Source organism: Thioclava indica, assembly GCF_000714545.1.
GTDB classification, from domain to species: domain Bacteria; phylum Pseudomonadota; class Alphaproteobacteria; order Rhodobacterales; family Rhodobacteraceae; genus Thioclava; species Thioclava indica.
In genome coordinates, this window is sequence record NZ_AUNB01000015.1 from 1 (window position 1) to 57,671 (window position 57,671).

The following is a 57,671-nucleotide window of genomic DNA, read 5'->3' on the forward strand; positions in this document are numbered from 1 at the left end:
TCCCGAACGGATTCTTTGATACTTACAGCTAAATGGAGCCGGATAGACAAAGCCGGGCGATCAGGGTGTGTTCCGCCTTACGGGCGCGGCGGGCGGGTCATTTGTCTTGCGCATCAGGGCTTCGAGATTTGCGCCGCCGCCTTGCGCAGAAGATCTACGACGCCGGCAACATCAATCGTTTCATCAGGGTCGCCGGGCGGGGCGATATGGGGCAGGAAGGGGCATGTCAGAACCGCCACGACCTCGTCATTGGAAGAATGGATCGGAACAGAAATATCGGTCACGCCCACAAGCTGTTTGCTGGCGCGGGCATGATAGCCCTTCTCGCGGATTTCTGCGAAATCGCGGGTGATGTCGGGGGGGATGTTTTTCAGCCCGTAGGGCGGTGCGGCCAGCAGCTGCGCGGCGCACTCGCCCTGCATGAACGCCAGCAAAGTCAGCCCCGAGCCTGTATGCAGCAAATCGAGAACCGCCCCAACGCGCAGGCGGAATTCCCAGACGGCGGGGCTGGAGGCATGTGCCACGACATGCGCCTGCGCCATATCCTCAATGACAAGATGCACCGATTGCCTGGAGGTCTTTGCGAACTCGTCCATCAGGGGCTGCGCATTCATCACCAGACGGTGCAGCGGCGGGTAAGACGCCGCGAGGTGAAACAGCTTCATCGTCAGCGCGTAGCGATCCCCCTCAAACGACCGGCTGACATAATTGCGCGCTACCAGCCGCTCGAGCATCCGGTAGATCTCGCTGGGGCTTTTGCCCAATTCCTTCACGATTTCGGATCGGGTCAAACCTCGGGGGCAGACGGCGAGAAGTTCAAGAATATCAAGCCCTTTGTCGAGCGCGGGGGCCCGATAGCGTTGCTCCGTCATAGTCGTTTTCCCAAGCCCCTTGCGCTGATCGCATCTTGATGAAGTGCCGCAAGCCCGCGTGGAAATCAAGGGGCGAGAGAAAGAGATTGACCAAATAAGAACAATCTATTTATATATGAACACCGCTACAGGGAGGACTATGCCGTGAAGGACAAAACAATACTGATCACCGCCGCGGGCCAGGGAATGGGGCGCGCAAGCGCTATCGCCTGCGCCAATCTTGGTGCAAAGGTCATCGCCACGGACATCAACACCGATGCCCTCGCAACGCTCTCGGCGCAGCATCCCGCCATCACGACAGACTATCTTGATGTGCGTGACGGGCAGGCGATTATCGACATCGCGGCGCGCGTGGGGCCGCTGGACGGGCTGTTCAACTGCGCCGGCATGGTGCACAACGGCACGATCCTTGAGGTCTCCGATGAAGACTGGGCGCTGAGTATCGACGTCAATATCACCTCGATGATGCGGATGTGTCGCGCCTTTCTGCCCGGCATGATCGAGCGCGCCAAGACCACCGGATCGGTGCCGATCCTGAACATGGCGTCTATGGCGTCTTCGATTAAGGGCTTTCCGTCGCGCGCTGTTTACGGCACCACGAAAGCCGCTGTCATCGGATTGACGAAATCGATTGCTGCGGATTTCGTCGCGCAGGGCATCCGGTGCAACGCGCTGTGCCCGGGAACGGTCGACACACCCTCGTTGCGCGGCCGCATCAACAGCGCCCCCGACCCGGTACAAGCCGAAAAGAACTTCATCGCGCGCCAGCCGATGGGACGTCTGGCCACGGTCGACGATCTGACGCCGATGATCACCTACCTGCTATCGGACGCAAGCAGCTATGTGACCGGGCAGGCCTTTCTCGTCGATGGCGGGGTCACCATCTGACACCGCTTGAACGCGGCGTTGGGGCTGGCCGGATCGCCGCCGCAGCGCAGCTTTGTTCCACATAACAACACCACGGGGCCGGTCACCGCAGACCGCGTCCCATATCAGGAGACCGCCTCTCATGAAATTCTTGCGTTATGGCCCGGCAGGGCAGGAAAAACCCGGATTGCTGGATCAGGACGGCAATGTGCGCGATCTCAGCGCCCATATCCCCGATCTGGCGGGCTCTGCACTGGCCCCCGAAACCCTTGCAAAACTCGCCGCACTTGATGTCACGACCCTGCCAAAGGTCGATGGCGTGGCGCAGAAAGACCTGCGCCTTGGTCCCTGCGTGGGCGCGACCGGCAAATTCATCTGCATCGGCCTGAACTATGCCGACCACGCCGCTGAAACGGGCGCGGCGATCCCGTCAGAACCGGTGATCTTTAACAAATGGACTTCGGCCATTGTCGGACCCGATGACGATGTGCAAATCCCGCGCGACTCGGTGAAAACCGATTGGGAGGTCGAGCTGGGTGTCGTGATCGGCAAAGGCGGCTCTTACATCGACGAGGCAGACGCGCTGTCCCATGTCGCCGGCTTTTGCGTCATCAACGATGTGTCGGAGCGCGAGTTCCAGATCGAGCGCGAAGGCACCTGGGACAAGGGCAAGGGCTGTGACACCTTCGGCCCGACCGGCCCGTGGCTGGTAACCCCCGATGAGGTCGGCGATTTCGACAATCTTGCGATGTGGCTGGAGGTCGATGGCAAGCGCTATCAGAACGGCTCGACCGCCACGATGGTTTACAAGGTGCCCTTCCTGATCGCCTATTGCTCGCGTTTCATGTCATTGCAACCCGGTGACATCATCTCGACGGGTACGCCTCCGGGCGTTGGCATGGGCCAGACCCCGCAGGTCTATCTGAAGGGCGGCGAGGTGATGCGCCTTGGAATTGAGGGCCTGGGCGAGCAGACCCAGCGCGTCCTTGAGGCTGTGAAATGAGCAAGATCACCGGCCTTCGCACCCTCGATATCCGCTTTCCGACATCGGCCTCGCTGGACGGGTCAGACGCGATGAACCCCGATCCGGACTATTCGGCGGCCTATGTAATTCTGGAGACCGACGGAGCGCATGAAGGCCATGGTCTGACATTTACGATTGGCCGGGGGAACGAGATTTGCACCGCAGCGATTGCTGCGCTGCGCCCCCTGCTGGTCGGTCTGGATACCGAATGGATCGCCGCGGATATGGGCCGCTTCTGGCGCCATGTCACCTCGGACAGCCAGTTACGCTGGATCGGGCCGGATAAGGGCGCGATCCATCTGGCCACAGGCGCAGTGGTGAATGCCGCTTGGGACCTGTGGGCGAAAGAGGCCGGAAAACCCGTCTGGCAACTGGTGGCCGATATGACGCCCGAAGAATTGGTACGTTGCATCGATTTCCGCTATCTCACCGATTGCATCACGCCCGAATGGGCGCTGGATTTCCTGACCAAGGCCGCTGCGGGCAAAGCCGGACGGATCGAAACCCTCAAGGCCGAGGGCTATCCCTGCTACACCACCTCGGCGGGCTGGCTTGGCTATGACGACGCCAAACTGCGCCGCCTGTGTCGTGAAGCGCTCGCCGCGGGCTTCCAACATATCAAGATGAAAGTCGGTCGCGATCTTCAAGATGACATCCGCCGCTTGAGCATCGTGCGCGATGAATGTGGACCGGATGTGACGCTGATGATCGACGCCAATCAGGTCTGGGAGGTGGATCAGGCGATTGACTGGGTGAACCAGCTTGCGTTTGCCAACCCGTGGTTCATCGAGGAACCCACAAGCCCCGACGATATCGAAGGCCATCGCAAGATCCGCGAGGCTGTCGCCACCGTGCAGGTCGCGACGGGCGAGATGTGCCAGAACCGCATCATCTTCAAGCAGTTGATCATGCGCGGCGCGATTGACGTGGTGCAGATCGACAGTTGCCGGATGGGCGGCTTGAACGAGGTTCTGGCGGTCATGCTGATGGCGGCGAAATACGATCTCAAGGTCTGCCCCCATGCGGGCGGCGTGGGTCTGTGCGAATATGTGCAGCACATGTCGATGATTGATTACCTGTGCATCGCAGGTACCCGCGAAGGCCGGGTGATCGAGTTTGTCGACCACCTGCACGAGCATTTCCTCGACCCCTGCACCATCCGCAATGCCGCCTATATGCCCCCCTCGCTGCCGGGGTTTTCCATCGAGATGAAACCGGCATCTTTGCGCGATTATGAATTCAAGGAGCACGGTTGAATGGATCTGGGATTACAGGACAAGGTTATCTTTGTGACGGGCGGCGCGTCGGGAATTGGCGCGGCGATTTCGCTCTCGCTTGCCGCTGAGGGGGCGATCCCCGTCATTCTGGCGCGCAGCGCAGCCGAGCCGGAGTTTCTGTCGCAGCTTCGCGCACAAAGCCCGCGGGCAATGGTAATTTTGACAGAGCTGACAGATGAAGCCCAATGTCGCACTGCCGTCGATCAGGTGGTCGAGACATTTGGCCGGATCAACGGGTTGGTCAATAATGCCGGGGCCAATGACTCTGTGGGTCTTGAGGCCGGGCCCGACGCCTTTCGCGCCTCGATCGAGCGCAATCTGACCCACTATTACACGATGGCACATCTCTGCGCCCCCCATCTGCGCGCAAGCAAAGGCGCGATTGTGAATATCTCGTCAAAAACGGCCGTGACGGGACAAGGCAACACCTCGGCCTATGCAGCCGCCAAGGGCGCGCAGCTGGCACTGACGCGGGAATGGGCGGCGGCGTTGGCCAAAGACGGGGTGCGCGTGAATGCGGTGATCCCGGCGGAAAGCATGACGCCGCTTTATGCGCGCTGGATGGAGACGTTTGACGACCCCAAAGCGCAGCTATCCGAGATCACCCGCCGCATTCCGCTGGGCCAACGGATGACCGAGCCGCGCGAGCTTGCCGACCAGACCGTGTTTCTGCTGTCGGACCGCGCCGGCCATACGACCGGACAATGGGTCTTTGTAGATGGCGGCTACACCCATCTGGATCGCGCCCTGGACTGAACCGCCCCAAGGCTTCGCCCCGAAAACAGCTCCGCCCTGAACGAGCCTTTCTCCCCAAAGCGTGTTCGCAATGCCCTGCAAAACTCACGGAATGTCAATTCCTGCGCGCATCAGCTGGCTGCGCCGCCGCGTGTTTGCGCGGGGCGGCGAGATCGGTTTTCTACTGCTGGCGATTCTGGTCGGCGCACTTGCAGGTGTCGTGGTCAGCGTCATCAGCTTTCTGTCCCATCTACTGCACAGCCAGTTCTATGGAGTCGATCTCAAAGCCGGGCTGAGCGGGTCCGATCTGCAAGCGCATTGGAAGATGATTGCCGTTCCGGTGGCGGGCGGGTTGTTGACCAGCCTGATCCTGCACCTGCGCCGCAGACGCGGCAGCATCGTCGATCCGGTCGAAGCGAATGCGCTATATGGCGGACGGATGTCGATGACGGATAGTATCGGGGTAACATTGCAGAACCTTGCGTCGAACGGCTTTGGTCTCTCGGCGGGGCTGGAGGCGGCGTATACACAGGTCGCTTCGGGCCTCGCCTCCAAGCTGGCGCTGAAACTGAAGCTGCGGCGCGAAGATGTGCGGGTTCTGGTGGGCTGCGGGTCGGCGGGGGCGATCGGTGCGGCCATCACCGGCACGCTGATTTCACAGGCGCTTTCGGGGCATGCCTTTGCCATCGAGATCGACGCGGTCGGGGCGATTTCCGCCTTTGATTTCCTGCCCGCGCTCGGCTTGGGCGTCACCTGCGCCGCGCTAGGCATTCTGGTAATGATGACCGTGGTCTGGACCGAGCGCCTGGCCTCAAAAAGCCGCATCCCGATATGGCTGCGCCCTGCGACGGGTGGCATTCTGGTCGGTGGGCTGGCGATCATAACCCCCGAGATCCTGTCCTCCGGACACGGCGCGATGCACCTCAATCTGGAAAACGCCGCCCCCTGGTCTGCGCTGTTGATGCTGTTTGTTCTCAAGGCGCTTGGCTCGGCGATCACCATTGGCTCGGGCTTTCGCGGCGGGCTGTTTTTTGCCTCGCTTTTGCTGGGGGCGCTGGTGGGAAAGATCGCCGCCGTACCGCTGGAATGGCTGATGCCGGGCATGTTGTCGCCCACCGCGATGGCCGTCATCGGGATGAGTGCCTTTGGCACCGCCGTCGTCGGCGGGCCTTTGTCGATGACGTTTCTGGCGCTGGAGCTGACGGGAGAATTTCCGATCACCGCGCTGACGCTGGCGGCGACGATCACGTCCTCGATGGTAGTGCGCCAGACATTTGGATATTCCTTTTCGACATGGCGGTTCCATCTGCGCGGCAAGTCGATCCGCAGCGCCCATGATATCGGCTGGATCCGCAATTTGACGGTGGGGCGGCTGATGCGTGCCGATGTGCGCGCCGCGCCGGACCCCAGCGACGCGCTGTCCGATTTCTTTCTGCATCAAGGCAACGTATTGTTGCCCGAGATGAATGCCAGACAAGCGGCGCGGTTGTTCGAAACAAACCACGCGGATGTGGCCGCCCCGCCCGCAGCGGGCGAACAGGCGTATATGGCCCGTGTTATGGCCGTAACCCCCGCCTCCCCTGATGTGACCGCCGAGTTGCGCGATCGGTTGAAACCGGTCCCCGGCGGCATCTTTGAAATGGGTGCGCGCAAGTCGACCTTTGTATCCGATTTCGACAGCCCCCGTCGCAAAGTCAAACTGCGTCCCTTCCTGATGTCACCCGTTAGCGTGACCAATGCCGATTACGCCCGTTTTGTTGCCGCCACAGGCTATCAAACCGTGGCCGAGCAAGAAGGCTGGAGCTTTGTCTTTCACCTGATGCTCGACACGCCCGAGGCGTGGCCGGTGACGCCGCCGGGGCTGCCATGGTGGCGCAAGGTGGATGGGGCCTGTTGGTCGGCGCCCGAGGGCATTGGCACGGATACCGCCGGCAGAGAAGACCACCCCGTCACGCATATCGCGTGGTATGACGCCCTGGCTTATTGCCGCTGGTCGGGGCTGCGCCTGCCCACCGAAGCCGAATGGGAACGCGCCGCGCGCGGTGGTTTGGCCAAGCAGAAGTTTCCCTGGGGCAACGAGATGATGCCGGGCGGGGCCTATGCCATGAACACGTTTCAAGGTGATTTCCCGACCCGCAACAGCGCCGAAGACGGCCGGGCCGGAACCGCTCCGGTAAACGCGTTTCGCCCGAACGGCTATGGCATGTTCAACATGACGGGCAATGTGTGGGAATGGGTTGGCGATCGCTTTGGCCCCCGCCCCCCGACCGGCCGCTTGCCCGAGTTTGACCCGCGCGGCCCTGACACAGGAACCGCCCGCGTTCAGCGTGGCGGATCTTTTCTGTGCCATGTCAGCTATTGCGACCGCTACCATGTGCATTCCCGAACGCGCAATGACCCCGACAGCTCCACCGCCAATTGCGGGTTTCGCGTCGCCTGCGACAGCGCCGGGGGGGGGGCGTGTAGCCCCGGCGGTATCATCAAGTTGTTGTCTTATGCTGAGAAATTGGCGATTTGCGTCAGCTCACGGGGCGAGTTCACCCGCGTATTTGTCCCCCTGACGACATGCATCCGCTCGGTTCTGGCGGAAGGGTGTTGCGTTCATCTTATGGCGGCGGGGGCGGGACAGGTTCGCGGTTTCCTCATGGATAGCCAGGAACCTCTGAGCTTGGCGCGAGAATTTGAACCGGCCCTGTATCTTCTCCCGTTTTCGCGTCGGCCTGTGTGAGGTTCTGCCGCAATCACGCGCTCGAGCGGGGACAACACAACACGCAGCGTGCCCACCACCGCAATCGCGATGGCCGTTCCGCCAAGCCTGCCAGGAATACCGTTTACGCCTGATTTTATGCGCCATGCTACAACATCCTGAAAAGTCCAGACCGCATCAATGTCAGCGGTGGCACGATCGCTGCAACAATGTCCTGCTTTGCCTGACGCAGCTAAGTCTGTGACTAAGCAACGCTAAGTCAGGGTACACTTTCTTTTGCGCGAGATCGGTCGCACACTCTTTAAAATGACCAGTGCCGACTCGCCCAAGGAGAAACCCCCATGCCCAAGAACCATGTAGACCCGATTGCCGCCCTGCGGGACAGCACCACGGTCCCGTTTGAACGCGCGCGGGCTATGCCGACCGAGGTTTATACATCTCCAGCTTTCGTAGAAGCCGAGCTGGAGCAGATCTTTAGCAAAGACTGGTACTGCGTGGGGCGCGCGGATTCACTGGCGAATCCCGGTGATTATGTGTCTGCTGAACTGGCCGGTCAGCCGATTGTTGTGTTGCGCGATCGCGAGGGCACCTTGCGCGCGATGAGCAACGTCTGCCTGCACCGCATGTCGACCCTGCTGCACGGGCGTGGCAACGCCAAAACCATCGTGTGTCCCTATCACGCATGGACGTATAATCTGGATGGTAAGCTGCGCGGTGCCCCTGCGATGACGAAGAACGAAGGGTTTTGCAAAGACCAGTACCGGTTGCCACAGGTGCGGTGCGAGGAATGGCTCGGCTGGGTCTTTGTCTGTCTCGACCCAGACGCGGCACCGGTCGCCGATCAACTGTCGGAAGTGGCGCAGATGATCTCGGGGTATGACATGGCGAACTACTCAGAGTCGTTCTACGAAGAGCACGTCTGGGACACCAACTGGAAGGTGCTGGCCGAGAATTTCATGGAAAGCTATCACCTGCCCGTCTGCCATGCAGGTACGATTGGCGGGCTGTCCAAGCTCGAGGACATGATCTGCCCGCCGGGCCGCCCGGCCTTTAATTTCCACACCATTCTGAAAGAGGAATCGCTTCGTATCGCGATGGCGCATCCTGAAAAGAATGACCGTTTGAAGGGCGACGAGCGGCGCACAACCTATCTCCTGGCCCTTTATCCAAGCCTGATGATCACGCTCACACCGGGCTACTTCTGGTACATATCACTGCACCCTAAGGGACCCGGGCAGGTTCACATCCGATTTGGTGGCGGCATGTCCAATGATTTCGCCGACGACCCGGACACGGACGAGGTTTTTGCCCAACTCAAAACCCTGCTTGATGACGTGAATGTCGAGGATCGCGGCTGCACGGAAAAAGTATATCGTGGCCTGTGTTCAGACGCAGCGATCCCTGGCCATCTCAGCCATCTGGAACGGCCAAACTATGATTTCGCGCAATACCTGATGGCAAGAATTGACGCAGGACAGGCACAGCAAAACGGCCCATCCACGCATTAGCCCCTTTAGCCCCCGCGAGGGGAGTGCCGCGTTGTTCCGTGCCATTTGTGACGCTCATTTTGGTGGGAGGTCCGGCGGCCATTTCAGCGCTGCAATCGTTCCAAAGGTTGAAAGCACCGGTGCGGGCATCGCGGTGTGAGGTTGCGCAGAGATTTCTGTCTTTGCGTGACCAGATCAACCTGATTTCCCACCTTCGCCGACATCACGCTGCGCGCCCATGAAGGAAAGACGCCTTACGTCGTGCTTAGGGAAAAGCTATAATGCGTAAACAGGATGTCTCACGGGTCACCGCACCTTACATTGGCACAGGGAAACAGCATGAAAAACAGCACAATCCTGATCGCGATTGGCAAAGACGCAGCCATGGACGAATTGGCAAAAAGCTTTGAGGCCCTTCGCGCCCTGTCGGCCCATGCGTTCGTCCTCGTCGTCGACGACATACCGAACTATCCCTATTATACTATTGGTGCCCCGTCCGGCGAGACGGCAGATATTTCGACAGGGTGGTTAGAGGAACGCGTCGCTCTCACAGCCGCGTTGGAGGCCAAAGCCACGGAAATCCGCGACTTGCTTCAGCAGCACGGCGTGTCCGGTGAGGTCTCTACCGTCTTTTGCGAGCCATCCATGACAGCAGACGCCACCGCGCGACGGGCCATGCTGTGCGACATGGCGTTGATTGGCAGCAATTTGCGCGAGTCCCCTGAGGTGTTGCGAAAGGTGTTGTACGGAATCCTGTTCCGCTCTCCGGTCGGCGTTCTGCTAAATGATGATGCAATGACGACGTTGAGCGGCCCAAAGCGGGTCTTTGTCGCCTGGAAGGCGCATTTGCACTCTGCGAGGGCGGTGCACCAAGCCCTTCCGCTGTTGCGTCAGGCAGACGAGGTCGTTGTCGGAACGATTGATCCCGTCAAGATAGAGTCTTCTGATGGCGAAGATCCGGGCGTTGATGTCGCCAAATGGCTGACGCATCATGGCTGCAACGTGACTGTGCAGCAATATCCCAGCGGTGGTCAGGATATCGGGGACTGCATTCTTGATCGCTCCAAAGAGATCGGCGCGGACTTGATCGTGATGGGCTCGTATGGGCACTCCAGATTGCGCGAGATCATCATGGGTGGCACCACACAGACGTTGATCGAACAAACGGATCAGGCCGTCTTTCTTGGGCATTAGTCTGTCTCTGCGCGGCGTGTCGCGCCCCTGAACGCAACGGCTATCGCGCCGGTTTCATGTTGCAAAAGACGTTTCAAACACCCGACCAACGGCTTGGGCCGAAACGAAGAATGGCCTGCCCGATGACCAAGGGACCAAGACTGCCGCCCAATGCGAGCAGCAAACCCGCGCGACCGGGATCGGGCAACTTCAATAGCTCGGACAGCCCCGGCACCCAGAACACTGCCGCAATCAACCCGGCGCAAAGAACGAGGGCGCCCCAGACCCAAAGATTGCGCGTCACCTCGTTGACGATAAGCCCGCTGCCGGGCATTCGCACATTGAAGACGTTCCACAATTGCGCCAGCGCCAGGGTCAGAAACGCCACGGTGACCGCTGCTTCGGTCGGGAGCACCAGCCAATGTAACGCCAACGAGAACGCAGCAAGCGTGCTCGCCGTAATCGCGCCACCAAGAATGCCGATCAGGATCCACCGGCTGCGGTCGATGATCTGTTCGGTTGGATCGCGCGGGGGCTGACGCATGACACGTTCGTCACCCGCGCCAAAGCCCAATGCAAAGGCCGGAAACACATCTGTAACAAGGTTCAGAAACAGGATCTGCAACGGCAATAACGGCATCGGCAAGCCTGCTCCGACGGCAAGTCCGACGATCAGGACTTCGCTGACATTGCACGACATCAGATACACGACGAATTTGCGAATGTTGTCGAAGATGACGCGCCCCTGCCGCATGGCCGCTATGATCGTGCCGACGGAATCGTCCTTCAGCACCATATCTGCCGCCTCGCGTGCAACTTCGGTGCCGCGCTGCCCCATGGCAATGCCGATATCGGCCTGTTTCAAGGCTGGCGCATCGTTCACGCCATCGCCGGTCATCGCGACGATATGGCCGTTTTGTTGATAGAGCGCTGCCAGCTTCAGCTTGGTTGCCGGGGCGACACGGGCAAAGACATCGGCGGACAGAATCCGGTCCTGCAAAGAGCGGTCCGACCCTTCGCACGCCAGCGCATCCAGATCCCCGCCCTCCATGACCGTCAGCTGCCCCCCTTGCCCCAGACCCGCCCCGCGCGCAATGGCGGCGGCAGTATCGGCATGATCGCCCGTCAGCATCACGACACGCACGCCCGCCGCCTGCGCGGCAGCGATTGCCGCACCAACATCCGCGCGTAACGGATCGCGCAGGCAGACCATCCCGGCAAGCGTAAGACCCTCATACGGGGGGATGTCCTCGCGCTCGGTCTGCTTTTGCGCCAAAGCCAATAGACGCAACCCGTCACTGGCTGCACCACGGCTGCGCTCTTGCCATTGCGCACGGGTTGCAGCGTCCAGATCACGCGCTCCGTCCGGTTCCAGAACACGGGTGCATACCTTTAAAACCGCTTCGGGCGCACCTTTGACGGCATAGAAGACGCCATCTTTGTCGCGGTGGACGGTGGCCATCATCTTGGTGTCCTGATCAAAGGCGTGCTCGCGCACCTCTTCATAGGTCTGTTGCAGGGCATCACGGCCCTGACCCGCATCCCGGGCGACCTGCAGCAATGCCACTTCCATCGGATCGCCCAACGGGCCTTGGTTTCCTTGCTCAAGCGCAGCGTTGTTGCACAGCGCACCGATCCGTAAAACCGCGCCCAATTGCGGATCGGCTTGCGGATCAGTCTCGCCCGCGCCGGTTTCAAACTGTAATGACTTGCCAGTCCGGTTGATGACTATATCCGCGCCTGATGTGAGGTAGCGCACCACCGACATGCGGTTTTCCGTCATGGTGCCTGTCTTGTCTGTCAGGATCACCGTCGTTGCGCCCAGAGTTTCCACCGAGGCCAAGTTTGAAATAATCGCATTTCGCGCCGCCATGCGCCACATGCCCCTGGCCAGGCACAATGTGGCGACCACAGGCAAGCCCTCGGGCACGGCGGCAACGGCCAGCGCCACGCCGGTCTCTATCATCGCCGCGACCTCATGACCGCGAAAGATCCCCGCACCGATGACCAGCACAGCCAAGGCCAAAGTCAACCAGACCAACCGGTGCCCCAACCGGTCCAGACGCAGTTCAAGCGGCGATGCCACCGACTCCGCAGTCTGCACAAGGTGGTTGATCCGGCCCAGTTCGGTGGCCATGCCGGTGGACGTCACGATGCCTTCACCCGCGCCCTGTGTAATCGCCGTTCCCTTGAACGCCATGCTTTTACGATCGCCGATGGCAGAATTGGGTGCGACGGGGTCTACCTGCTTGGCGACGGGCACGGATTCACCGGTCAACACGGATTCATCGCATTGCAGGTTCGACGCCTGAGCAAGGCGCAGATCGGCGGTGACCACGTCGCCCGCCTCCAGCAGGACGATGTCGCCCGGCACCAGTTCATGCGCGTCAACGCTAAGCACCGTTCCGCCGCGCCGCACCCGAGTGGTAAACTCGGACATGCGCGCCAGCGCCTCCATGGAGCGGGCGGCACGCAGTTCGGTGAAAAAGCCGATTGCGGCGTTGATGGCCAGCACCACGACAATCGCTATGCCTTCGGCGATATCGCGATAATAAAACGACAGCCCGGCAGCAAAGGCCAAAAGCCAGACGATCATGCCTTTGAATTGATTTGCAAAGATGACCAGCGCGCTTTGCTTTTCGGTGGCGTGCAATTGGTTCGGGCCATACCGGTCCCGGCGCTTCAAGACATCATGCTGATCCAATCCGCTGACCGGATCCACATTTTGGGTCTTTGCAACCATATCGACCGGCGTTGCAAAAGCGTCATTCTGGCCAATATCACTCATTCTCGTTTCCCACCTACACCGTAAGAGCCCCGAAAAAACGCCGGCGCGATATTCGCGCTCATACATAGCATCTGTCGCTCAGATGCCTGATCCAGCCCTGCCTATGTGGCACTGCACAACATCGCAATAGTGTTCCCGCATGAGCCGGATCTGGCATCGGAAATCGCTTGCGTCCGGACGTCTCGCCCTGCGCCAAAGACCCGTATCACTTCTGAAAAACATAGGTGCCGGGAGCTTCAATTTCGGTTCCGGCGGGTGTTTTAAGGCCGCGCGCTATGGGCGGTTTCGCAGCGCTGCCGGAATGATCGTGCAGCCATTGCGCAAATTCGGGCCACCATGAGCCGTCTTGCGATGGCGTGCTGTGACGCCAGTTCTCAGGGGCGATGTCGGGGGTTCTGTCGCGGGCAATATCGGGGGCGGTTCGGGGCATCCGGGCAACTTGATAGCTTGCCCCCGCGCAGCCAGGGGCGTTGATGATACCGTCAACGTGCCCGCCAGAGGTCAGCAAGAATGTGATATCGGACCTTAGCAGCCGACGCAGCCTGTAAACCGATTGCCACGGCGCAATCTGATCGTCTGCGGCGGCAACACAAAACACCGGCACCGTGATGGCCCCAAGCGAAACCGGCCTGCCGCCCACCTCATATGTGCCCCCCGCCAGCGCATTATTCAAAACCATACTGCGCAGATAGCGGCGTCCCATCAGGTAGTTATTGATATAGTGGGGCCAGATCCATTCCCCGGCGCGCAAGACCTTGTAAGCATCGGAAATGTGTTTTCCATCCAGATACCCCGTGTTCGACATCACGGATTCCAACAATGAGACCTCAGGCTCGCCAAGCAGCGATTGCAACGAGCTATGCTCTGTGAAATCCAGCTGGCTGGCAAACAGTGTAAGAGACTTGAGCCTGTCGTCGCGATCACGCGCCATCTGCGCCGCTTTCACCGTTAACAGCATCCCGCCCAGACAATAGCCGATCGCGTGGGTCCGTGTGTTTGGCACGATCCGAGCGACAGCGGCCAGCGCGTCTTCCAAGGCATCAAGGTAGTCGGCCATACCGATATCGCGGTCCTGCGGGCCGGGGTTCGCCCAGGAAATCATGAAAACGCTAAACCCCTGTCCGCACAGATAGTTAACCAGCGAATTTTGCGGCGACAGGTCGAGAATGTAGTATTTCATCAGCCATGCCGGCACGATCAATACAGGCTCGGGGGCGACTGTCTCGGTTTGCGCATCATACTGGATAAGTTCCAGCAAATCAGAGCGATACACAACCTTGCCCGGCGTCACCGCGACATTGCAACCCGGCACGTAGTCCATCGCACCCACGGGGGGCAGGCCCCAGGCGGCACGGTGCAAATCCTCTATAAGGTTCAACGCGCCACGCAGCAGATTGGCCCCGCCCTCAGACAGCGTCCACGCAATCACTTCGGGATTGCTCCAGAGTGCATTCGCGGGCGAGGCCATGTCGAACATCTGCTGCGCGGCGATGGACGCTTTCTGCCGTTCGCGAGGCGCTACATCTTCGAATGAGTCTAACGCCTCGTTCCACCATTTCTGCGATAACAGGAAATTTCTGTATATCACATTGAATGGCCAGCTCTCCCATTCCGGACTTTCAAACCGGGGCAGGATCGACCCGGTTACCCGAAACGGGCCTTGCGGCGTATCAATGCCCGGGCCTGGCATTTCAGACGACGCGCCGCCCTCGCTCCGGTCCGCTTTCGGCTTCCTTCCACTTGGGTCATTGGCTCCAGTCATGGACGTGAACATCCTTGCCAGAGTGGGACTTGAGAATTTCGACCGCTTTGCGTTCCTTTTCCTCGTCCGCTACGCGCACCCACAAAAGTATGCCGCCATGCTCGATCTGTCGGGCATAGTAATCCTTGTGATGTTTGCCGGCACGTCGCGCCAAGAGTGTTCCGATGATTGCCGCCGGGATGCCGACAATCGCCAAGGCCGCCGCCGTTGCGCCTCCTGTTGCTGCGGCAACCGCCATGGCAGCATAGGTCGGGATGAAAAAGACCCCGCCCGCGATAGCGCCTTCCAGCTCGCCGATCGCCTCTTCCGAGACAAAGTTGGCGCGGGGCACATGCGGATCGTCCTCCAGATCCTCGGCGCGCTGATAGCTGTCTCCAAGCTTTTCTTTCAACGCCTTATCTCCGCCGAGAAGGCTCATATTAGAGTGGTGAAACCCGGCGTCACGCAACTCATAGAACGCAGATTGCAGGGCATCAAAGCTGTCGAACACGCCAACCGCTTCGGGAATTTCAATGACCATCGTAGGATCGGAATTCGGCGTTTCAGTCTTTTTCATAGCGAGATTCCATTCTGATTGCTGACCAGTCGCTTCTTCAAGAGCCGTGCGCGCCCCTTCATCGAAACCCGAAACGGCCAATTTTTCAAGAAGAAGATCGGCGGGTAGGCGTTCAGGTCCCCTCGCAAATCAAGCAATTTACTGCCCTCGCAGACGAAGTGTGTCCCCTAAAAGGCGTTCTTAAAACAACCGAAAGCGATGCGACAAAACCCCTACAAGGCATTCAAGAAGATGTCGTTCTCATCCGGTGACCCGATTGTGACGCGGGCCCAGTTTTCATAAGGGGCCTCTTGCCAAGCTTTGATCAACACACCTTTGGTGCGCAGTTTTTCTACAAGAACGCTTGCAGGGGCACCGGTATCAAAGAACACAAAGTTGGCTTGGCTTGGCGCGCACACGAAACCTTTGGCAGACAGCGCCGCCGCGACGCGGTCGCGTTCTGATGTGGCTTGGGCTACGACGCGGGCAAGGTGCGCAGTGTCGTCAATAGCCTCGGATGCGGCGGCCACCGCAAGGGCATTTACACCAAATGGATTGCGCGTTTTCATCATCGCTGTGATCAGCTGCGTGTCCGTCGCAACACCGTAGCCGACACGCACGCCAGCAAGGCCGAACGCCTTGGAAAACGTGCGCAGGATCAGGCCGGGATGCCCGGTTTCGGCCAGGATCGCGAGCGCGTCGAACTGTTGGTCGGGCGCGATAAACTCGACGTATGCCTCATCAAAACAGACAAGCGTTGCCGGGTCGGCGGCAGCGAGGATCGTGCGGAATTCCTGTTCGGAAATCGCAGGGCCAGCAGGGTTGCTCGGCGATGAAAATATCAAAACACGCGGTTTGGACTTCAGGGCGTCGCACAGGCCCGCGACGGGGAACGACCAATCCGCATTGAACGGCACCTTGGTGACTGTTGCGCCAAACATCATCGCGCCAAATTCATGCAGACCAAAGCTGGGGCAGATCGTGACCACATGATCGTTCGGGCGAATGGTGGCCCGAAACAGGGCACCAATCAGGTCTTCGGATCCGTTGCCGAAGATGACGTTTTCGGATGTGGTGTTTGCCTGCTCTGCGATCTTGGCGCGCAAACCCGCGTTGCCCGCATCAGGATAGCGCCATACGCCAGCGGCGGCCTTTTGCATCGCCTGCACGGCACGCGGGGAGGGCCCGAGCGGGCTTTCATTGCTGTCGAGTTTGGCAAGACAGTCGACACCGTATTTCGCCTTGAACTGATCCAGCGCGAGGCCCGCATTATAAGTCGGAAGATCGGCAACATCTTTGCGGATCAGGTCGGTGGGAAAGGATGCGGACATGTGTATTCCTATACGCTAAAGATCAAAGATCTTGCCGGGGTTCATGATGTTGTCGGGGTCGATGGCGCGTTTGATACGGGCCATAACGCCAAGTGCGGGGCCGTGTTCAGCTGGCAGATATGCCTTTTTGCCAAGTCCTACGCCGTGTTCACCTGTGCAAGTTCCGCCCATTTCGATGGCCATTGAAACGAGGGCCGCGTTGATGTGTTTGGCTTCGCAGACCTCGGCCTCGTCAGCCGGATCGTAAAGTAGAACAAGGTGAAAGTTCCCGTCGCCGACATGGCCGACCAAAGGCGCCTGAATAGACGTTGTGGCGATGACATCTTGAATGGCGCTGATGCAGGCGGGCAATTGCGAGATTGGAACGCAAACGTCCGTGGATATGCCTTTGATGCCGGGACGCAACGCGCGCGACGCATAAAGCGCGTCATGTCGGATGCGCCAGATACGGGCCGCGTCCTCTGCGGTTTTGGCTTGGTCGATGTTCACCGCAGTTTCGGCCAGTGCGACGAAGGTTTCCATGTCATTTTCGACAGTTGCGGGGCTGCCTGTCATTTCGACCCAGAGGGTCGGGCGCTCTGGCAGTTCGGTTTTGGAATAGCGGTTGATGGCTTGCATTTGTAGGGTGTCGGCCAGTTCGATCCGGTTCAGCGCAAGACCACATTGCAGGGCCATGACAACTGTTTCAGTCGCGTCCTCAATGGTTTCAAATGTGCACATGGCGGTTTGGGACGCTTCCGGGATGCCAAAAAGCCGCACGGTCAGTTCTGTGATGATCCCAAGCGTGCCTTCTGATCCGATCATCAAACGGGTGAGGTCATAGCCCGATGCTGATTTTCGTGCACGACCACCTGTCTTGATAATTTCGCCATCGGGCATCACGACAGTGAGTCCCAGCACCAGATCCCGCATGGACCCGTATCGCACAGTTGTGGTGCCGGACGCGCGGGTTGCAGCCATGCCCCCCAAGGTCGCGTGCGCGCCGAGATCGACAGGGAAGAACAATCCGGTCGCCCGTAAATGTTCGTTCAATGCCTGACGGGTCACACCGCATTGAACCCTGCAATCCATGTCTGCGTCTTGCACGTCAAGGATAGCGTCCATTGCAGATAGATCGAGAGAGATGCCACCGTGAGGGGCGTGAATTTGCCCCTCAAGCGATGACCCTGCACCGAATGGAATAACCGGGACGTTGTATTTGGTGCAGGCCGACAGGATCGTGGACACCTCCTGCGTCGAGTGGGCCATGATGACGGCATCTGGCCACGCGGCGGGTAGGTGGCTTTCGCCGCTGCCGTGATGTTCTCGGGCAGCACTCGACGTCAGAATCCGGTCTTTGAAAAGGGGGGAAAGCTCTGCGAGGAGGGGGGAAAGTTTATCTGGCATTTCAGATGCTTTCTGAAGGTGTGAAAGCGATTGCGGGCCGCCAAAATAGCGGCCCACGTTTGTGATCGGGTACGCTTACGCGTTGAACCACCAGCGTTCCGCACAGCGGTTGCCGTCAAGATCCCAGTCGCCGGATACGGCTTCTGGTGTTGAGACTTTGGATGATTTGGCATCGAGGAAATCAGCGAAGACCGGCGCGACCATACCGCCCTCTTCGGCGATCAACATCTGGCATTCTGCGTAGAGTTCACGACGGCGGGCGTCGTCTTTCTCGCCACGCGCTGCATCCAACGCCGTGTTAAATGCATCATTGTCCCATGATGTTTCGTTGTATCCGCCAATAGCTTTACGGGAGTAAGCGAGAGACAGCATCAGGTCTTCGTTCGCGCGGCCAGACCAACGGGATGCGAAGAATGGTTTCTTGCCCCAGACGTTGGACCAATATCCGTCTTCTGGTTCGCGGGCGACTGTGATGTTGATGCCTGCAGCGGCAGCATGCTCACTGTATAGCTGGGCGGCATCTACAGCACCGGTAAAGGGTGTGTCAGAGGCGTGAAGCGTCGTTGCAAGGCCCTCTGCACCGGCGGCTGCCAGCAGTGATTTCGCCTGTTCCGGATCATATTCGTGCTGCGGGATATTGCCGTCATGATACACGTAAGCACTTGAAATCGGCTGGTCATTGGCGATCGAGCCGTAGCCGTTTAGCACCTTTTCCACTATGTCCTGACGGTTGATGGCCAGCTTCATCGCTTTGCGTACACGCACATCGGCGAACAACGGGTCGGTTGTGTTCATGCTGAATGCGTAATGGACCTTACCCTGCGTCTGAACCAAATCGACGCCAGGCATAGCAGCCAACAGGCCACCCGTTGTCGGATCTACCGCGTTCATCGCGTCAATCTGTCCGGTTTGAAGGGCCGTTGTACGCGCGTTCACATCGCGGATCGCCAGCATTTCAACAGAGTCAAAGTGCGCGCGGTCTGCTTTCCAATAGTTCGGGTTCTTGCGAACGACGGATTTAACGCCGGGTTCGTAGACGTCGAGGATGTAGGGGCCGGTACCGATACCAGCGTCAAAGTTCATGTCGTCTGCAGGCACGATATACAGACATGTCAGGGACATCACAGCAGGGAAGCCTGCGTTGCCGGAGTGCAGCGTGATTGTCACTTCGTTCTGTCCAGTCGCCTCAACTTCGCTCATGACCGCTGCAAGGGCCTTCACTTGTGAAAGACTATCTTCGCCCATGTGCAGCTTGAGAGAGAACACAACATCGTTTGCGTCCATGGTCTTGCCGTTATGGAATTGGACGCCTTCACGCAGTTGGAATGTCCAGACTGTCAGATCGTCGTTGGCTTCCCAGCTTGTCGCAAGTTCGGGGATCAAGACACCGCCAGCGCCGACTTCGATCAGGTTGTTGCGCAGCTGCCATTGCAGGTTCTGCATGAATTTCGTTTCGGACACTTGCGGGTCGAGTGTTTCGCCGGAATCGAAGCTACCGATCCCAAGGCGAAGCGTGCCGCCCTGCACAGGTTGTGCGCGCAATGGTTGGCCTGATGCACCCAGAAGCGCGGTGGCACCAAGTGCTGTCGCGCCGAACAGTACGCTGCGACGGTTTGTCAAAAAGTTCATCTGTGTCTCCTGAGAGATGTCCGGCCCTGTTGGGGAGGCGGATAAGGTGGTAGTACCGTTTTTATTATGTCTATATTTAATATGCTAAGTGACAGCATTATAGGTGACAAATCAGATTTACAGTGGTACCGTTAAGCCCTTCTAATGTGATGACCAAATAGGCACCCGAAAGGCACCTAATGCGCTCAGTCCTACCACCTTTGCGTGCTTTACAGGCTTTTGAGAGCTTCGGGCGGCTTGGCTCTGTGCGCGGAGCTGCACAAGAATTAGGCGTTACCTCTGGTGCGATTAGCCAGCAGATCAAACTCCTCGAAGACCACCTGCAATTACCGCTGATCATGAAAGACGGCAGGCGCGCAACGTTGGTGCCCGCTGCCAAGTCGTATCACGTGCTCGTATCGGCAGGGTTTCAGAAACTTCAGCAGGCGCAGGGTCTGCTGGCAAAGCAGGCGTCAGAATTGGACGTGAACGTGTCGGGCTTACCCACGTTGCTTTTGAAGTGGTTGCAACCGCGATTAAAAAGCTTTGAGGCACAGCATGGCGAAACCTCGATCCGGCTGGAAGCAACCCACGGAGAGCCAGACCCGGAGTTTTTGAACCATATGTTCAGGCTCACATACGGGTCGGTTTCCCAGTCTTTCCCACACGCGCGACCTCTATTTTACGATGTGTGTTTTCCAGTCTGTTCGCCAGAATTCCTAAAGGCCAACCCAGAGGCCCTTGATCCGGCTGCGTTACCACATTTGCCTTGGGTCGATATCGATTGGGGGGCGGAATATACAAGCATCCCAAAGCTGGATACCTGGCTGGAGGCACAGGGTTTGGGCCGCCAGCAGCGAAAGCCGGCGTCAACCCATTCCCTGTCCAGCTCGGCGCTCGAGGCGGCGGCAAGCGGTCAAGGCGTTGTTTTGGCGCAACTATCTTTTGCGTCTGTGGATTTGGAATTAGGGCGTCTGATACGCATATCGCAGGCGTCTTTGACCATGCCCGAACCCTATTTCATCTGTTGGGGTTCGAAAATGTTGAAGAACGAAAAGTCCCGCAATTTTCTGAACTGGATTCTGGCCGAAACCGCCAACGGATCAATTAGCAATTCTAAACAATAAGAAAAAATTGAACGGTTTTATTCGATGGCCGCACCAGCGTAGCATCACCAAAACCTGTCAAAGAAATCTCTATATCGAGGAATCCCAATGTTTCTGAAAAACGCATGGTACGTTGCCGCGTGGAGTGATGAAATCGTCAACGATTTACAGCAGGTCAAAGTGCTCGGCGAAAAAATTTGCATGTTCCGGAACTCTGAGGGCGAAGTCATTGCAATGGAGGACGCCTGTCCGCACCGCAAGCTGCCGCTGTCAAAGGGTCGCATCAAGGGCGATAATGTTGAATGCGGCTATCACGGGCTGACGTTTGATTGCGCAGGCCAATGCGTTTGGGCCCCCGGTGGGGGACGCATTCCGTCCGCGGCGCGCGTGCGCCCGTTCCCCGTGCATGAAAAATACGGCTTGGTGTGGATTTGGATGGGCAACGCAGCCATCGCCGACATCGAAGACATCATCGACATCCCGAACTTCGACAGCCCTGAATGGGGGATTAACCGCGGCGCGGCGATGGAGCTGAACTGCAACTACCTGTTGATGTGCGACAACCTGCTTGATCCGACGCATGTTGCATGGGTCCACGAAAGCTCATTTGCGGCTGCGGCGACCAAAGATACGCCCTTGCGTGTGACCAAAACCGATACGGGCGTGATCGTGCATCGCTGGATGATGGATCACGAACCTGCGCCGTTTTACAAGAAAGTCGTAGAATTCGAAGGCAACTGCGATCGTCTTCAACATTACGAAGTCCGCTATCCAAGCCACGCTTTGATCCGCGCTGTTTTCACCCCTGCGGGCACCGGCGGCGTTGAAGGCCCGTTACACGAAAACACATTTGTCATGGACAGTTACAACTTCATGACGCCCACAACGGAACACGAAACGCGCTATTATTGGTTCCAGCTGCGCAATATCCGCCCTGATGATGAAGAGCTGTCTGCAATGATGAGTGAAGACGTGCGCGGTGCCTTTGAAGAAGATCGTGCTGTGTTGGATGCCGTTCAGATCGGCATGGACGAAAAGACGTCGCCGCATATCGATCTCGGCATTGACGCGGGGCAACTCCGATTCCGCCGTCAGCTTGAGGCCATGATTGCCGAAGAGGCAATGGTTGACGCGAAGATGAGTCAGTAAGATGGCGGAAGGTTTTCGTGTTTTCCGCGTTGCAAAAAAGGTCGTTGAAAGCGAAATCATCACGTCCTTTTACTTTGAACCCACAGACGGGGGGCCTGTTTGGGAGGTAAAGCCGGGGCAATACCTGACCTTGCGTGTGCCGTCGGCGGGCGACCACGTGCTCAAGACCTATTCGGTGTCGAGCTGTCCGTCTGAAACAGGATATCACCGCATCACAGTCAAACGCGAATCCGGTTTGAACGGCGCGCCTGACGGGGTCGGATCGTGCTGGCTCCATGACCGCATTGAGGTCGGCGAGACGATTGATATCGCGGCACCACGTGGGGTTTTCTATCTGGATGAGGACAGCAAACGGCCCGTCTTGCTTTTGTCTGGCGGGGTTGGCCTGACGCCGATGGTGTCGATGCTGCATCGCCTCAAGAACAGTGACCGCGATGTCTATTTCCTGCACGCTTGCGAAAACGGTCGTGTCCACGCGTTGCGCGATGAGGTTATCGCCCTGACGGGGAAACGCATTCACGCGCGTTTCGTTTACCGGACACCCGAAGACGGCGATCAGTTTGACGGGACCGGCATGATCGACAAGGCGTTCCTGCAAAGCACGCTTCCGATTGATGATTATGATGTTTATCTGTGTGGCCCGGTTCCCTTCATGGCGGCGATGTATCAACTGTTGCAAGACTTGGGCATTCCCAAGGCCCGCATCGCCTATGAGTTCTTTGGCAAGGCGGCATCGCTTGACCAGATCGCGGCGAAGCCTGCGGCGTCGAAAGCAGCCTCGAACGCCGCCCCGACCATTCAAGCGCTTACTTTTCTGACGAACCCTGACGCATGGGCCGAGGCGGATGACACCTCCAAGCCATCGTCCTCATCCTCAGAAGGGCAAGTTACCTTCCGGCGGTCGGGCGCGTCAGCCGACTGGGATGGCTCTGCTCATTCGTTGCTGGAGCTGGCCGAGAATTCTGGATTAAACCCTGAATTCAGTTGCCGGTCCGGTATCTGTAATTCTTGCAAATGCGGGCTGGTTTCGGGTGAGGTCGAGTATTTCGAAGAGCCGCTTGTCGCCCCAGAAGACGGTCAGGTGTTGATCTGTTGTTCGCGCCCTAAAGGGGCTGTCGTGCTGGATATCTAACAGGTCAGGGCGCAGCTTTCGCCATTTGGGTGGCAAGCTGCGCCGTTGAAAGCATCGGGCATAGGACGCAGATGTGATCGCCCGGTGTGACCATTGGTGATGTCTTCTGTATCGACACCACACCTGTGCGCGGACTGGTGAACACCTGCGGGGGCAAATCCATGTTGTACATGTCACGTAACAGTGCGACGGGCTGACCAACCGCAACCTCATCTCCGAGACCGACCAAGGGTTCGATCATACCGTAGGATTGCGCCGTCAAATAGACCACGTCATCGCCGAGATCGAGGAACGTTGTTTCAGGCGCAGGCGCAATGCCCAGCCGATCCTTAGCTGCGGGTGTTAGAACACCTTGATGAGCGAGCAGACGCAGAACGGCATGCCATCCCCGTTCCAAAGCAAGTCGGGTTACTTTGCCCTCACCGCCAAGTTCACAAGAGATCATTGCACAACCGGCGGCATGGGCTGCGCTGTCGAAATCGCCACTGGCATCGCCGGCAGGCACAACCATAGTGTAGGGCAGGCCCATCACCTGGGCCAATTCGTGGGTTTGTTGGTTTTGCACCACGTCAGCGGACAGGCAGAAATAAGCCGTATCGACGTAATTGGTTTGCCGTCCGCCTGAATGGATATCAACCGCCAGATCAGCCTTCGGGATCAAATGCGTCGCGATGAAACCTGCTATGTCTTGGGTTGGCCCCATAAACCCGGCGCCAAGGAAGGATCGGTTCAAGTTGCCACCGTCCAGTGGTGATACCCGATTGGCGTCTTGAACCGCTGGCATGTTCAGCGCTGGCGCAAGGATCAATCGCCCGCTTAGCGCGTCGGGGGACAGGGTTTCATATAAACGCCGCGCGATGATCTGGCCCTCGTATTCATCGCCGTGGTTCCCGCCGCAGACCAAAACAGTCGGTCCATCGCCATTTGAAATGACCGCCAGCGGTGACTGTATCGTCGAGAACGCAAGGCGGTTGTCCGAATGTGCGATCCCGAAGAAGCCCGTGCGTTTGCCGCGCGCCGCAAGGTCGAGCGTTGAAGAGACGTTTCCAAATCGTAGGGCCATTGCCTTAGCCCGCCGTCACTTGGGTGTCGCGCTCCTTGAGCAGGTTTGTCAGCCAGTCAGGGTCCATTTCCGGCACGGAGGACAACAGCAGTTCGGTGTAGGGTTCATGCGGTGGAGAGAAGATCGCCTCTTTCGATCCCTGTTCCACGATGACGCCGTTTTGCATAACGACCACCTCATCCGCGATGGAGCGCACAGTCGCAATGTCGTGGGTGATGAACAGATAGGTCAGATCCAGTTCGCGCTGCAAACGATCCAGCAGCCGCAGGATACCCTCGGCAACCAGTTGGTCCAAGGCCGATGTCACTTCGTCACAGATGATGAAATCGGGTTCTGCGGCAAGGGCCCGCGCGATACAGACGCGCTGTTTCTGACCGCCCGAAAGCTCTGATGGGAACCGGTCCATGAACTCATCCGGGTCCAGCTCGATCAGGGTCAGGAGCTCCCGGATGCGCGCCTCTTTTGCAGCACCCTTTAGGCCAAGAAAGAACGAAAGCGGGCGACCGATCACGTCTTTGATCTTTTGCTTCGGATTCAGCGCCGTATCCGCCATTTGGTGGATCATCTGCAAGTGCCGTTGAAGCCCACGGGGGCGTTTCGCGCCCAGTTTGTGCAGAGACTCGCCATCGTAGGTGATGACCCCTTCCAACTGCGGCAAAAGTCCCATGATCACCCGCGCGAGGGTCGATTTACCCGATCCGCTTTCACCGACAACGGCAACGGTGCTGCCACGACGGATGTTCAAGCTGATGTTGTCCAACACTTTCACAGTGCCGTAGGCTGCGTGGATAGTGTTGATCTCGAGCAGCGTTGTTTCGCCACCTTCCCGAGGAACGGGTGGCGCGCGGCGGAAATCACGCACAGCCCAAAGCGACTTGGTGTAGTCCTCTTTCGGATTGGCAAGCATTTCGCGGGCCGGGGCCTGCTCGACCTCGTCACCGCGCAGCAGAACCTTAATCTGATCCGCCATCTGGGCCACGACAGCCAAATCGTGGGTGATATAGATCGCGGCGGTGTTAAATTCGCGAACGATGTCGCGAATTGCGCCAAGAACCTCGATCTGTGTTGTCACATCAAGGGCGGTTGTTGGTTCGTCAAAGATGATTAAATCAGGGCGGCAAGCCATGGCCATTGCTGTCATCGCCCGTTGCAGCTGCCCACCGGACACTTGGTGCGGATAGCGAAAACCGATCATGTCAGGGTCGGGCAGACGGATTTTACGGTAAAGCTCTTTGGCGTCTTTTTCGGCCTGCTCTTTGGACATGACGCCGTGCTGCACGGGCGCTTCGCAGTATTGATTGATCAGCTTGAATGCCGGGTTGAATGCGGCGGCGGCGGATTGCGCGACATAGGCGATGCGTTTGCCGCGCAGTTGGCGCAGGGCCTTGCTCGATGCTCCTGCCAATTCAATCCCGTCAAACTTGATGTTGCCCTCGCGGATCCGGCAGCCACCCTTGGTATACCCCATCGCGGCAAGACCGAGCGTGGATTTTCCTGCGCCACTTTCGCCAATCAGCCCAAGGATTTCACCACGCTTGAGTTGCAGATCAACGCCTTTGATGATCGGTTTCCATTGGCGATCAGACCAGCCTTCAATCTTGATGTTTTTCATGTCCAGCAAAAGATCGGTCATACTCTTAATCCTTCAGGCCGGATGACATGTGCAAAACCCAGTCAACGATAAGGTTTACACCAATGGTAAGCAGCGCAATGGCACCAGCTGGCAGCAGGGGGGCCAAACCAAAGGTGGCCGTTTGCCACGTTGCAAAGTTCGCAAACCCGATCAGTTTGGCACTTTCGCGCACCATACCGCCCCAATCTGCCGTTGGGGGCTGAATGCCCAGCCCGAGGAACGACAAGGCAGAGATAAACAGGAACACAAAGCAGAACCGCAGCCCGAATTCCGCAATCAACGGAGCGGCGGCGTTGGGCAGCACTTCCTTGCGGACCAACCAAAACAGACCTTCTCCACGCATCCTTGCAACTTCGATGTAGTCCATCGTCAGAATGCCTTGTGCGACGGCGCGCGACAGGCGGAATACGCGTGTGCTGTCCAGGACGGCGATGACTAAAATCAAGGCGATGATTGATGTTCCGGTGATCGTCAAAATGAGCAAGGCGAAAATCAGTGGCGGAATGGCCATGAGGACATCAACAACTCGGGACGCAATCGGGTCAAACCAGCCGCCAACGGTCGCCGCCAGCAGACCGAAACTCGCCCCGAGTGTGAATGCCAATGCGGTCGTGACCAAGGCAATGCCAACCGTGTTGCGGGCGCCGTAGATCAGTCGCGACATCACATCGCGACCCAACGCATCAGTGCCAAGATAATGCGGCGCAGCCCAAGGCTGGTATTGTGCGCCAACAGATGCGCTTTCCGGGAAAGGCGCGAACACAGGCGCACCAATGGCAAGGACCGCGTAAAAGACAACGATGACGATACCAATCCATGCAGAAATAGGGGCGTCGCGAAGGTGATGTATTATATTGCGCATGGATTACCTCGGATGCAAAAGGCGAGGGTTTGCGATGATCGACAGAACGTCTGCCAAAAGGTTCAGTAAAATATAGGTCGCGGCGAAAATCAGGCAGGCGGCCTGCACCACGGTCACATCGCGATTGGACACGGCATCCACCAACACCTGTCCGAGGCCGGGGTAAACAAACACCACCTCGACCAGGACCACACCAACAATCAGATACGCAAGGTTCAGCGCGATCACGCTGATGATCGGGGCCAGTGCGTTGGGCAAGGCGTGGACCGCGATGACCCGCCAACGTTTGATACCCTTCAGATGCGCCATTTCGATATAGGGCAACGCCAAAAGGTTCAAAATCGCGGCCCGCGTCATACGCATCATATAGGCCAAAACGATCAGGTTAAGGGTCATGGCGGGCAGGAACGTTTTGTACAATCGTTCACCAAGGCCCGTATCAACATCAACATTGGCAAGGCTTGGGAACCAACCAAGCCAGACCGAAAAGATCAAGATCAGGATGTAAGCGATGAAAAACTCGGGAAACGAGATCGCGGCCAAGGTGGAATTGGACAAAACACGATCAAACACCGATCTGTTGTAAAGTGCCGCCAACATGCCAGACACAACTGCAATCGGAACCGCAAGGGCGGCTGCATATCCTGCAAGGAAAAACGTGTTCGCCGTCCGCACGCCGATAAGTTCCGAGATCGGACGTTGGTTGGCCATCGAGATGCCGAAATCACCGGTAACAGCCCCGCCTAACCAAGATAGATAGCGTTCAACCATTGGCCGGTTCAAATCAAACTTCTCGCGGAAAGCGGCCAGGCTTTCAGGGGTCGCGGCCTGGCCCAGTTTTTCAGTTGCAATATCACCCGGTAGCAATTCAACGGCGGCAAAAATGATCACGGTGACGATCCACAAAGTCAAAAGACCAATCATGAGCCGTTTTAGGACAATGAGCAGAATTGGGTTCATGAGCACCACTTTTGTCTTAGAAGATTGCGTTATGTCTAGATTTAAACCAAGATGAAGGGAGCGAGCGCATTCCGTCAAGTTAGGCTCTTTGCGTGACTGTTTAGTTTTTCTTCGTGGACTGTGTTTACTATGAAAAGCATCTGTCACTGCGCTTGGGTAAATGTTGCTATCACTGTATGCGCCTAGTAATTGCACGCTAAGCTGAAGAAATGATCCGTGATGAAATCCACATACAAAGAAGTCAAATCCGACATTCTTGCGAAAATCGTCAAAGGGGATTGGGGGCCAGGTGATCTCGTGCCCAACGAAGTGGATCTCGCTCTCACATACGGATGCGCGCGCGCCACTGTTAACCGTGCGATGCGCGAATTGGCAGATGATGGCATTATTGAACGGCGGCGCAAGGCAGGCACCCGCGTACGGATGACCCCTGTGCGTCAGGCGCGTTTCGACATTCCCGTTATCCGCGACGAAATCGAAGAAAAAGGCAGTAAATATCGGTATTCGTTGGTCAGCCGCGAGGTCGATGTCGCGCCGGATTGGCTCAGGGCCCGCATCCAGCTACCGGTGAATGGCAAAGCCTTGCATTTGGTGTGTATGCATTACGCTGACGGTATTCCGTATGAACACGAAGATCGTTGGATCAACTTATCGGCGTTGCCGGCCGCCGAGGATGCCGATTTTACAAAGGACTGTCCGACGGAATGGTTGGTTGCTACCATTCCATTCTCAAAGGCGGAGATCAATTTTTCGGCTGGATTGGCCGATCAGAAACTGTCTGATTATCTTGATTGTTCTGTCGGTGATCCGGTCTTCTCGGCAGAACGAAGCACATGGTGGGAAGGGGATGCGGTCACCTATGTGCGTCTGTCCTACCGTCCCGGCTATCGTCTGACGACGCGATATTGAAAGCTTGCGGGGGGGGGACGATGTGCATCGCCCCCGCCCGTTTTTGTTACAGAATACCCGGCAAATTCAGCCCGTTTTCCCGCGCGCAGTCCAGGGCTTCGTCGTAGCCCGCATCCGCGTGACGCATAACGCCTGTGGCTGGATCGTTCCACAAAACACGCGCGATGCGGCGGTCCGCATCCTCCGTCCCGTCACAGCAAATCACCATGCCGGAGTGCTGGGAGAACCCCATACCAACGCCACCGCCATGGTGCAGCGACACCCAAGTCGCACCCGACGCCGTGTTGAGAAGCGCGTTCAGCAAAGGCCAGTCGGACACAGCATCAGATCCGTCTTTCATGCTTTCCGTTTCACGGTTGGGCGATGCAACAGATCCTGAATCCAGGTGGTCACGACCAATAACGATCGGGGCCGACAATTCGCCGTTGCGCACCATCTCATTGAATGCGAGGCCCAATTTATGGCGCACACCCAGACCCACCCAGCAAATACGCGCCGGAAGGCCCTGGAATTCGATGCGGTCCTTGGCCATGTCCAGCCAGTTGTGCAGGTGCTTGTCCTCAGAGAGGATCTCTTTGACCTTGGCATCTGTTTTGTAGATGTCTTCGGGATCACCGGACAGGGCAGCCCAACGGAACGGGCCGATACCACGACAGAACAACGGGCGGATATAGGCCGGCACGAAGCCCGGGAAATCAAACGCGTTCTCTAACCCTTCGTCCAACGCGACCTGACGAATGTTATTGCCGTAATCAAACGTCGGAATGCCCATTTTTTGCAAATCAATCATTGCTTGCACGTGCACTTTCATGGATGCACGGGCGGCTTTTTCGACGGCCTTTGGATCGCTTTCGCGCTTTTCTTTCCACTGCGCCATTGTCCAGCCTTGGGGCAGATAGCCATTGATCGGGTCATGCGCTGACGTTTGATCCGTCACCATGTCAGGGCGCACACCACGCGCTGCGATTTCGGCAAAAACATCGGCGGCATTGCCAAGCAGACCAACGGATTTGGCTTCACCAGCGGCTGTCCAGCGTTCAATCATTTCGAGTGCTTCATCGAGTGTATCCGCGCGCTCATCCACATAGCGGGTGCGCAGGCGGAAATCGATGCTGTCGGGGTTACATTCAACCGCCAGACAACATGCGCCCGCCATCACAGCGGCCAACGGCTGCGCGCCGCCCATGCCACCAAGGCCGCCTGTCAGAACCCATTTGCCAGTCAGATCACCGTTGTAATGTTGGCGGCCTGCTTCAACAAAGGTTTCATAGGTGCCCTGAACGATGCCTTGGCTACCGATATAAATCCACGACCCGGCGGTCATCTGGCCATACATCGCGAGGCCCTTTTTATCGAGCTCGTTAAAGTGGTCCCAAGTCGCCCAATGCGGCACCAGGTTCGAGTTGGCGATCAAAACACGCGGCGCGTCTTTGTGAGTTTGGAATACGCCGACGGGTTTGCCCGATTGCACCATCAGCGTCTGGTCTTCTTCCAGATTACGCAGGGACTCTACGATCAAATCGTAGTCTTTCCATGTGCGCGCGGCGCGCCCGATGCCACCGTAAACCACCAGCTCATGCGGATTTTCGGCGACGTCCGGATGCAGGTTGTTCATCAGCATGCGCAACGGCGCTTCTGTCAGCCAGCTTTTGGCCGTCAATTCGGTGCCTGTCGCGGGGAATACGTCACGGGTGTTCTTACGCGGATCGCTCATGATGTGCCTTTCAGGGAAGTGACTAGATTTGGGGCCAGCTCGGCCAGTTTGGCCAGAATGTCGGTCAGGTGTACGCGGAGGCGTGCAGCGTTTTGGGTGTCGTAAGCCCAAGGCGCCGCTTCGGTCCTCAGATAGGTGCTTTGGGCGAGTTCCATTTGAATGGCGTGAACCCCTGTTGCAGGCTGGCCGTAATGGCGTGTTGTCCAGCCACCTTTGAACCGCCCGTTTGTGATAGAGGTATAGCCCGCTGCCTGCGCGCAAATGTCTTGCGTTACGGCTTCGATTTCGGGGGCACAGGTGGTGCCGAGATTGGTGCCGATGTTGAAGTCAGGTAGCGTGTCGTCAAACAGAAAGGGGATGTGGGACCGGATCGAATGGCAATCATACAAGATTGCGATGCCGTGAATATCGCGCACGCGCGCAAGCTCCGCCTCAAGCGCGGCGTGATAAGGCGCGTGGAACGTTTTGCGACGTGTTTCGATGTCCGCATCCGAGGGCGGAGTTGCCCAGATGTCATTGCCGTCAAAGTCGGTCAGCGGCACGAGTCCGGTGGTGTTCTGCCCGGGATAGAGTGAAACGCCAGACGGGTCGCGATTGGCATCGACGACATAGCGGTGGAACGTGGCGCGCACGGTGGTCGCCCCGCTTAGAACACCGTCATAAAGCTGGTGAATGTGCCAATCCGTATCATCAAGCCCGCGCCCACGGTCATTCAAATCCCCAAAGATATCTTCGGGAACATAGGTGCCGGTATGGGGCAAACCCAAAACAATGGGGCTGTCGCCTTGGTGGATTTCTACAGGGGTCATGCGTCGAATTCCGGCATGTCGATACCTGCCGCCGTCACGATTGCACCTGATGCGATCATCACCGATGCGCTTTCAAGGTCTGGCGCGAGATAGCGATCCTCGCCCAATGTCGCGACGTCTTGGCGAACGCGGGCAACAACTTTTTGCAACGTGGCGCTGGTGGTCAGCGGTGCGCGGAAATCGATCCCCTGTGCGGCACAAAGCAACTCGACGCCCAAAATCCGGTTCAGGTTTTCGATCATCGCACCCAAGCGGCGCGCACCGTGCGCGGCCATCGATACGTGGTCTTCCTGGTTGGCCGACGTTGGCGTGCTGTCGGTGACACATGGATTGGCGAGGTGTTTGTTCTCGCTCATCAAGGCGGCGGTGGTGACTTCGGCAATCATATAACCGCTATTCAGACCCGGATTGGGGGTCAGGAACGGCGGCAGATTAAAGCTGAGGACGGGATCAACGATCAACGCAACACGGCGCTGCGCGATGGCCCCGATCTCTGCAATTGCCAATGCGATCATGTCAGCGGCAAAGCCCACTGGTTCAGCGTGGAAGTTACCGCCTGACACGATGACATCGGCCTCAATCAGCACCAAGGGGTTGTCTGTCGCGGCGTTCGCTTCGATTTCCAATGTGCGGGCGGCCATGCGCAGCACGTCCATCGCGGCACCGGTCACCTGCGGTTGGCAGCGAATGCAGTAGGGGTCTTGAACGCGAGCATCATCGGTAAAGTGGCTTTCGCGAATTTCGGACCCTGCCAGCAGCGCGCGCATGGTTTCGCCCGCCTCGATCTGGCCGCGATGGCCGCGCAAGGCGTGAATTTCAGGCTGCAGCGGGGCGGTGGAGCCCATGATCGCATCGGTCGACAACGCCGATGTGACCAGCGCGGAATGCGCGCCGCGCCATGCGCCGAACAATCCGGCCAAAGCGAAGGCCGTGGAAAACTGTGTGCCGTTAATCAGGGCAAGGCCTTCTTTCGGACCCAGTTCAACCGCCGTCAGGCCAGCGGCCTCTAGCGCGTCGGCCCCTGACATAACTTTACCGTCAAATTCAGCCTCGCCGTGCCCCATCATTGCAGCGGCCATATGCGCCAGCGGGGCAAGATCACCCGATGCACCAACCGATCCTTGGGCGGGGATCACAGGAGTGACACCCTTTTCGAGCATCCCTTCGATCAACGTCACGACCTCCAGCCGCACACCGGATGCGCCGCGCCCGAGGCTGAGCAGTTTCAGGGCCATCAAAAGCCGCGCATGACGGCGTGGGATCGCAGGACCAACGCCGCAGCAATGGGACAAGATCAGATTGCGTTGCAGGGTTGCGGTGTCTTTGCTTTCGATCTTGACCGAGGCCAGTTTGCCAAAACCCGTGTTGACGCCATAAACCGCATCACTCCCCGCGACCGCCTTCGCGATACGCGAGTGGGCCAGTTCAATGGCAGGGTGACATGCCGGATCAAGGCGCACCGCATTTTCGTTCCAGTAAATACTGTGCAGATCATCAAGCGTAACTGCGCCGGGAGTAAGGGTAAGTGTCGTCACGCGAGGATACCTCCGAAAATGCGGGAATGAAGCGGATTGAAGCCGATACGATAAGCCAGCTCGGCTGGGTGTTTGATGTCCCAGACGGCCAGGTCTGCACGCATGCCTGCGGCAATGGTGCCTGAATTGGTCAACCCAAGGGCGCGCGCCGCGTGTTGGGTGGCTCCGCGCAATGCCTCTTCGGGCGTCATACGGAACAGGGTGCAGCCCATGTTCAGCGTCAACAGCATCGAGTTGACCGGAGAGGTGCCGGGATTGATATCCGTGGCAAGCGCCATGGGCACATTGTATTTACGCAGCAGATCAATCGGCGGAGCTTGCGTTTCGCGCAACGTGTAAAACGCGCCAGGCAGGATGACGGCAACTGTGCCAGCCTCGGCCATGGCTTTAACGCCGTCCTCATCCAGATATTCGATATGATCGGCAGACAGTGCACCATAGCTGGCGGCGAGCTTTGCGCCCCCAAGGTTGGACAGCTGTTCGGCGTGCAGTTTCACAGGCAGGCCCAATTCACGCGCCACATCAAAGACGCGGGCGATTTGGGCGGGGTGAAACGCAATCCCCTCGCAGAACCCGTCAACGGCATCCACCAGCCCTTCGGCATGGGCGGCCCGCAACGTCGGGATGCAAACATCATCGATATAAGCATCATCGCGACCCGCGTACTCGGCGGGCGTGGCGTGGGCGCCCAGGAATGTGGTCTTCACGATAATCGCGCGGTTCGCCATGATCGCGCGCGCCACACGCAACATGCGCAGCTCGGTTTCCATATCGAGGCCGTAACCGGATTTGATTTCGATGCAGGTCACACCTTCCGCGATCATCACATCCACGCGGCGCAATGCGTCGACCAGCAGTTCATCCTCGGTGGCAGCGCGGGTCGCTTTGACGGTGGAAACGATGCCACCCCCGGCGCGGGCGACCTCTTCATAGCTGGCCCCGTTCAGACGCATTTCGAATTCAATAGCGCGGTCACCGCCATGAACGATATGGGTGTGGCAGTCGATCAAGCCGGGGGTCACAAGACGGCCACCAAGGCTGGTGCGCGGCAGGGATGTGTAGGTGTCAGGCACGTCCGAAGCTGGGCCGACCCATTTGATCACCCCGTCAATCACGGCGATGGCTGCGTCCTTGATCTGGCCATAAGGCTCGGGCGATTCGACCATCGTCGCTGCGTTTAAATCAACAAAAAGGTTGTTCTTGTCAGTCATCTTAACCCCCCGATGATCAAAAATTTAGCTTTTCTAGTACGCGCTAGTGTGCTTTATGTCTATACATAACTGCGAGGACCGCCAAATGATTTTTGCAAAGCAAGCCAAACTTTCCACCGGATGGGCGTCAAATGTGCGCGTGACACATCTGGACGGCTGGATCACCGATATCTCTGTTGATCAGTCTCCGCAGCCGACAGACGTCTGCATCGATACCCTTCTACCGGCGCTCGGAAATCTGCACAGCCACAGCTTTCAGCGGGCGATGGCGGGCATGACGGAATATCGGATGGCAGGCAAAGATAGCTTCTGGACGTGGCGCGATCTGATGTACCGGTTCACGGCAAATCTGACGCCAGAGCATATCGAAGCGATTGCGGGTTTCGTGTTTCTTGAAATGCAAGAAGCGGGGTATGCCAGCGTTGGCGAATTCCATTATCTGCATCATCAGCCGGGTGGCACAGCTTACGATGATCTGGGTGAACTATCGGGCCGGATTGCCTCCGCAGCCGCCGCGACTGGGATTGGCCTGACACATCTTCCCGTGCTCTACACCTATGGCGGTGCAGGGCAGGTGCCGCTTCAGGACGGGCAGGCGCGGTTTGGAAATTCCGTTGATCGGTTCAATAAGCTTGTTTCACGGGCGCGGGATATGGTTGCGGGTTTGCCCGCAGATTGTCGCGTCGGGATTGCGCCGCATTCCTTGCGGGCCACATCACTCGATGATCTGAAATCAGTTCTTGGAGCGCATGAGACCGGCCCTGTTCACATTCACATTTCTGAGCAACCCAAAGAGGTGGCAGATATCTCTGCCTGGCTCGGTGCGCGCCCTGTGGACTGGTTACTGGCCAATGTGGACGTGGCACAAAACTGGTGCCTGATCCACGCCACTCATATGACGGCGCAAGAGACCCTAAACATGGCCAAATCCGGCGCGGTCGCGGGCCTTTGCCCCGTAACCGAGGCCAATCTGGGCGATGGTCCGTTTAACGGGCCAAGCTATCTTGAGGCGGGCGGCGCGTTTGGGGTCGGATCGGATTCCAACGTGCTGATCTCCCTCACCGAAGAGCTGCGCACGCTGGAATATTCCCAACGCCTGCGCGACGTTGCCCGCAATGTGATGGTCGTCGGCGAAGGTTCGGTCGGAGAAACGCTGTATACAGGGGCGGCCATTGGCGGGGCGCAGGCCTTGGGTCGCGATGCCGGTGAGATCGCGGTCGGAAAGCTGGCGGATCTGGTCGCGATAGATAGCAGCGCGCCGTCACTTTGCGCGTTGCGCCAGGATCAGCTTTTGGACGGCCTCGTGTTTGCTGCCAAAGACGAAGTCGTCACCGATGTCTGGTCCGCCGGCCGCCACGCCGTGCAATCAGGCCGCCATGTCAAACGCGATGCAATCGTCAGCGCCTACAAAGACGCAATGCAAAGCTTGATGGCATCCTTGTGATCGACATAATCGAGCCTGATTTCCAAAACGGCGTCATTCTCGGCAAGGTTTAACGCGGCATCTTGAGTGTCGATGAAAGCAGTATCCCCCACCGCCAGTTCTGCCGCATTTATCTGCGGCGTACCCGATAAGACGTGAAAAGCCAGCAGCCCCTGTTTGGGCCGCTGGGCGAGGCCGGAAAAGGGGCTATGCCGCATGGCAACCGCGCCCTCACACAGGTCAGGATCAAACATTAGATTTAGGTCAGTGAGCGGGCCACTGGTGAGCCGCGACTTAACTTGCAATGCTCCGTCAAACCGGACGGGTTCCCAGAGGCGCGCCTCAATCACATGTGTCGGGGCACGCAATTCCATCGCGCCGCCCGAAACCACGGTCAATACGCGCGTCATCCCCGTAAAATCCGAAAACGGCCCATCCTGGGTCACGTCAGCCCGGCTGATCGTCCAGGCCACGCTGTCGCCAACCATGCCTTTTGCGATGTTACGGGTAATCCCACCGCCGTTTTTCCATGGGGTATCAATCAGTTCGTTTCGTGTGAGAATGCGCATGATGGGATACACTCTTGTTTTTAGGCTGGATGGCTTGACCGATGTCGTGCCGCGATTTATTTAATGCTCTAAATGCCATTAAGTCTATACATAATATCGAAGGATAGCCCCATGATGAGAACCCGCGCCGCTGTCGCTGTTGCCCCAGGCCAACCACTTGAAATCATGGAGGTCAATCTTGAGGGCCCCAAAGCCGGAGAGGTTTTGGTTGAAATCAAAGCCACCGGCCTTTGCCACACAGATGAATTCACCCGCTCTGGCGATGACCCCGAGGGCATCTTCCCGGCGATCCTTGGCCATGAGGGCGCGGGCGTTGTGATTGAAATCGGCGAAGGTGTTACGAGCCTTGAGGTTGGAGATCATGTGATCCCGCTTTATACGCCGGAATGTCGCGAGTGTGACTACTGTCTGAACCCAAAAACCAACCTGTGCCAGTCGATCCGCAGCACGCAGGGTGCAGGGCTTTTGCCCGATGGATCCACGCGGTTTTCCATGCTGGATGGCACGCCAATCCACCACTACATGGGGTGCTCGACCTTCGCCAACCACACGGTTGTGCCTGAAATCGCGCTTGCGAAAGTGCGTAAAGACGCGCCGTTTGACAAGATTTGCTACATCGGCTGCGGCGTGACCACGGGCATCGGGGCCGTCATCAACACAGCAAAGGTCGAGATCGGGTCAACGGGCATCGTGTTCGGTTTGGGCGGCATCGGGCTGAACGTGATCCAGGGCTTGCGACTGGCGGGCGCGGATCAAATTGTTGGCGTGGATCTGAACGACGACAAAGCCGAGATGGCGAAGCACTTTGGCATGACCGACTTTGTGAACCCATCCAAGATCGACGGCGATATCGTGGCGCATTTGGTGGAGCTGACGGGCGGCGGCGCCGACTACACATTTGACGCCACGGGCAACGTAAACGTTATGCGCCAAGCATTGGAATGCGCACATAAGGGGTGGGGCGAAAGCATCATCATCGGTGTGGCCGGCGCCGGGCAGGAAATTGCGACCCGTCCGTTCCAACTGGTCACAGGGCGCAGCTGGCGCGGAACAGCGTTCGGCGGTGCATCAGGGCGCACAGACGTGCCAAAGATTGTCGACTGGTACATGGACGGAAAGATCGAGATCGACCCCATGATCACCCACAAACTGACGCTCGACGAAATCAACCACGGGTTTGATTTGATGCACGAAGGCAAGTCCATCCGCGCTGTCGTGGAATTTTAAGAACGCAACGACGAGATAGAGCGAGGGGCTACCACGAAACGTATCGTTGTTATCGTGGTAGCCTTGTGCTTTGCATCACGCCGAACACCGCGCGGCGGATAGCGCGCGTTACAAGCCAAAGCTGATCTGAGCCACACAGCCGCTGAAGCAGAAATTCGCGACCCTAGACCCGTTGCTCCTATCCGGCATCTTTGATTACCTCCACTCAGATATACCCGCGGCGCGCCAGAATGCGGGCCACAATCAGGCAAATCATCGCCCATGCCCCTCCGGCGAGCCAACCTGCGGCAACATCTGTCGGCCAGTGAACACCCATGTAGATCCTGCTGATCCCCACAAGCAGTGTCAGCATGATCGCAACGCTCATAACATAGAGCTTCAGACCGAAGCGCGGCTGCACCCGCGCAATCAGAACGCCCAGTGAAAGGTAAACAATCGCCGCCATCATGGAATGACCTGATGGAAAGCTGGCGGTATGGACGATGGCATCATGCGGCACGAGGTCGGGCCGCGGGCGGTCGAAAAAGTCTTTTGCACCACTGCTGATCAAAACTCCGCTTCCGATGGTTGCCAGAATATAAAGCGCTGATGTCCAGCGGCGCAGCAGCAAGAAGAAGATCGAGACAACGAGTGTCGTGAGCATCAAAACGGCAACGCCCCCGAGGGCAGTGATGTCGCGGCCCATTTCTTCAAACCACCAGGGACCGATTGGATCGGACAAATCTCCTGGCGTGCGCAGAAGCAAGAGGATGTCTCGATCAAGGTTGCGGGTTGACCCTTCCACGACCTCGTCGGTCAATTCAGCGAGCGCCCAAACTGAGGCTACAGCGATGCCCAGGATCACCAGTGAAACAATCTCGACCTGGCGACGGGTCCAGCGAACCAAATTTAGAAATATTTCGTATTTCATGTGTTAACTCCACACTCAGGCACACCAACGTGGTATCGCGCGCGCCGTGATGCATCTGGGCGACCTAAAACTTTCAGGAATAGTCACGTCTTTTGAGGTTAACGTTTGCGTCCTTCCTCGTGTGTATTCTGGTCCGTCGTAGCCTTTAAGGAGCGAGGATGACCAAGACGCCCGCACCGTCGCAAGACGCAGCAGACAAGCTGGTCAAAAACATCCGCCGTAAGACCCGCCAGACCCACTCGGCAGAGGATAAGATCCGAATTGATTTGGCCGGATACTGGCTCTGACAGACGCGCTCGGCAACTTTGTCAATTTCTACCTCTTGCCCGGACAGGCCAACGACCTGCGCGAGACTGCTGCCTTGATCAGCGGTCGGATCATTCACCGGTTTTCCCGTAGGCGGGCGCACCGGGGTTTCAAGCACCGGCGTGGGGTTTCGAGCACCGGGGTTTCGAATGGCACGCAGACGGGAACCTCGGCAAGGGAGGGATCCGGGGTGTCCGTCATGCTCAATCCTCCAGCCTTGAACGCCTGGAGGGCTTTGGATCACTTGCCGGCGCATCTCCAAGCGTTTCTTCCGGCCTGTGCAGGTCATCTTCAGGTTTTTCAGGCGGTTTCTTCTTTTTGTTATCATCTGGCTTTGACATGATCTTCTCCTGAACATCGCTAACGGTGGTGTGAATGCAACGGGCAGAGCTTGTTGAAGGTTCCCGAAGGCCCGGGCATCGGATCGGTGACTCGATCTTGCCTTCGCAAACACCTGCCCGCTACAGACCGGAGCGGGACCGATTACCATTTTTTCAGATGTTTTTTCTGCAACTCCTGCTTGAGCCTGTAGCGACCCCACCAAGACCTGATTTGCGTCGCATAAAGCGTCTTCGGCCGGATATGGCATTTGTCTCCGGCACACTCGACGTAAAATTGCCGTTTGGATGCCACGACGGCGGAACTTGCGCTCGAGAGCGCTGCAACCTTTACCTCTACGCGGTTGATTGCGCCGGCATCCAGATCGTCCGAGGTATTCCACCGGGCACGCTTCAGAAGATCTTCGAAACAGCCGATATCGATAAACTCCCCGCTTTTCAGAGGGCCCTGAAAGGTGGTTGCACTCGGGTTGGACAGATCTTCTTTCGCCATCTCGGTGCGATCAGCGATGGAGGTCTCGCGTTCACCGTCTCTGGACCAAATGGTCAACAGGATTTCAAGGATGTAGATCGGCTCGAAACCGAGATTGCTGATGAAGGCGCGGGCATCCAGACTTTGACTGCCGCCTAGGTGTATCAAAATTTCGGTGCGGCGTTGGCGCCGCAATCCTGACACAAGGATCTGCAGATAGACCAGCCAGACCAGGGCAGTGATCGCACCTACGGTCGCCTGCAGGGGGGGTGCATTCTCGGACAGCCAGTTCCACATGATGCCTCACAAACTGAAGGGAGCTTTTCGAAAGGAACAGGATAGACCGTAACCGACCACGTGGAAATGGCGGCTTTCTAAGGGAACCGCCACCGATGTGTCTGCGGTGTGCTCTTCAAATCCAGGAGTGTGGAACGCCGTAATGATCATATGTCCGGCGCTCCCAGTCCCGATCCGAATACCAGTTGTCGTCACGGGCGGGCGCGCCCTTGACATTTTGCTCCGTGATATCCGTCACGAAGCCGTTCTTGGACGTATCGTAACGTAGTTTTCCCCACGCCATCAACAGAGCCGCACAGAAGGGCAGTCCGACCACTACCCGATCCACCGGTGCGTGAAAGCGCGCCAGCGGGTGTCACGGCTGTCGCGAAGGGTCTTGGCTTGCCAAGAAGTGATACGCATCGCATGATACAGGGGGAGATCGACGCAATGGGAGAATGGGAGAACGGCATGAACTCACGTATTTTTGGTGCAGCGCTGCTGGGGTTAAGCCTCGTTGCTGCGCCAGTTTTCGCTGATCCGGCGAAGGTCGCGATCCATGTGGACGAGGAAAGCATTCAGACAATGAATATGGCGCTGAACAATGCCGCCAACATCGCCAAACACTACGAAAGCCTGGGCCAAGAGGTGGCGATTGAGATCGTGACATACGGTCCCGGCCTCCATATGCTGCGTGAGGACACATCCCCGGTGGCGGACCGGATCGAAGTCATGGCGCTAGAGCTGGACAACATCACCTTTTCAGCGTGCCTCAACACGGTGGAGGCTATGACCCAGAAGGAACGCAAGGATGTGCCTCTCGTGAGCGAAGCCGAAGTTGTCCCGTCTGGCGCTGTTCGATTGATGGAGTTGCAGGCGGACGGTTATGCATATCTGCGGCCATAAGGGATAAGGGCGCGTTGCAGTAACCCGGCGGGGATTACAGGTTAATTCGGGCATCTGATCGGACGGGGCTGTCAGGTTAAGCTGCTCTTTCTTTGAGAATTTGCCCAACGGGCCAGAAAATCGCCATGCTACCCGACGAGTGTAGCGCTTGTGACCCTTTTTCCTGCGCGGCCCATATTGGCAGAAGCTGATCGAAAGCAGAGGTGGGAGCTCAGCCGAAGCCTACTTGTGGTGCTTCGCCCACAACCCCCGCATCCTCCAGCTGCTCCCGATCGGGAAGATCGCGAAGGCTCTCCAAATCGAACACGACGAGGAACTGCTCGGTCGGGCGTTGTCACCTTAACGGCGTGACCAAGGAGAAATCCTGATGTCCGTGTTTCAAGCTGCCCGTGTGACGGCATTCCAGGCGTCGAAAGCCTCGAGACGGTGGTATCGAATTGTTAAGGCTGAGCGACGACGGGCCGGAACGCAGAAGCAATTTCGGATGGCAGAGTAGATTGATACGAACCTCTGCAGACTTTCAGGCGAACGATATACCTGCATCGCCCTTTCCCGTTTTCGCAATGGCAAGTGGCTGTTCTCCGCCCGATTGTTGAGGCCTTTGTGCGACCGATGCTCAACGCTCGGCACCATCTCACGCTTGGCTGCACCATAGGACCTCGGTTTGTCGGTGATAAACGTTTTGGCGTCCGCTTCTGTCTCTTCATCAACCTGTGCAGCAGGCGTTTCGCTGCTTTCTTGTCGCGCTTTCGTTGAAGGATTTCATCCAAAACTACGCCGTTCTGATCAACAGCACGCCACAGCCAGAGTTTCCTGCCTTTGACGTTCACGGCAACTTCGTCCAGATGCCAGATGTCGCCGGGCAGTGGTTGTCGGCAGCGCATTCTGCGCGCGATGGATGGGCCAAATTTCGCAACCCATCTGCGGATGGTCTCGTATGAAACATCAATCCCTCGTTCCAGAAACATCTCCTCCTTCTCGCGCATTTTGCAAATGCGCTGTCAGGCAACGCAACCTCGCGAAGGCTGAGGTTGAAACGACAATACAGCCAAACAGCGTGAGTGATAATCGCTGGTGGAAATCCCCTCTCATCGCTGCTAGCAGCGACTGTCGGGCAATGGATGGCGCTTGTAGCCGATTGATTGTGTGCTCATCCGAGATGCCTACGAGCAAATGTTGGCGTCGGCAACACGGGTAGGTTTATGTGACAACACCCCCAAATCAGCCCCATAAGTGCTGACGTCAGACACGCTTTCGATCTGTCATAGTCGATCCCGATGAGGTGCGCCGTGCCGCAGAAGAAATTGACGGCGAGCTGGAATTTCATACGCGCAGCACGGACCGCTTCATCACTCAACTGGTGCCTCATGTCGCGAGCGGGGGGGCATCAATTGGAAGATTAGAACTCATAGAGAAATTCGGGGTTAGCAGACATGATCCGGTGTCGCGCGACGTCACTAGACACTGCGCGGTAAAGCGCATCCAGAAGTTTTCCAGGGTCCGGCGTTATCGCATCTGCCATCATCAAATAAGGCCAGTCGCTGCCCCAGAGGCACCGTTCCGAGTTGGCTTCTGCCAAAGACGCTATATGCGCATCGGCTTGGTCGTAAGGGGCGTTACAAAATCGAAAACAGCCGGATAGCTTGACCCAAGCAGCCCCTTCTTGCACAAGTTGCCGCAAAAGAATGAAGCCGGGGTCATTCACGCCCCGAGATAGATCGGGCCAGCCAAAATGGTCCAAAACCACCGGAACCGGCATTGCGCGGATGTCATCGGCCAACTCCGCCATATGGTCATGTGAGTTGATCAACATTTGGACGTGCATACCACGATCTTTCAACCGGTTGGCCATAGCCTTTGCTCCGCCCCATGACATGACGCCACCGTGAACGTAGTTCATTCTGACCCCCATAATGCCGGCATCCCGCAAACTGTCCAGTTCTGGGTCGGTGACAGCATCGGGAACCACTGCAACGCCACGATAGTTATCTGCACCCATCTCTTGAATAGTGCGCGCGACGATAGAGTTATCCGTGCCATAAAGGATGGATTGCACCACCACTCCGCGTGACAGTCCGAGCACATTCATCTGATTGCGCAGGCGGCCTAGCCAGTCCAGATAGGTGCCATCCGAAGGGTCTTCGACACGATGGGCATAGCGCTCGAACTCTCCTTCTCCGGCGACGATATGGAAATGCGAGTCGCAGGCATTGGATGGTGGTGATACTATCGGCGCGGACGGGGACAATGGTGGAGTGGCTTTGGGTATCATGGTGCTATCTCTTCTGGGAGCGGGGCGTGAGTTAATTTCCACTCATAATTGCACAGCATTGCAAATTGTGCAATCTGAATTGAGCGAGCGGTTCTTAGGGTAATTGCAAATGTCAGATCAAACAAAAAAGAGAACGCGTGGACGCGGTAAATCTATCGGCCCAACAAGCTCGGACGTCGCCGAACTGGCGGGCGTTTCGCGATCAACAGTTAGTCGGACCTTCACTCCGAACACCAGCGTTGATCCCGAAACGAAGGCACGCGTGATGCAGGTGGCGCAACAGCTGGGGTATGCCCCACACCAAGTGGCACGCAGTCTTATCTCTGGTCGCAGCGATACAATTGGGTTGGTTCTGGCGAGCCCGAGTAACCCGTTCTATGGGCTCGTTCTTGAAGGCTTCTTGCAGCATTTTCAGCGCCACAATCTTCGGGTGATGTGCTACCTGGCCCCAACGCTTGACGACGTGGAGATCGGGATGCGTGCCATGCTACAGTACAAGGTGGATGCTATGATTGTGGCGGCTTCTGGGTTGACCTCGGAGGCGGTCACTGATTGTCGCCGAAACGGCGTTCCAGTCATTTTATTTAACCGCTCCATCTCCTCGGAGAGTGTCCCCACGGTGCAGACGGACAACGTTCGTAGCTCGAAAATGATGGCGGAATTTCTGGTGCGCGGTGGCCATTCCTCTATCGCTTACGTCAACGGTCTCGAGATGTCTTCGACCAACCGTGACCGTTTGCGGGGCTTTACTGAGGGGTTGGCCCAGATGGGTCTAGAGCCGCCAATCCAAGAATATGGAGATTTCTCCTATGAGGGTGGGCGCGAGGCCGCAAAGCGTTTGATGATGTCGGCTACGCCGCCGGATGCAATTTTTTGCGCGAATGATGTGATGGCGCTTGGGGTCTTGGATTGCCTCAAAAATGAACTTGGAATTTCGGTGCCGGACGATGTTAGCGTGACGGGATTTGACGATATCCCAATGGCGGGCTGGTCGAGCTTCAATCTTACGACCGTGCGCCAGCGCAGGACGCAGATGATCGTTGCCGCTATAGATTTGCTGGATCAACTCTTGGCTGGCGAAGTTGTTGAGGCGCCAACGGTACTGATTGAGGGGCGCCTGATTCTGCGTGGGTCTGCGCGCCTGCCCTCTTCCTTGCCTAGCTAGCGCCTCCTGCAGGCAAGTTTTCCTCATGATTTCTAGATGTTGCGATTTGTGCAAACTTTATGTTGCATACGTGTGCAATAATATGCGTTAGTTGTTGCACACGACTTTAAATAGCCACCTTGTGGTGGCGTAACATGACCTTGAGGAGGAGATTCATGTTGGAGAAGTTGCTTTCCCATTGCGGGAGCGGTTTTGCGGTTTCCGCGATTGCATTGGCCGCTGCACTTTCGTCGGTGACGCCCGTTTCAGCGCAAGAAGCGTTCCATCTGGACATGCCTACGAACATGTCGCGAAACTCGTATCTTGGCGAAATGGCTCAGCGTATGACTGATGACATTCGTCTGGCGACAGGGGGCGATATCGACCTGAAATTTCACGAAGATGGCGAGCTGATCCCGGTCCCTGAAATCCTGAACGCTGTGTCTACCGGGGCAGTTCCAGCTGCGTTCACTTGGACCGGCTTTTTTGGTGGAACAATTCCCGTTGGCAAATACTTTGCTGGCACGCCGTTTGGTCCGGATACCGAAGTGCTGGCATCTTGGATCTGGGAGGGTGGCGGGCTTGATATCCTGCAAAAGGGTTTTGATCCGATTGGTGTTCAGATCCTGCCTTGTGCCGCACAGCCCCGTGAATCCGGCGGCTATTACAACAAAGAAATGGACAGCCTTGAGGCCTATCAGGGCATGAAAATCCGGATGTCTGGTTGGGGTGGCGAAGTGCTGACCAAGCTTGGCGCGTCGGTGGTCGCATTGCCAGGAAGCGAGATTTATCTGGCGATGGAGCGCGGCCGGATTGATGCGACGGAGTATGCGTCACCGCTGTTGGATGAAAGCCACAAGTTCTACAAGCTGGCTAAATACTACTATTTCCCGGGCTGGCATCAGTCCACCGCGTGGAACTCGTTGATCATTAACCAGAACACTTGGAACCAGTTCTCAGACGAACAAAAAGCGCAAGTCACGCTAGCGTGTCGTGCAACAGTGCAGCGTACTATGGCCGAAACGATCCCTCTGCAGATTGATGCGCTGAACCGTATGAAAGCCGATGGCGACTTCGAAGTGCGTAAATTCTCGCCTGAACTGATCAAGCAGATCCACGCGGTTTGGCTTGAGGTTTTGGCAGAGAACCGCGCCAAGTACCCGCTGATCGACGAAGCGCATGCAAGCCTTCAAGAGCATGTGAAGCGGTACGCGCCGTGGAACGAACTGCAGGCTTTGCCTGCCGGTCTGGAATAGGTCGAGCCAATCGCCTGCCGGGACGCGTGATAGGTCCCGGCAGACACCTAATTAGCATGGGAGGGGGACATGAGTGACGGGTTCGTCGAAAAATTCGCACGCGTTCTGGACCGCGTTGCGGAAATCATTGCGAGCATAGGAAAGCTGTCTTGCTGGTTGTTGATTCCGATCATCCTGTCGGTGCTGCTGTCCATACTGGGTGGTGTATTCCGGGTGACGCAATTTCTGGACTGGGAGGGGAGCATCCCGCTTTTCGGTTCGGGTTTGACGCTGAATTCGGTGTTGGAATTGCAATGGTATCTGTTCGGCGTTCTTCTGATGCTGACGGGTAGCTTTGCTCTTCACAGCGACCGCCATGTGCGTGTTGATGTGGTGTCATCGCGGTTCTCGCCTCGTTTTGCCTTGATTGTTGAAATTCTGGGCGACTTATTTTTCCTGCTGCCCCTATGCGTCATCCTAATTGACCGATCTTGGCCTTTGTTGGAAATGGCCTATCGAACAGGTGAACAGTCGAATGAGGACGGTCTTACACATCGCTGGTTGATCAAGATGTTTGTTCCAATTGGCTTCACGTTGTTGGCCTCCCTTGGGGTTACGCGCATCCTTCGGAACCTTTTGACATTAATGGGCGCTCCGGCACCTAAATCGCCCGCGGGAGATAATCATGGAAGTTGAACTTCTGCCCATAATCATGGGGCTTTGCCTGATTGTAGGGACGTTTTCGGGCTATCCTGTAGCCTTGGTCCTTGGCGGTTTGGGCGTAGCCTTTCTCTTTATCGGTGGGCTGCCGATTTTCACGCTGCAACTCGCTGTATCCAGAATTTTCGGGATCATGAGCAACTGGTTGCTGTTGGCCATTCCGTTATTCGTCTACATGGGCTTGATGCTGGACAGGTCCGGCATTGCCGCTAACCTGCTTTATTCGTTCGAACGCCTCTTGGGGGGAGTCCGTGGTGGACTGGGCATTGCGGTCGCGCTGCTTGGCGTCGTCTTAGCGGCTTCTACCGGTATTGTGGGCGCATCGGTGGTCATGCTGGGCGTTCTGGCGCTGCCGGTTTTGCTGCGCGAAAACTATTCCCCACAATTGGCAACTGGCCTTGTCGCGGCCTCGGGCACTTTGGGTATTCTGATCCCGCCCTCGATCATGCTGGTGGTGCTTGGTTCCATGTTGCAGGTGTCTGTGGGGGATTTGTTCAAGGCGGCGTTCTTGCCTGGCTTGCTGTTAAGCGTGCTTTACGTCGCATATATTTTAATCCTTGCGCGGGTGCGACCCGATATGGCGCCGCCGGTCACGTCGCGTGATCGCACGCCTGGTTGGCGCGCCGTTCTCGAACTGATGCGCGATCTTTCCGGCCCGCTGGTGCTTATAGGGACGGTACTCGGTTCCATCCTCGCGGGTGTTGCCACCCCAACTGAAGCTGCGGCTTTGGGTGCGTTTGGGGCTACTTTGTTGGCGCTGATCGGCCGCAAACTTGATCTCAATGGCATGGGAGAGGTCGTTTACGAGACCGGGAAGATCACTGCGATGATCTTGTTCGTCTTGATCGGCGCGACCGTGTTTTCGGGCGTCTTCAAAGCATTGGGCGGCGACGAGATGATCCGCGACGCCGTAACTGGTACCGGTTTGAGCCCGTTCGGAATGATGGCTCTTTTCATGATCATCTTGTTCGTCCTCGGGTGTTTTCTTGAGTGGATTGAAATCACCTTCGTCGTGCTCCCCCTGTTTACACCCATCATCATAGATTTGGATTTTGGTCTGGGATTTACACCAAACGAACAACTGATCTGGTTTGCCATTGCAGTAGCCGTAAATCTGCAAACCTCTTTCATGACACCGCCGTTCGGGTTCTCGCTTTTCTATGTCAAAGGCGTTGCACCTGAAGGCACAAGTATTGGGACGATCTACAAGGGTGCGGTTCCGTTTGTGGTGCTTCAACTGATTGGCTTGGCGAGCGTAATCTTTATTCCCTACCTGACTATTGGGATTGTGAGGGCACTAGGATGAAATTTTCGAATTTTCTTCCTAAACGGTTGATCTTCCTCACTTTGGCTTTGGGTATGACGGCCTTCCACTTCTATGTGGTGCTCTATGGCGCGCCTCAGCCATTTGTTTTCCGTGGCGTCCATCTGGGCTTTGCCCTGATCATCATCTTCCTGCTTTTCCCAAGTTTTAAAGGCAGGGGAGGGGTGCTACGACTGCCTGATCTGCTGTTTGTGGTCGGCGTTCTCGTGACGATAGGTTATCTGATCGCAAACCAGGGCGCGCTCTACAGCCGGTTCCAGTTTGTCGACGAGTTAAGCCGCGAGCAGTTCTGGTTAGGGGTCACACTGACGCTTCTGGTGCTTGAGGCCTGCCGCCGGACCTTGGGCGCGGCATTGCCGCTGACAGCGATCGCTTTTGTTGTCTACGCGTTGGCCACTGGCAAGTTGAGTGCGAATTACACCGTTGATGTGATGTATCTCACCACCGAGGGCATTTTCGGCATCCCGCTTAATGTCTCGGCCACCTACCTGTTTCTCTTTGTCCTTTTTGGCTCGATGGCTGAAAAGCTAGGCACCGGACGCTTCTTTATCGACTTCGCCACCGCTGTGGCGGGCCGTTCTACCGGGGGCCCGGCGAAGGTGGCCAGCCTATCGTCGGCATTGTTTGGCTCCATCTCGGGCAGTGCCGTTGCTAATATCATGACCACGGGCAGTTATACGATCCCGCTCATGAAGCGCTTGGGGTATCGCCCCGCCTTTGCCGGTGCGGTCGAAGCCGTGTCTTCAACAGGCGGGCAGATCATGCCGCCTGTGATGGGGGCTGCCGCCTTTGTCATGGCTGAGATCATGGGAGTCAGCTATCTCAATATCATGATGATCGCGCTAATCCCGGCGCTCCTGTTTTTTGTCAGCGTCTTTCTGGCGATCCACTTCGAGGCCAAACGGGAAGGTTTGAGCGGTCTGGATGACAAGGATATTCCGGATCTTGGTGTAGTATTACGCGAACGCGGTCATCAGATCATTCCGCTAATTGTCATCATTTCAACTCTGTTTATTGGCTATAGCCCTGCCTACGCGGCCTTTTACGGAATGCTATCTATCCTGCCTACGACCCTTATGCGCAAGGTTACACGGGATGAATTCCGTATAACCGACCTCATGGAGGGGCTCGAAAACGGCGTGCGCAATGCTGTTCAAGTTGCGGCTGCCTGCGCCTGCGCCGGTGTTGTTGTGGGGGTTGTCGTTCATTCCGGTCTTGGTCTTGAATTCACCGGCGTCGTGCGCCTTCTTGCCCGCGATTCAATGCTTCTGGCGCTGATCCTGACGGCTATTGCCGGGGTCATCATCGGTATGGGGTTGCCAACGACACCGGCATATATCCTGCAGACCGCGCTCTTGATTCCGGCCTTGATCCGGCTCGGGGTATCGCTTGAGGCCGCACATCTTTTTGCCTTCTATTTTGCGATCATGTCCGCAATCACGCCTCCGGTAGCGATCGGGCTTTTTGCGGCCAACTCTCTATCGGGTGCAAAGCTGTGGCCTGCCTCGATGGCTGCGTTCAAGTTGGGACTTACCGGCTACATCGTACCGTTCATGTTTGTCTATAGCCCGGCTTTGATCATGCAGGGCACAGTGCCTGAGATCTTGGTCGCGGCCACGACCGCCGTGTTGGGCGTGACCTTTTTAGCGGCTGGATTGCACGGCTACTTCACCCGCCGAATGGATATAACCGAACGCGTTCTGTTCGTCGCTGCTGCCATGCTGCTGATCTATCAGGGGCTACCGTCTGATCTGGTCGGGCTGGGAATGGGCGTGGTTGCATATTGGCTGCAAAGCCAGAAAGCCGAAAGTTGCGCGAAAGCGTAGCCTTAAATCTACCCCTTGGGATGAGGAGACCCACAATGAAAAAGACATTGACCGCAGTAAGCTGCGCAATCGTGATGATCGCCGGTGCGGCTCAGGCGGAGAGCCTTGTGTTCGTCACCGGTAGCCCGGGCGGCTCTTGGTATCCCACGGGCGGGGCGATCAAGTCCGCAGTTGAAGACCTGAATGATGATATTCAGATTCAGGTTCGTCCCGGTGGCGGGCTGGCGAATATCAAGGCGATTTCCATGGGTCAGGCGCAAATCGGGATCAGCAACACGATTTCTTCCGTTGATGCCTTGGCCGGTCGCGAACCGTTTGGCGAGCCGATGAACGGCATCTGCAACGTGGCCTACCTGTATCCGCAGGTGATTCAAGGCGCGGTTGTGGATCTCGATATTCATTCATTTGCCGACATGAAAGGCAAACGCCTTGCCGTCACGCCGCGTGGCAACACCGCCGAGCAGCTGGCACGACTGGTCTTGTCGACCGTCGATGTTACTTATGACGATCTGGATCAGGTGAACTTTGCCTCGATGTCAGATCAGGTAAACATGATGAAGGACGGCCAGGTTGACGGTTTCTTTCAGGCCACCGGCATTCCGGCCGGCGTGGTAATGGATGTTGGCGCCTCGCGCGATCTGCGTCTTCTGCCGATCTCGGATGAGATGTTTGCCAAGATGAAAGAGGTGAACGCAGGGTTCACCCAGATCACCATTCCGGCCGACGCATATCCCGGCATGGAAGGTCCGGTGCAATCGGTCAGCTTCGGCACCCATGTGATCGCGAATTGCAACGTCTCCGAAGAGACAATTTATGAGGTAACCAAGTCTATCTATGAGCGGCTTGGCGATTTGGGGATTGCCGTTGCCGCGATCAAAAACACCACGCCTGAAGCACTTGGCCAAGATGTGGGTATTCCGCAGCATCCCGGCTCGGCACGCTTGTTTGCGGAAGTTGCCCAGAAATGAGCACTGTTCTCGTTGACCCGGATGCGCTTGTACAAGTGCTGAACAAAATCCTGCGTGCCGATGGCTGCACGCAGGAAGAGGCAGCCGAAGTGGCACGGCACCTTGTCGATGCCAGTTTGTGCGGTCACGACAGCCACGGCGTGATCCGTATTCTGCGGTATCATCTTTGGCTCGGGACCGGGCAGATCAAAGCGGCTCAGCCTTTGAGAGCCGTGATTGATACCCCGACGCTGATGCAATTTGATGGCGGTGACGGGATGGGGCAATGGCTAGCCCGTGAAGCCACGAGCATTGGGATTGCCCGCGCTAAAGAACACGGGACGGCGATTGTCGCATTGCGGCGTGCAGGCCATATTGGGCGACTTGGGTCTTATGCCGAACAGGCATGCCGTGCGGGACTGGCAAGTATCCAGTTCTGTAATGTCGCAGGTTCTCGGCTCGTGGCCCCCTTTGGGGCGGCGCAACGATGTATTTCAACGGCACCTGTGGCCATTGGCGTGCCGGGGGCAGGGGGGAATGACTTTATCCTTGATTTTGCGACCTCGCTTGTGGCGGAAGGCAAAGCGTTGGTTGCGGGCACAGGCGGTAAGTCCCTTCCTGGCGATGCGCTGGTAGACGCAAATGGTGAGCTGACAGGCGATCCCTATGCGCTTTATGGCGATACGTTGGCGGCGGCAGTGCCCAACCCCCGTGCCGGCGATGGTGCCTTGCGCACAATGGGGGATCACAAGGGGTCAGGTCTGGCCTTGGCCTGTGAGATGTTGGCAGGTGCGTTGACCGGGAATGGCACCAATGGGGCCACTGATCACCGGTTTGGAAACGGTCTTTTGGCTATATTTATTGATCCTGCCCGTCTCGATGATCCGCAGGGTTTTGCCCGCGAGGCCGCCAGTTACATCAACTATGTGCGCGATGCGCGCCCGGCCCGTGGCGCTGACCGCGTGCTTGTTCCGGGCGATAAAGAACGCGCGACAGCGAGAGACCGGCGTACAAATGGTTTGCCGCTCTCAAATACCGTTTTTGACGGGATCATCGAAATCGTTCGATCCCTTTCAATCACTGTAAATGAGGCCGATTTACTGCGTCCTGCGCCTGTAGATCCAATCAGTTAAGGAGCTATCTCAATGACATTTTTCAACGCCCTGCGTAGTAAAACCCCACTTGTAGGAACCTTTATCAAGACTCCGCACCATTCGGTTGTTGAAGCCCTAGGTGGGTCGGGTCTGGATTTTTTTATCCTAGATGGCGAACACTCGACGTTTGGCATTGCAGAGATTGACCGCTCGGTTCTGGCCGCACGGTATGTACAAAAGCCGGTTCTGGTGCGATTGACCGATGATCGCCCGGCAGACATTCTTCGGGTTCTGGATGTTGGTGCGGATGGCTTTCTAATACCGCATGTGACCTCGGGCGACCAGGCGGCCGCTATCGTGCGCGCGGCAAATTACGGAGAAAATGGCCGCGGTTATAGCGCCACAAATCGTGCCGGCGAATATGGTCGACGAAGTATGCCCGACCATCTGGCAGCATCCACCAATCCAGTTATCATCCCGCAAATCGAAGATCCGGTTGCGGTGGATAACATCGAAGAGATCGCTGCAATTGAAGGGATTACGGCATTATTTGTCGGGCCTGCCGATCTGGCGGTGGCCTACGGCGTGAATGACCTGAAATCACCGCGCGTGACCCAGGCGGTTGATCATGTGATCGCTGTGGCGACCAAGGCGGGTTTGCCCGTGGCTACATTCGCACCCTCAATGGCTGATGCTTCGACGCTTTTTGCGCGCGGGATTTCCGTTGTCGCCGTCGCGAGTGAGCACAAACCCATGCAGGATTTCTTTTCTGTCGGCGCCGTCAGCGCAGCGAAAGCGGATGGAGCTACATCATGATTAAGGTCTTGGCCCTTGATCCGATCCACGAGGCGGGTCTTGCGATGTTGCACGCTCGGCAGGACATCGAGTTGGTGCATTTACCGCAACCGGATGACGCCTCTATCGCAAAGCATATGGCGGATGCCGAGATCCTGATCTTACGGGGACGGCATCTAGATCCCGCCCTATTTGACACCGCAAAATCGTTGCGTCTGGTTTCCCGCCACGGGGTGGGATGCGACAATCTGGACTTCGCCCAAATGGGGCGAAACAGTGTGACTGTCGCGGTCTCTGCAGATGCTAACTATGTCTCGGTTGCCGAACACGCTTTTGCGTTGATGTTGGCGGGCTGTCGCAATTTGATCGCTGCTGATCAAGCTGTTCGATCGGGGGATTGGGCGCGCCGGGATGCCTTGGGTGGTCGCGATGTTCAGGGCAGCAAAATTTTGGTGGTGGGTTTTGGCCGGATCGGGCAAGCGTTTGCCGCCCGTGCCGCGGCCTTTGGCGGTGAAGTCACGGTCTTTGACCCCTATTTACCTGCTGATGTCACGCTTCCCGCTGGACTGAAATTGGCCGAAAATAGGGAAACAGCTGTTGGCGAAGCCGATATTGTCAGCCTGCACTTGCCACACAGCCCGCAGACCGCGAATATGGTTGATGCGGCTTTACTGGCACAGTTCCGCGCAGGCGCTATTCTGGTCAACACCGGACGTGGTGGGATTGTTGATGAGCATGCCTTGCTTGCAGCGCTCGATGCCGGACGGCCCGCCCTTTATGCAACCGATGTTCTGGCATCCGAGCCACCGGCTCAGGATGATCCGCTTCTGTCCCGCAAAGATGTTATCGTTACTCCGCATTCGGCTGCGATGACCGAACAAGGGGCCATGCGTATGGCCACAGGAGCGGCGCAGAACGCTCTCGATTTTCTCGATGGAACACTCCCCGATCGAATGGTGGCATTCGCCCCATCTTGACACCCATTTACTAAATATAAGCCTCAAAATTCAAAGGAGACCGCAATGGCCACCTATCTCAAAACCGGCAAACCCGAAGCCGACCGTGCCAATGACGATGCAAAGACCCGTGAGATCGTCGCAACGGTCCTTTCCGAAATCAAAGATCGCGGCGACGAAGCCGTCCGCGAGCTCAGCGAAAAGTTTGATAACTATTCGCCCGTTTGCCTCAAACTGTCGGATGCCGAAATTGACGATCTGATGAAAAAAGTATCGGATCGCGATTTGGCGGACATCAAATTCGCTCAGGAGCAGGTACGCAACTTTGCCCAAGCGCAGCGCGACTCGATGCTTGATGTCGAGGTGGAAACCATGCCCGGGGTGATCCTTGGTCACAAGAACATCCCTGTACAATCTGTCGGGTGCTATATTCCGGGCGGAAAATTTCCGATGGTGGCCTCGGCGCATATGTCGGTGCTCACAGCCAGCGTGGCCGGCGTGCCGCGCATCATCGCCGCGACACCGCCGTTTAAGGGTGAGCCCAACCCGGCGGTTATCGCAGCTATGAAGCTTGGTGGTGCGCATGAGATTTATGTAATGGGCGGCATTCAGGCGATTGGCGCGATGGCGTTGGGGACGCAAACCATTGATCCCGTTGACATGATTGTCGGCCCTGGCAATGCGTTTGTAGCCGAGGCAAAGCGCCAACTTTATGGCCGGGTCGGGATCGACCTTTTTGCCGGGCCTACTGAAACGATGGTTATTGCAGACGAAACCGTTGATGCGGAGCTCTGCGCTACAGACCTGCTCGGACAGGCGGAACACGGTTACAACAGTCCAGCCATTTTGGTGACCACATCGCAAAAGCTGGCCGAAGAAACACTATCAGAAATTGATCGTATTCTGAAAATTCTGCCCACTGCAGATACCGCTCGTATGAGTTGGGAAGACTACGGTGAGGTGATTGTCTGTGACAGTTACAACGAAATGCTTTCAGTCGCCAATGATATCGCGTCCGAGCATGTGCAGATCATGACCGATCGGGATGATTGGTTCTTGGAAAACATGCACAGTTACGGGGCATTGTTCCTTGGGCCTCGCACCAATGTGGCCAATGGTGACAAGGTGATCGGGACCAATCACACCTTGCCTACCAAAAAGGCTGGCCGATACACGGGGGGGCTTTGGGTTGGTAAGTTTTTGAAAACACACAGCTACCAGAAAATTATAACAGATGAGGCTGCTACGCTGATCGGCGAATACGGTTCGCGTCTGTGTATGCTTGAGGGTTTTGTTGGTCATGCGGAGCAGTGCAATCTACGGGTGCGCCGCTATGGCGGCAAGAACGTAGCTTACGGCACCGCAGCAGTATGATGGAGTTGCCAAAAACACCGTCGTTCCGGTTGGATGGACGTCGCGCCCTTGTCACCGGGGCATCGTCCGGAATTGGTCTAGGCAGCGCTGTTGCGTTGGCCGAGGCCGGCGCGCATGTCGTATTGGCCGCACGGGGGATTGAGCAGCTGGAGAAAGCTGCCAACGCCCTTGGCGCCGCCGGGCATTCTGTTGAAGTACTGGTCCTTGATGTGGGGGATCTCGATTCCGTTGCTGCGGCGATTGAAGCGGCTAGTCCATTTGACATCGTGGTGAATTCTGCTGGACTGGCGAGACACGGGCCCGCAGATGACACCACCCCCGAGGACTACGATGCGGCCATGGCCATCAACTTGCGGGGGGCATACTTTCTGTCAACCTACAGCTCCAAAGCCATGCGTGCGGCTGGCAAGAAAGGGTCAATTATCCATATTTCCAGCCAGATGGGCCATGTCGGCGGCATTGATCGAGCTGTCTATTGTGCAACGAAGCATGGCCTGGAAGGGATGACCAAATCAATGGCAATCGAATGGGGTAAGCAGGGTATCCGGATCAATACGCTTTGTCCCACATTCATCCGCACACCACTCACCCAATCTACCTTTAATGACCCCGAGCGTCGGACGTGGATTGAAGGAAAGATCAAACTCGGCCGTATTGGCGAGATTGAGGATATTATGGGCGCGGTCGTTTTTCTTGCATCAGACGCTAGTGCCATGGTCACCGGAACGGCGTTGATGATTGATGGCGGCTGGACCGCCGATTGAGAAACGAAAGAGCATAACCAATGGAACGCTTCGAGGTTGATACGGTCGTTGCAGGTGCCGGTGTCGTTGGCATCGCAGTGGCACGGGCATTGGCGATGGCCGGGCGAGAGGTTTTGATCCTTGAGAAAAACGCGCGCTTCGGGGAAGAAACCAGCGCACGTAATTCCGAGGTGATCCACGCGGGTATTTACTATGCGCAAGGGTCGCTGAAAGCGCGGCATTGTGTGCGCGGGCGGGAGATGTTGTACAGCTATTGCGCCGCCCGTGGCGTTCCGCATCGCAAATGTGGGAAGCTGATTGTGGCTACTACAGATGCCGAATGTGCAGCACTGCCCGACATCATTCGCAAAGCTGAAGCCAACGGGGTTGCCGACCTTCAAATGCTGGGTTCGGATGAGGTGCGCCAACTGGAACCGGAACTTTCGGTGACGGCGGCGTTGTTTTCTCCTTCGACCGGTATCGTCGATATCCACAACTACATGCTTGCCCTTCTGGGCGAGGCAGAAGCCCATGGCGCGCAACTTGTTACGCGTGCCCCAATCCTTGGCGGGCAGGTTAGAGATTCAGGCGCGGTGGACTTGGAGATCGGTGGGAATGAGCCCATGCAATTGACAACGCGGTCGCTGGTTAATTGTGCGGGGCTTTGGGCGGCGGATCTCGCTGGGCGGATCGAGGGTTTACCAAAACCGCCAGAGATGCGTTTTGTCAAAGGAAACTACTTTTCCTACGGACGCAAGGCACCGTTCAAACGGCTGATTTATCCAGCTCCCCGAGACGGCGGGTTAGGGGTACATGTCACGCTTGATATGAACGGGCGTGCAAAATTTGGCCCGGATACGGAATGGCTTAACAACCCGCATCCCGACGGAATTTCCTACACTGTGGACGCACAGCTGCGCGACCGTTTCGCCGCCGCCGTGCAAGCCTATTGGCCGACGCTCGACGCAGGCAGTCTGCAGCCGGATTATTCTGGTGTTCGACCAAAGCTCGCCGGGGCAGACTACCCTGATTTTTGTATAGAAGGCCCGGAAAATCTATCGGGCCCGCATGCCATGCTTTATGGTATTGAATCTCCTGGTTTGACTGCGTCGCTATCTATTGCCGCGGATCTGAGGGAGCTTTTGAAATGAGATCGTGCAAGATGTCGATGACGGCGCGACGCTGGTTGCGTCGCAAAGTTTCCGCTGGTTTGAAAAGGTCTATCCGCTGAATATAGTTATGCCGCCAGCTCCGCGAAGGACTGTAAGGCGCAGCTGCCATTGGCCGGGATCTGACCCTTGCGGATCATGTGGGACGTCTCGATCCCGGCGATAGTTGCGGCGGCCGAGTGGAAGGCCTTGAAGCCCATCATCGGACGGGTGATGCGCTTGATGAAGCGATGGTCCTGTTCGACAATGTTGTTCAGATATTTGACTGACCGGTTGTGTCGCAAACCTTCTGGGATGCCGAAAGGTGCTTGAGTCCGGACATGATTAGCAACCATCCGGCGTGGACCGCAGATGGGAGCAATTCTCAGGTCGTGCCCTTGGGGGCTTTGGGTTTGCGGGGGCGCAGGGTCCATTTCTTCGCAAGCAGGTGAAGTCGTTCGACGATCCTGTCGATCCGGGCGTCGTTGGGATCAAAGGAATGGCTCTGTTGCAAACTTGGAGGCGGGTTGCCGTGTCATCTCAGTCTGATCGTGTAGAACTGGCTATGAACGACTTCAAAGGGCGGCATTTCAGCGGTGAAGTCGTGCTCTGGGCTGTGCGATGGTACTGCCGGTATGGCCTCAGCTACCGCGACCTTGAAACCATGATGGCAGAGCGCGGTGTGCGTGTCGATCATTCGACGGTTTACCGCTGGGTGCAACGCTACGCCCCCGAAATGGAGCGGCGGATGCGTTGGCAATGGCGGCGGCCGATGTCTGATAGCTGGCGGGTCGACGAGACCTATATCAAGGTGCGCGGCGAGTGGACATATTTGTACCGGGCCGTCGACAAATTGGGCAACACGGTCGATTTTTACCTGTCTTCGTCCCGCAATGCCAAAGCGGCCAAACGATGTCTGGGCAAGGCCATCCGCGCCTGTAAAGACTGGGAAAAACCGTCCAAAATCAACACCGACAAGGCCGGGTGCTACACCCAGGCCATCCGCGAACTGAAGCAAGAGGGCAACTGCCCCAAGGACGTGGAGCACCGCCAGGTCAAATACCGGAACAACATCATTGAGGCCGATCACGGCAAGCTCAAGCAGCTGATCAAACCGGTGCGTGGCTTCAAGACGATGAGGACTGCCTACGCCACAATCAAGGGTTTCGAGGTGATGCGCGCGCTGCGAAAGGGCCAGGGACGCGCCTTCAACCTAACGCGCGATCCGGTCGACGAAAAGCGGATGATCGAACGGGCCTTCGGTGTCGGGCCATGTGTCATGACTGAGGCAATGACGCTGATCGAAGAGCATTTCAAAGCCGCAGCATAAATGTGTCCAATGGAGGGGTAACGCCGTCCTGTGATGAAGTTTGCAACAGAGCCGGATTCTGCACTTTCCGGCATCAGACCCCCTCCAGGGAGTCGATTGCAGCCATAGGCGACGTTTTGGCCTGGAGACCGAGTCGCGACGCCGTCACGATGGATTAATGTCGCATCTCAATACATCTTTAGTGTGGATTTCAGGAATTTCTGCACGCGTTCAAGTCCTTGCACGAGAATGCTGGGCCGGATTTCGATGTCGGTTGTTTCTCATTGACTTTCGCGCAGCTCGGCTTAATACTCAAATAAATGATTACTCCACTTTTGGAGTTATAAGGCGAAGAACCAATCGAGCCCTGTGTCAAGCGGAAGGGCTCCCAAGCTGAGCTGGAGCAAAGAGGACCAAATGTTGGATCATACGGACACCATCACCCGATTGAGGAGCGAGCTGGGGAGCGACAAGGTTTCCACATCGCGCAAGGATCTGGAGGCGAGCAGTCACGATACCTGGCCGCTGATGACCAAGCTGAACCTGCTGGGCGAGCATCCCAACATGGCAGACATTGTCGTACGTGCGATCAGCGAAGACGATATCTGCACCGTGCTTCGGATTGCGAACGAGACATCTACCCCCGTTACTGTCCGGGCGCTCGCCTCGTCCGTCACCGGGCAGCCGCTGCCGACGCGCGGCGGGATTGTGCTCGATCTCTC

General features: G+C 57.2%; 49 protein-coding genes and 3 pseudogenes (1 of these 52 running past the window's edge). 29 read left to right on the forward strand and 23 right to left on the reverse strand.

Annotation, left to right across the window (positions count from 1 at the left end):
• Positions 1 to 113 precede the first annotated feature (113 nt).
• Positions 114 to 872 (reverse strand): IclR family transcriptional regulator, encoded by a 759-nt coding sequence (locus DT23_RS05195; protein WP_038129027.1) that lies wholly within the window; start codon positions 870 to 872, stop codon positions 114 to 116.
• Positions 873 to 1,058: 186 nt separating this feature from the next.
• On the opposite strand from DT23_RS05195, the gene DT23_RS05200 reads away from it, so the two are divergent.
• The 7 genes from DT23_RS05200 (at position 1,059) to DT23_RS05235 (ending at position 10,163) form a co-directional block, all read left to right on the forward strand.
• Complete coding sequence (locus DT23_RS05200; protein ID WP_051697066.1) at positions 1,059 to 1,760, forward strand: SDR family oxidoreductase; 702 nt, start codon at positions 1,059 to 1,061, stop codon at positions 1,758 to 1,760.
• A 121-nt stretch (positions 1,761 to 1,881) separates the two neighbouring features.
• A complete protein-coding gene (locus DT23_RS05205) occupies positions 1,882 to 2,742 on the forward strand; it encodes a fumarylacetoacetate hydrolase family protein (protein WP_038129029.1) in 861 nt (286 codons plus the stop codon).
• A complete protein-coding gene (locus DT23_RS05210; RefSeq protein WP_038129030.1) occupies positions 2,739 to 4,019 on the forward strand; it encodes an L-fuconate dehydratase in 1,281 nt (426 codons plus the stop codon). Before DT23_RS05205 ends, DT23_RS05210 begins: the two co-directional genes overlap by 4 nt.
• The gene (locus tag DT23_RS05215; RefSeq protein WP_038129033.1) at positions 4,020 to 4,796 is read left to right on the forward strand and encodes an L-fucose dehydrogenase; all 777 of its coding nucleotides are present in this window, start codon (positions 4,020 to 4,022) and stop codon (positions 4,794 to 4,796) included.
• 91 nt (positions 4,797 to 4,887) lie between these two features.
• A complete protein-coding gene (locus tag DT23_RS19380; protein WP_063139680.1) occupies positions 4,888 to 7,503 on the forward strand; it encodes an SUMF1/EgtB/PvdO family nonheme iron enzyme in 2,616 nt (871 codons plus the stop codon).
• Between the two features lie 320 nt (positions 7,504 to 7,823).
• On the forward strand, positions 7,824 to 8,990 hold the full coding sequence (locus DT23_RS05230) for an aromatic ring-hydroxylating oxygenase subunit alpha (RefSeq protein ID WP_038129035.1): 1,167 nt from the start codon (positions 7,824 to 7,826) through the stop codon (positions 8,988 to 8,990).
• 318 nt (positions 8,991 to 9,308) lie between these two features.
• Positions 9,309 to 10,163: a universal stress protein gene (locus DT23_RS05235; protein WP_038129037.1), complete on the forward strand. Its 855-nt coding sequence runs from the start codon at positions 9,309 to 9,311 to the stop codon at positions 10,161 to 10,163.
• Between the two features lie 73 nt (positions 10,164 to 10,236).
• Here the strand turns inward: DT23_RS05235 and DT23_RS05240 are convergent, their stop codons facing one another.
• The 6 genes from DT23_RS05240 to DT23_RS05265 form a co-directional block, all read right to left on the reverse strand.
• Positions 10,237 to 12,930 (reverse strand): cation-translocating P-type ATPase, encoded by a 2,694-nt coding sequence (locus tag DT23_RS05240; RefSeq protein WP_051697057.1) that lies wholly within the window; start codon positions 12,928 to 12,930, stop codon positions 10,237 to 10,239.
• Between the two features lie 205 nt (positions 12,931 to 13,135).
• Positions 13,136 to 14,704, reverse strand: coding sequence for an alpha/beta fold hydrolase (locus tag DT23_RS05245; RefSeq protein ID WP_081846928.1), 1,569 nt, complete (start codon positions 14,702 to 14,704; stop codon positions 13,136 to 13,138).
• Positions 14,676 to 15,248: a hypothetical protein gene (locus tag DT23_RS05250; protein ID WP_051697067.1), complete on the reverse strand. Its 573-nt coding sequence runs from the start codon at positions 15,246 to 15,248 to the stop codon at positions 14,676 to 14,678. Before DT23_RS05250 ends, DT23_RS05245 begins: the two co-directional genes overlap by 29 nt.
• Before the next feature lie 212 nt (positions 15,249 to 15,460).
• Positions 15,461 to 16,558: a histidinol-phosphate transaminase gene (hisC, locus tag DT23_RS05255; protein ID WP_038129040.1), complete on the reverse strand. Its 1,098-nt coding sequence runs from the start codon at positions 16,556 to 16,558 to the stop codon at positions 15,461 to 15,463.
• Between the two features lie 15 nt (positions 16,559 to 16,573).
• A complete protein-coding gene (locus tag DT23_RS05260; protein ID WP_038129042.1) occupies positions 16,574 to 17,944 on the reverse strand; it encodes an FAD-binding oxidoreductase in 1,371 nt (456 codons plus the stop codon).
• A gap of 75 nt (positions 17,945 to 18,019) precedes the next feature.
• Positions 18,020 to 19,573: an ABC transporter substrate-binding protein gene (locus DT23_RS05265; protein WP_038129044.1), complete on the reverse strand. Its 1,554-nt coding sequence runs from the start codon at positions 19,571 to 19,573 to the stop codon at positions 18,020 to 18,022.
• A gap of 179 nt (positions 19,574 to 19,752) precedes the next feature.
• Between DT23_RS05265 and DT23_RS05270 the strand changes: the two genes are divergently transcribed.
• From DT23_RS05270 to DT23_RS05280, 3 genes are all read left to right on the forward strand, one after another.
• Positions 19,753 to 20,679: a LysR substrate-binding domain-containing protein gene (locus DT23_RS05270; RefSeq protein ID WP_051697059.1), complete on the forward strand. Its 927-nt coding sequence runs from the start codon at positions 19,753 to 19,755 to the stop codon at positions 20,677 to 20,679.
• An 87-nt stretch (positions 20,680 to 20,766) separates the two neighbouring features.
• On the forward strand, positions 20,767 to 21,807 hold the full coding sequence (locus DT23_RS05275; RefSeq protein WP_038129045.1) for an aromatic ring-hydroxylating dioxygenase subunit alpha: 1,041 nt from the start codon (positions 20,767 to 20,769) through the stop codon (positions 21,805 to 21,807).
• A gap of 1 nt (position 21,808) precedes the next feature.
• Positions 21,809 to 22,939 (forward strand): 2Fe-2S iron-sulfur cluster-binding protein, encoded by a 1,131-nt coding sequence (locus DT23_RS05280; RefSeq protein ID WP_038129047.1) that lies wholly within the window; start codon positions 21,809 to 21,811, stop codon positions 22,937 to 22,939.
• Positions 22,940 to 22,943: 4 nt separating this feature from the next.
• Here the strand turns inward: DT23_RS05280 and DT23_RS05285 are convergent, their stop codons facing one another.
• The 4 genes from DT23_RS05285 to DT23_RS05300 form a co-directional block, all read right to left on the reverse strand.
• Positions 22,944 to 24,002 (reverse strand): succinylglutamate desuccinylase/aspartoacylase family protein, encoded by a 1,059-nt coding sequence (locus tag DT23_RS05285; protein WP_038129049.1) that lies wholly within the window; start codon positions 24,000 to 24,002, stop codon positions 22,944 to 22,946.
• A 4-nt stretch (positions 24,003 to 24,006) separates the two neighbouring features.
• The gene (locus tag DT23_RS05290) at positions 24,007 to 25,635 is read right to left on the reverse strand and encodes an ABC transporter ATP-binding protein (protein ID WP_038129053.1); all 1,629 of its coding nucleotides are present in this window, start codon (positions 25,633 to 25,635) and stop codon (positions 24,007 to 24,009) included.
• 4 nt (positions 25,636 to 25,639) lie between these two features.
• Positions 25,640 to 26,299: an ABC transporter permease gene (locus DT23_RS05295; protein WP_338064216.1), complete on the reverse strand. Its 660-nt coding sequence runs from the start codon at positions 26,297 to 26,299 to the stop codon at positions 25,640 to 25,642.
• Between the two features lie 201 nt (positions 26,300 to 26,500).
• Positions 26,501 to 27,457 carry an ABC transporter permease gene (locus DT23_RS05300; RefSeq protein ID WP_038129057.1) on the reverse strand — a complete coding sequence of 319 codons (957 nt, stop codon included), beginning with the start codon at positions 27,455 to 27,457 and terminating at the stop codon, positions 26,501 to 26,503.
• A 219-nt stretch (positions 27,458 to 27,676) separates the two neighbouring features.
• Here DT23_RS05300 and DT23_RS05305 point away from each other — a divergent pair, with 219 nt between their 5' ends.
• Positions 27,677 to 28,366: a UTRA domain-containing protein gene (locus DT23_RS05305; RefSeq protein ID WP_038129060.1), complete on the forward strand. Its 690-nt coding sequence runs from the start codon at positions 27,677 to 27,679 to the stop codon at positions 28,364 to 28,366.
• Positions 28,367 to 28,412: 46 nt separating this feature from the next.
• On the opposite strand, the gene hutU is transcribed toward DT23_RS05305, so the two are convergent.
• From hutU to hutI, 4 genes are read right to left on the reverse strand one after another with little or no spacing between them, the layout of a single operon-like run.
• Complete coding sequence (hutU, locus tag DT23_RS05310) at positions 28,413 to 30,080, reverse strand: urocanate hydratase (protein ID WP_038129063.1); 1,668 nt, start codon at positions 30,078 to 30,080, stop codon at positions 28,413 to 28,415.
• Complete coding sequence (gene hutG / locus DT23_RS05315; protein WP_038129065.1) at positions 30,077 to 30,889, reverse strand: N-formylglutamate deformylase; 813 nt, start codon at positions 30,887 to 30,889, stop codon at positions 30,077 to 30,079. The genes hutU and hutG overlap by 4 nt, the downstream gene beginning before the upstream one ends.
• Positions 30,886 to 32,424, reverse strand: coding sequence for a histidine ammonia-lyase (gene hutH, locus DT23_RS05320; protein WP_038129068.1), 1,539 nt, complete (start codon positions 32,422 to 32,424; stop codon positions 30,886 to 30,888). The genes hutG and hutH overlap by 4 nt, the downstream gene beginning before the upstream one ends.
• Complete coding sequence (gene hutI / locus DT23_RS05325; protein ID WP_038129069.1) at positions 32,421 to 33,635, reverse strand: imidazolonepropionase; 1,215 nt, start codon at positions 33,633 to 33,635, stop codon at positions 32,421 to 32,423. The genes hutH and hutI overlap by 4 nt, the downstream gene beginning before the upstream one ends.
• An 85-nt stretch (positions 33,636 to 33,720) precedes the next feature.
• On the opposite strand from hutI, the gene DT23_RS05330 reads away from it, so the two are divergent.
• The gene (locus DT23_RS05330) at positions 33,721 to 35,079 is read left to right on the forward strand and encodes a formimidoylglutamate deiminase (protein WP_205618219.1); all 1,359 of its coding nucleotides are present in this window, start codon (positions 33,721 to 33,723) and stop codon (positions 35,077 to 35,079) included.
• On the opposite strand, the gene DT23_RS05335 is transcribed toward DT23_RS05330, so the two are convergent.
• On the reverse strand, positions 35,040 to 35,627 hold the full coding sequence (locus tag DT23_RS05335; protein ID WP_038129134.1) for a HutD/Ves family protein: 588 nt from the start codon (positions 35,625 to 35,627) through the stop codon (positions 35,040 to 35,042). The genes DT23_RS05330 and DT23_RS05335 overlap by 40 nt on opposite strands.
• A 114-nt stretch (positions 35,628 to 35,741) precedes the next feature.
• On the opposite strand from DT23_RS05335, the gene DT23_RS05340 reads away from it, so the two are divergent.
• Positions 35,742 to 36,854, forward strand: a complete 1,113-nt coding sequence (locus DT23_RS05340; protein WP_038129136.1) for an S-(hydroxymethyl)glutathione dehydrogenase/class III alcohol dehydrogenase — start codon at positions 35,742 to 35,744, stop codon at positions 36,852 to 36,854.
• 205 nt (positions 36,855 to 37,059) lie between these two features.
• Here DT23_RS05340 and DT23_RS05345 read toward each other — a convergent pair whose 3' ends face one another.
• Positions 37,060 to 37,764, reverse strand: coding sequence for a phosphatase PAP2 family protein (locus tag DT23_RS05345; protein WP_038129074.1), 705 nt, complete (start codon positions 37,762 to 37,764; stop codon positions 37,060 to 37,062).
• 158 nt (positions 37,765 to 37,922) lie between these two features.
• Between DT23_RS05345 and DT23_RS20140 the strand changes: the two genes are divergently transcribed.
• Positions 37,923 to 38,051: a hypothetical protein gene (locus tag DT23_RS20140; protein WP_276202210.1), complete on the forward strand. Its 129-nt coding sequence runs from the start codon at positions 37,923 to 37,925 to the stop codon at positions 38,049 to 38,051.
• Between the two features lie 222 nt (positions 38,052 to 38,273).
• On the opposite strand, the gene DT23_RS19385 is transcribed toward DT23_RS20140, so the two are convergent.
• On the reverse strand, positions 38,274 to 38,411 hold the full coding sequence (locus DT23_RS19385; RefSeq protein WP_156023864.1) for a hypothetical protein: 138 nt from the start codon (positions 38,409 to 38,411) through the stop codon (positions 38,274 to 38,276).
• A gap of 142 nt (positions 38,412 to 38,553) precedes the next feature.
• The gene (locus tag DT23_RS05355; RefSeq protein WP_038129079.1) at positions 38,554 to 39,177 is read right to left on the reverse strand and encodes a hypothetical protein; all 624 of its coding nucleotides are present in this window, start codon (positions 39,175 to 39,177) and stop codon (positions 38,554 to 38,556) included.
• Between the two features lie 450 nt (positions 39,178 to 39,627).
• On the opposite strand from DT23_RS05355, the gene DT23_RS05360 reads away from it, so the two are divergent.
• Complete coding sequence (locus tag DT23_RS05360) at positions 39,628 to 40,062, forward strand: DsrE family protein (RefSeq protein WP_038129137.1); 435 nt, start codon at positions 39,628 to 39,630, stop codon at positions 40,060 to 40,062.
• A 211-nt stretch (positions 40,063 to 40,273) separates the two neighbouring features.
• Here the strand turns inward: DT23_RS05360 and DT23_RS19950 are convergent.
• From DT23_RS19950 to DT23_RS05370, 3 genes and pseudogenes are all read right to left on the reverse strand, one after another.
• Positions 40,274 to 40,387, reverse strand: a pseudogene (locus DT23_RS19950) (SMC-Scp complex subunit ScpB); the annotation flags it as partial.
• Between the two features lie 53 nt (positions 40,388 to 40,440).
• Positions 40,441 to 41,185: pseudogene (locus DT23_RS18900) on the reverse strand (IS6 family transposase).
• Positions 41,186 to 41,461: 276 nt separating this feature from the next.
• A complete protein-coding gene (locus DT23_RS05370) occupies positions 41,462 to 42,334 on the reverse strand; it encodes an amidohydrolase family protein (RefSeq protein WP_051697060.1) in 873 nt (290 codons plus the stop codon).
• A 109-nt stretch (positions 42,335 to 42,443) separates the two neighbouring features.
• On the opposite strand from DT23_RS05370, the gene DT23_RS05375 reads away from it, so the two are divergent.
• The 12 genes from DT23_RS05375 to DT23_RS05430 all read left to right on the forward strand — a co-directional run bounded on the left by DT23_RS05375 (position 42,444) and on the right by DT23_RS05430 (position 55,643).
• On the forward strand, positions 42,444 to 43,499 hold the full coding sequence (locus DT23_RS05375; protein WP_051697061.1) for a LacI family DNA-binding transcriptional regulator: 1,056 nt from the start codon (positions 42,444 to 42,446) through the stop codon (positions 43,497 to 43,499).
• A gap of 155 nt (positions 43,500 to 43,654) precedes the next feature.
• Positions 43,655 to 44,734 (forward strand): TRAP transporter substrate-binding protein, encoded by a 1,080-nt coding sequence (locus DT23_RS05380; protein ID WP_051697062.1) that lies wholly within the window; start codon positions 43,655 to 43,657, stop codon positions 44,732 to 44,734.
• A 69-nt stretch (positions 44,735 to 44,803) separates the two neighbouring features.
• Positions 44,804 to 45,409, forward strand: coding sequence for a TRAP transporter small permease subunit (locus DT23_RS05385; protein WP_051697063.1), 606 nt, complete (start codon positions 44,804 to 44,806; stop codon positions 45,407 to 45,409).
• Positions 45,399 to 46,739: a TRAP transporter large permease gene (locus DT23_RS05390; protein ID WP_038129084.1), complete on the forward strand. Its 1,341-nt coding sequence runs from the start codon at positions 45,399 to 45,401 to the stop codon at positions 46,737 to 46,739. Before DT23_RS05385 ends, DT23_RS05390 begins: the two co-directional genes overlap by 11 nt.
• Positions 46,736 to 48,583 (forward strand): TRAP transporter permease, encoded by a 1,848-nt coding sequence (locus tag DT23_RS05395; protein ID WP_038129086.1) that lies wholly within the window; start codon positions 46,736 to 46,738, stop codon positions 48,581 to 48,583. The genes DT23_RS05390 and DT23_RS05395 overlap by 4 nt, the downstream gene beginning before the upstream one ends.
• A 35-nt stretch (positions 48,584 to 48,618) precedes the next feature.
• Entirely contained in the window at positions 48,619 to 49,551 is a 933-nt protein-coding gene (locus DT23_RS05400) for a TAXI family TRAP transporter solute-binding subunit (RefSeq protein WP_038129088.1), read from the forward strand.
• Positions 49,548 to 50,663: an Ldh family oxidoreductase gene (locus DT23_RS05405; RefSeq protein WP_081846931.1), complete on the forward strand. Its 1,116-nt coding sequence runs from the start codon at positions 49,548 to 49,550 to the stop codon at positions 50,661 to 50,663. The genes DT23_RS05400 and DT23_RS05405 overlap by 4 nt, the downstream gene beginning before the upstream one ends.
• A gap of 12 nt (positions 50,664 to 50,675) precedes the next feature.
• Positions 50,676 to 51,440: an HpcH/HpaI aldolase family protein gene (locus DT23_RS05410; RefSeq protein WP_038129089.1), complete on the forward strand. Its 765-nt coding sequence runs from the start codon at positions 50,676 to 50,678 to the stop codon at positions 51,438 to 51,440.
• On the forward strand, positions 51,437 to 52,396 hold the full coding sequence (locus DT23_RS05415; RefSeq protein WP_038129091.1) for an NAD(P)-dependent oxidoreductase: 960 nt from the start codon (positions 51,437 to 51,439) through the stop codon (positions 52,394 to 52,396). Before DT23_RS05410 ends, DT23_RS05415 begins: the two co-directional genes overlap by 4 nt.
• 45 nt (positions 52,397 to 52,441) lie before the next feature.
• Positions 52,442 to 53,749, forward strand: a complete 1,308-nt coding sequence (hisD, locus tag DT23_RS05420) for a histidinol dehydrogenase (RefSeq protein WP_038129093.1) — start codon at positions 52,442 to 52,444, stop codon at positions 53,747 to 53,749.
• Positions 53,749 to 54,513, forward strand: coding sequence for an SDR family NAD(P)-dependent oxidoreductase (locus DT23_RS05425; RefSeq protein ID WP_156023866.1), 765 nt, complete (start codon positions 53,749 to 53,751; stop codon positions 54,511 to 54,513). Before hisD ends, DT23_RS05425 begins: the two co-directional genes overlap by 1 nt.
• Positions 54,514 to 54,533: 20 nt before the next feature.
• The gene (locus tag DT23_RS05430; protein WP_038129099.1) at positions 54,534 to 55,643 is read left to right on the forward strand and encodes an NAD(P)/FAD-dependent oxidoreductase; all 1,110 of its coding nucleotides are present in this window, start codon (positions 54,534 to 54,536) and stop codon (positions 55,641 to 55,643) included.
• An 86-nt stretch (positions 55,644 to 55,729) separates the two neighbouring features.
• Here DT23_RS05430 and DT23_RS05435 read toward each other — a convergent pair.
• Positions 55,730 to 55,933, reverse strand: a pseudogene (locus tag DT23_RS05435) (DDE-type integrase/transposase/recombinase); the annotation flags it as partial.
• A 272-nt stretch (positions 55,934 to 56,205) separates the two neighbouring features.
• Here DT23_RS05435 and DT23_RS05440 point away from each other — a divergent pair.
• Together DT23_RS05440 and DT23_RS05445 are read left to right on the forward strand one after the other, a co-directional pair.
• Positions 56,206 to 56,970 (forward strand): IS6 family transposase, encoded by a 765-nt coding sequence (locus DT23_RS05440; RefSeq protein ID WP_038129100.1) that lies wholly within the window; start codon positions 56,206 to 56,208, stop codon positions 56,968 to 56,970.
• A gap of 396 nt (positions 56,971 to 57,366) precedes the next feature.
• Positions 57,367 to 57,671, forward strand: the 5' portion of a protein-coding gene (locus DT23_RS05445; RefSeq protein WP_038129102.1) for an FAD-binding oxidoreductase. The gene runs 1,096 nt beyond the window's last position; 305 of the gene's 1,401 nt are visible here — the first part of the coding sequence; it begins with the start codon at positions 57,367 to 57,369; its stop codon lies beyond the right edge, outside the window.

Bases quoted from the DNA above. Each gene is read 5' to 3' on its own strand.
- DT23_RS05250 (WP_051697067.1), bottom strand. From the start codon at position 15,248: ATGAAAAAGACTGAAACGCCGAATTCCGATCCTACGATGGTCATTGAA.
- DT23_RS05265 (WP_038129044.1), bottom strand. From the start codon at position 19,573: ATGAACTTTTTGACAAACCGTCGCAGCGTACTGTTCGGCGCGACAGCA.
- hisD (WP_038129093.1), top strand. From the start codon at position 52,442: ATGGCCACCTATCTCAAAACCGGCAAACCCGAAGCCGACCGTGCCAAT.
- DT23_RS05360 (WP_038129137.1), top strand. From the start codon at position 39,628: ATGAACTCACGTATTTTTGGTGCAGCGCTGCTGGGGTTAAGCCTCGTT.
- DT23_RS05300 (WP_038129057.1), bottom strand. From the start codon at position 27,457: ATGAACCCAATTCTGCTCATTGTCCTAAAACGGCTCATGATTGGTCTT.
- DT23_RS05385 (WP_051697063.1), top strand. From the start codon at position 44,804: ATGAGTGACGGGTTCGTCGAAAAATTCGCACGCGTTCTGGACCGCGTT.
- hutU (WP_038129063.1), bottom strand. From the start codon at position 30,080: ATGAGCGATCCGCGTAAGAACACCCGTGACGTATTCCCCGCGACAGGC.
- DT23_RS05240 (WP_051697057.1), bottom strand. From the start codon at position 12,930: ATGAGTGATATTGGCCAGAATGACGCTTTTGCAACGCCGGTCGATATG.
- DT23_RS05290 (WP_038129053.1), bottom strand. From the start codon at position 25,635: ATGACCGATCTTTTGCTGGACATGAAAAACATCAAGATTGAAGGCTGG.
- DT23_RS05230 (WP_038129035.1), top strand. From the start codon at position 7,824: ATGCCCAAGAACCATGTAGACCCGATTGCCGCCCTGCGGGACAGCACC.
- DT23_RS05305 (WP_038129060.1), top strand. From the start codon at position 27,677: ATGAAATCCACATACAAAGAAGTCAAATCCGACATTCTTGCGAAAATC.
- DT23_RS05285 (WP_038129049.1), bottom strand. From the start codon at position 24,002: ATGGCCCTACGATTTGGAAACGTCTCTTCAACGCTCGACCTTGCGGCG.
- DT23_RS05340 (WP_038129136.1), top strand. From the start codon at position 35,742: ATGAGAACCCGCGCCGCTGTCGCTGTTGCCCCAGGCCAACCACTTGAA.
- DT23_RS05195 (WP_038129027.1), bottom strand. From the start codon at position 872: ATGACGGAGCAACGCTATCGGGCCCCCGCGCTCGACAAAGGGCTTGAT.
- DT23_RS05425 (WP_156023866.1), top strand. From the start codon at position 53,749: ATGGAGTTGCCAAAAACACCGTCGTTCCGGTTGGATGGACGTCGCGCC.
- DT23_RS05405 (WP_081846931.1), top strand. From the start codon at position 49,548: ATGAGCACTGTTCTCGTTGACCCGGATGCGCTTGTACAAGTGCTGAAC.
- DT23_RS05430 (WP_038129099.1), top strand. From the start codon at position 54,534: ATGGAACGCTTCGAGGTTGATACGGTCGTTGCAGGTGCCGGTGTCGTT.
- DT23_RS05215 (WP_038129033.1), top strand. From the start codon at position 4,020: ATGGATCTGGGATTACAGGACAAGGTTATCTTTGTGACGGGCGGCGCG.
- DT23_RS05390 (WP_038129084.1), top strand. From the start codon at position 45,399: ATGGAAGTTGAACTTCTGCCCATAATCATGGGGCTTTGCCTGATTGTA.
- DT23_RS19380 (WP_063139680.1), top strand. From the start codon at position 4,888: ATGTCAATTCCTGCGCGCATCAGCTGGCTGCGCCGCCGCGTGTTTGCG.
- DT23_RS05415 (WP_038129091.1), top strand. From the start codon at position 51,437: ATGATTAAGGTCTTGGCCCTTGATCCGATCCACGAGGCGGGTCTTGCG.
- DT23_RS05280 (WP_038129047.1), top strand. From the start codon at position 21,809: ATGGCGGAAGGTTTTCGTGTTTTCCGCGTTGCAAAAAAGGTCGTTGAA.
- DT23_RS19385 (WP_156023864.1), bottom strand. From the start codon at position 38,411: ATGTCAAAGCCAGATGATAACAAAAAGAAGAAACCGCCTGAAAAACCT.
- hutG (WP_038129065.1), bottom strand. From the start codon at position 30,889: ATGACCCCTGTAGAAATCCACCAAGGCGACAGCCCCATTGTTTTGGGT.
- DT23_RS05260 (WP_038129042.1), bottom strand. From the start codon at position 17,944: ATGCCAGATAAACTTTCCCCCCTCCTCGCAGAGCTTTCCCCCCTTTTC.
- DT23_RS05370 (WP_051697060.1), bottom strand. From the start codon at position 42,334: ATGATACCCAAAGCCACTCCACCATTGTCCCCGTCCGCGCCGATAGTA.
- DT23_RS05200 (WP_051697066.1), top strand. From the start codon at position 1,059: ATGGGGCGCGCAAGCGCTATCGCCTGCGCCAATCTTGGTGCAAAGGTC.
- DT23_RS05345 (WP_038129074.1), bottom strand. From the start codon at position 37,764: ATGAAATACGAAATATTTCTAAATTTGGTTCGCTGGACCCGTCGCCAG.
- DT23_RS05355 (WP_038129079.1), bottom strand. From the start codon at position 39,177: ATGTGGAACTGGCTGTCCGAGAATGCACCCCCCCTGCAGGCGACCGTA.
- hisC (WP_038129040.1), bottom strand. From the start codon at position 16,558: ATGTCCGCATCCTTTCCCACCGACCTGATCCGCAAAGATGTTGCCGAT.
- DT23_RS05245 (WP_081846928.1), bottom strand. From the start codon at position 14,704: ATGTTCACGTCCATGACTGGAGCCAATGACCCAAGTGGAAGGAAGCCG.
- DT23_RS05210 (WP_038129030.1), top strand. From the start codon at position 2,739: ATGAGCAAGATCACCGGCCTTCGCACCCTCGATATCCGCTTTCCGACA.
- DT23_RS05235 (WP_038129037.1), top strand. From the start codon at position 9,309: ATGAAAAACAGCACAATCCTGATCGCGATTGGCAAAGACGCAGCCATG.
- hutI (WP_038129069.1), bottom strand. From the start codon at position 33,635: ATGACTGACAAGAACAACCTTTTTGTTGATTTAAACGCAGCGACGATG.
- DT23_RS05380 (WP_051697062.1), top strand. From the start codon at position 43,655: ATGTTGGAGAAGTTGCTTTCCCATTGCGGGAGCGGTTTTGCGGTTTCC.
- DT23_RS05330 (WP_205618219.1), top strand. From the start codon at position 33,721: ATGATTTTTGCAAAGCAAGCCAAACTTTCCACCGGATGGGCGTCAAAT.
- DT23_RS05400 (WP_038129088.1), top strand. From the start codon at position 48,619: ATGAAAAAGACATTGACCGCAGTAAGCTGCGCAATCGTGATGATCGCC.
- DT23_RS05375 (WP_051697061.1), top strand. From the start codon at position 42,444: ATGTCAGATCAAACAAAAAAGAGAACGCGTGGACGCGGTAAATCTATC.
- DT23_RS20140 (WP_276202210.1), top strand. From the start codon at position 37,923: ATGACCAAGACGCCCGCACCGTCGCAAGACGCAGCAGACAAGCTGGTC.
- DT23_RS05270 (WP_051697059.1), top strand. From the start codon at position 19,753: ATGCGCTCAGTCCTACCACCTTTGCGTGCTTTACAGGCTTTTGAGAGC.
- DT23_RS05295 (WP_338064216.1), bottom strand. From the start codon at position 26,299: ATGTCGCGACTGATCTACGGCGCCCGCAACACGGTTGGCATTGCCTTG.
- DT23_RS05205 (WP_038129029.1), top strand. From the start codon at position 1,882: ATGAAATTCTTGCGTTATGGCCCGGCAGGGCAGGAAAAACCCGGATTG.
- DT23_RS05440 (WP_038129100.1), top strand. From the start codon at position 56,206: ATGAACGACTTCAAAGGGCGGCATTTCAGCGGTGAAGTCGTGCTCTGG.
- DT23_RS05335 (WP_038129134.1), bottom strand. From the start codon at position 35,627: ATGCGCATTCTCACACGAAACGAACTGATTGATACCCCATGGAAAAAC.
- DT23_RS05275 (WP_038129045.1), top strand. From the start codon at position 20,767: ATGTTTCTGAAAAACGCATGGTACGTTGCCGCGTGGAGTGATGAAATC.
- DT23_RS05395 (WP_038129086.1), top strand. From the start codon at position 46,736: ATGAAATTTTCGAATTTTCTTCCTAAACGGTTGATCTTCCTCACTTTG.
- DT23_RS05410 (WP_038129089.1), top strand. From the start codon at position 50,676: ATGACATTTTTCAACGCCCTGCGTAGTAAAACCCCACTTGTAGGAACC.